A 55,492-nucleotide genomic window follows, 5' to 3' on the forward strand; every position below is an offset into this window, starting at 1 on the left:
CCATGTGCAGCCGCCCGGCGTCCGGCCAGGCGCTCGCCCGGTCCACCAGGTTGACGATCCGGGCGCCGGACAGCACCACCTTGCCGCGCTGCGGCTTGTCGCCGAGGAACCGCAGCTCGGGCGTCTGCACCCGGCGCAGCGACAGCTCCTGGTCGTCGGTGAAGGAGAACCGCGCCCGCTCCAGGTCCACGGCGTCGCCGAACCGCCCGTCGTCCAGGCGTAGTCCGCCCTGGCACTCGAAGCGCTGGACGCGGGTCCCGCGCGCGGGCGTGGTGCCGCTCAGCAGCGGGCTGCCGATGCCCGCCGGGGTCAGGTACAGGGTGCGCTCCACGGTCAGCTGGGGGGCGTTCAGGGCCAGCCGGGAGTAGGGGTTGGCGAGGTGCGCGCCGCGCAGGCTGAGCGAGACGCCGACCTTGGCGCCGCGCAGGCTCAGCTCGCCGTGCGACTCCAGCATCTCCGCCTGGAGGTCCTGGCCCACCGTCATGCCGTCCCCGGCGATCGACCGGCCGCTGCGGTCGCGGTACACCACCGCCTGGTTGAGCAGCAGATCGGTGCCGATGTGGGCGTCGGTCAGCCGGACCCCGTTCTGGAACCGGCACCGCGGCAGATGCAGATCGCCCTCGGTGTGCACCCGGGCCGCCTCCAGTCGTGGCACCGAGCAGTCCACCATGCGGACGGTGGTGAACCGCGCCTCCGGCAGCCGGACCTCCTCGTCGAACCGGCAGCCGCGCAGCTCGACGTACGGCGTGATGTGGCCGCCGGCGAGATCCAGTGTGCCGGTGATCCGCACCCCGCTGAGCTTCAGGGCGGACACCCGGCCGGCGAGCGCCGGCGGGCCGTCCAGCAGCAGCCAGGCGACGACCCGCGCCCGTACGGACCGCTCGGGCCCCCACGGATGCCCGCCGTGCGGATCGTCCACCACGGCGTCCCCGCTGCTCAGGTCGTACAGGCTGCCGTTGCGGAAGGCCTGCCAGAGGCCGGCCTCGGCCGCGGTCAGGTCGTCCGGCAGATCGCCCGGCAGGTTCCCGGTGTGGAAGCCGGTCCCCTCGGTCACCGCTCTCCTCTCGCATGACTCTCGTACCGATGTTCACGCAGTCGGCGCAGCCGGTTGATGCCCGCTGAGTAACGGCCGTTACACAAAAAGTGAAGGGGATCTTCCGGGATCCGGCCAGCGTCTGTACCGCCCCTTGTCCCACGCTCTGTATCAGCCATTGATACGCGCCAACGGGCCGGGACACCGGTCTGAGAGAATTGGGACTGTGATTTCCCGAATCGATCTGCGCGGCGACGCCCTTCCCGAGGGCCCCGCCCTGCGCGACCTGCTGCCCCGAGCCGACTTCGACGTTGCGGCCGCCCTCGAGAAGGTGCGTCCGATCTGCGAGGCCGTGCATCATCGCGGGGACGCGGCGCTGATCGACTTCGCCGAGAAGTTCGACGGAGTACGGCTGGAATCCATCCGTGTCCCGGCCCAGGCGCTCACCGACGCGCTGGCCGCCCTGGACCCGGCCGTGCGCGCCGCGCTGGAGGAGTCCATCCGCCGCGCCCGCCTGGTCCACCGCGCGCAGCGCCGCTCCGCGCACACCACCCAGGTGGTGCCCGGCGGCTCGGTGACGGAGAAGTGGGTGCCGGTCGAGCGCGTCGGTCTGTACGCGCCCGGCGGCCGCTCCGTCTACCCGTCCTCCGTGATCATGAACGCCGTACCGGCCCAGGAGGCCGGGGTCGAGTCCATCGCGCTCGCCTCCCCGCCGCAGGCCGAGTTCGGCGGGCTGCCGCACCCGACGATCCTCGCCGCGTGCGCGCTGCTCGGCGTGGACGAGGTGTACGCGGCCGGCGGCGCCACCGCCGTCGCGATGTTCGCGCACGGCACCGAGTCCTGCGCCCCCGCCGGCATGGTCACCGGCCCCGGCAACATCTGGGTCGCCGCCGCCAAGCGCTACTTCACCGGCAAGATCGGCATCGACACCGAGGCCGGGCCGACGGAGATCGCGATCCTCGCCGACTCCACCGCCGACCCGGTGCACGTGGCCGCCGACCTGATCAGCCAGGCCGAGCACGACCCGCTCGCGGCCGCCGTCCTGGTCACCGACTCCGCCGAGCTGGCGGACGCGGTGGCGAAGGAACTGGAGCCGCAGGTCGCCGCCGCCAAGCACGTCGAGGACCGGATCGCGCCCGCCCTGGCGGGCAAGCAGTCCGCGATCGTGCTGGTCGACGGCATCGAGGAGGGCCTGAAGGTGGTCGACGCGTACGGCGCCGAGCACCTGGAGATCCAGACCGCCGACGCCGCCGCCGTGGCCGACCGGGTGCGCAACGCGGGCGCGATCTTCATCGGCCCCTGGGCCCCCGTCTCGCTCGGCGACTACGCGGCCGGGTCCAACCACGTGCTGCCCACCGGCGGCTGCGCCTGCCACTCCTCGGGCCTGTCCGTGCAGTCGTTCCTGCGCGGCATCCACATCGTCGACTACACGCAGGAAGCGCTGGCCGAGGTCGCGCATCACGTGGTGACGCTGGCGGAGGCGGAGGACCTCCCGGCGCACGGCGCGGCGATCAAGGCGAGGTTCGGCTGGAAGGTACCCGAGAGCAAGTGAGCGACGTAAGGATCGACGATCTGCCCGTACGGGACGAGCTGCGCGGCAAGTCCCCCTACGGAGCGCCCCAGCTGGACGTCCCCGTACGGCTGAACACCAACGAGAACCCCTACCCGCTGCCCGAGCCGCTGGTCGAGCGGATCGCGGAGCGGGTGCGCGAGGCCGCCCGCGACCTCAACCGCTACCCCGACCGGGACGCGGTCGAGCTGCGCACCGAGCTGGCCGGGTACCTGACGCGGACCGGCGGCTACCCGCTCGGCCTGGAGAACGTCTGGGCCGCCAACGGCTCCAACGAGGTCATCCAGCAGCTGTTGCAGACCTTCGGCGGACCGGGCCGTACGGCCATGGGCTTCGAGCCGTCGTACTCGATGCACGCCCTCATCGCGCGCGGCACCGGCACCGGCTGGATCTCCGGCCCGCGCACCGAGGACTTCACCATCGACCTCGCCGCCGCCGAGCGGGCCATCGCCGAGCACCGGCCGGACGTCGTCTTCATCACCACCCCCAACAACCCCACCGGCAACGCGGTCCCGCCCGAGACGGTCATCGCGCTCTACGAGGCGGCGCAGGCGGCCAAGCCGTCGATGGTGGTCGTGGACGAGGCGTACGTCGAGTTCAGCCACGGCGACTCGCTGCTGCCGCTGCTCGCGGGCCGCCCGCACCTGGTCGTCTCCCGGACCATGTCCAAGGCGTTCGGCGCGGCCGGGCTGCGCCTCGGCTATCTCGCCGCGGACCCGGCGGTCGTGGACGCCGTCCAGCTGGTACGGCTGCCGTACCACCTGTCGGCGGTCACCCAGGCGACCGCCCTGGCCGCCCTGGAGCACACCGACACGCTGCTGAGCTACGTCGAGCAGCTGAAGACCGAGCGGGACCGGCTGGTCGCCGAGCTGCGGGCCATCGGCTACGAGGTGACGGAGTCCGACGCCAACTTCGTGCAGTTCGGGCGGTTCGCGGACGCGCACACCGCCTGGCAGAAGATCCTCGACCGGGGCGTCCTGGTCCGGGACAACGGCGTACCGGGATGGCTGCGGGTCACCGCCGGCACCCCACAGGAGAACGACGCGTTCCTCGACGCGGTCCGCGATCTGAAGAAGGAGCTTGAGGCATGAACCGCGTAGGACGCATAGAGCGCACCACCAAGGAGACCTCCGTCCTGGTCGAGATCGATCTGGACGGCACCGGACGGACCGACATCGCCACCGGCGTCGGCTTCTACGACCACATGCTCGACCAGCTCGGCCGGCACGGACTGTTCGACCTCACCGTGAAGACCGACGGCGACCTGCACATCGACTCCCACCACACCATCGAGGACACCGCCCTCGCGCTCGGCGCCGCCTTCAAGCAGGCGCTCGGCGACAAGGTGGGCATCTACCGCTTCGGCAACTGCACGGTCCCGCTGGACGAGTCCCTCGCCCAGGTGACGGTCGACCTCTCCGGCCGCCCCTACCTCGTGCACACCGAGCCCGAGAACATGGCGCCGATGATCGGCGAGTACGACACGACGATGACCCGGCACATCCTGGAGTCCTTCGTCGCCCAGGCACAGATCGCGCTGCACGTGCACGTGCCGTACGGCCGCAACGCGCACCACATCGTGGAGTGCCAGTTCAAGGCGCTGGCCCGGGCGCTGCGCTACGCCTCCGAACGCGACCCCCGCGCGGCCGGCATCCTCCCCTCCACGAAGGGCGCCCTGTGAACAGCCTGTCCACCATCCTGATCGTCGTCGGCCTGTTCCTGGTCGGCGGCATCATCTCCTTCGTCAAGCAGAAGATGCCCACCAGCCTGATCGTGCTGCTCTCCATCGGCGCGGGCATGTGCCTGGTCGCGGGCGTCATGCGGCTGGGGGTGTGGAATTGAGCGCCAAGAACGTCAAAAAGGTCGTCGTCTTCGACTACGGCTTCGGCAACGTCCGCTCCGCGGAGCGCGCCCTCGCGCGCGTGGGTGCCGAGGTCGAGATAACCCGCGACTTCGACAAGGCGATGAACGCCGACGGCCTGCTGGTGCCGGGCGTGGGCGCGTTCGCCGCCTGCATGGAGGGGCTGCGGGCCGCGCGCGGGGACTGGGTCGTGGACCGCCGGCTGTCCGGCGGCCGCCCCGTGATGGGCATCTGCGTCGGCATGCAGATCCTCTTCGCGCGCGGCATCGAGCACGGTGTGGAGGCCGAGGGCCTGGACGAGTGGCCCGGCACGGTCGAGCCGCTCCAGGCCGACGTCGTACCGCACATGGGCTGGAACACCGTCGACGCCCCGGCCGACTCGCGGCTCTTCGCCGGCCTGGACGCCGACGCCCGCTTCTACTTCGTGCACTCCTACGCCGTGCACGACTGGCAGCTGGAGACCCACAACCCGGTCATCGAGGCGCCCAGGGTGACCTGGGCGACGCACGGCAAGCCGTTCGTGGCCGCCGTGGAGAACGGCGCCCTGTGGGCCACCCAGTTCCACCCCGAGAAGTCCGGCGACGCCGGCGCCCAGCTCCTCACCAACTGGATCGGAAGCCTGTAGACCATGGCCAAGCTCGAACTCCTCCCCGCCGTCGACGTCCGCGACGGCCAGGCCGTGCGCCTCGTGCACGGCGAGTCGGGGACCGAGACCTCCTACGGCTCGCCGCTGGAGGCCGCCCTCGCCTGGCAGCGCTCCGGCGCCGAGTGGCTGCACCTGGTCGACCTGGACGCCGCGTTCGGCACCGGCGACAACCGGGAGCTGATCGGCGAGGTCACCAAGGCGATGGACATCAAGGTGGAGCTGTCCGGCGGCATCCGCGACGACGCCTCCCTGGCCGCCGCCCTGGCCACCGGCTGCACGCGCGTGAACCTCGGCACGGCGGCCCTGGAGAGCCCCGAGTGGGTCGCCAAGGTCATCGCCGAGCACGGCGACAAGATCGCCGTCGGCCTCGACGTGCGCGGCACCACCCTGCGCGGCCGTGGCTGGACCCGCGACGGCGGCGACCTCTACGAGACGCTGGACCGCCTCAACCGGGAGGGCTGCGCCCGCTACGTGGTCACCGACATCGCCAAGGACGGCACCCTCCAGGGCCCCAACCTGGAGCTGCTGAAGAACGTGTGCGCCGCGACGGACCGCCCGGTCGTGGCCTCCGGCGGCGTGTCGTCCCTGGACGACCTGCGCGCCATCGCCGAGCTGGTACCCCTCGGTGTCGAGGGCGCCATCGTCGGCAAGGCCCTGTACGCGAAGGCGTTCACCCTGGAAGAAGCACTGGAGGCAGTGTCGTCATGACATCCGAAGCCGTGCGGCGCGTGCAGAGCGGAAGTCCCTGGGAAGAGAGTTTCGGTTGCGCACGGGCCGTCGCGGCGGGGGACCGCGTGCTGGTGGCCGGCACCTCGGCCTTCCGGGGCCGGGTGCTCTACGGCGAGGGCGATCCGTACGAGCAGGCCAAGGTGGCGTTCACCAGCGCGCTGGAGGCGATCGCCGAGTTCGGGCTGGGACCCGGCTCGGTGCTGCGGACCAGGATGTACCTGACCCATGCGCGGGACGTGGACGCCGTCGGCCGCGCGCACAAGGAGCTGTTCGACGGCGTCCGCCCGGCCGCGACCCTGCTGGTCGTGGAGGGCTTCGTCGATCCGCGCATCCTGGTCGAAGTGGAACTAGAGGCATACAGAGGAGCCGTGGATTCATGACCCTGGCGGTCCGAGTCATCCCCTGCCTGGACGTGGACAACGGCCGGGTGGTGAAGGGCGTCAACTTCCAGAACCTGCGCGACGCGGGCGACCCCGTCGAGATGGCCAAGGTGTACGACGCCGAGGGCGCCGACGAGCTGACCTTCCTGGACATCACCGCGTCCTCGGGCAACCGGGAGACGACGTACGACGTGGTGCGCCGCACCGCCGAGCAGGTGTTCATCCCGCTGACGGTCGGCGGCGGCGTCCGCACCGCCGAGGACGTGGACAAGCTGCTGCGGGCCGGCGCCGACAAGGTGGGCGTGAACACCGCCGCGATCGCCCGCCCCGAGCTGATCCGCGAGATCGCCGAGCGGTTCGGCCGCCAGGTGCTGGTCCTCTCGGTCGACGCCCGCCGCACCGGGTCGGGCTCCTTCGAGGTGACCACGCACGGCGGCCGCCGCGGCACCGGCATCGACGCCGTCGAGTGGGCGCACCGGGCGGCCGAGCTGGGCGCCGGCGAGATCCTGCTGAACTCGATGGACGCCGACGGCACCAAGGACGGCTACGACCTGGAGATGATCGCCGCCGTCCGCAAGCACGTCACCGTCCCGGTGATCGCCTCGGGCGGCGCGGGCAGGCTGGCGGACTTCCCGCCGGCCGTGGCGGCGGGCGCGGACGCGGTGCTGGCCGCATCGGTGTTCCACTTCGGCGACCTGCGCATCGGCGAGGTCAAGCAGACCCTCCGGGAGGCCGGACACCCCGTCCGGTAGCGCCCTCCCGGGGGTGCCGCTCAGATGCCCAGCTGCTTGGACTCGTGCAGCTGGGCGATCGCGGCCGCGTCGCCGTCCAGTTCCACCGTGGCCGCGCTCTGCCGGCCGAAGGCGAACATCAGCAGCTCGGCGGGCTCACCCGTGACGGTCACCACCGGTGTGCCCCGGTGCGCGACCGCCGTCTGCCCGTCCGGACGGCGCAGCACCAGGCCGGTCGGCACCCCCCGGCCCATCAGCCGGGCGGTGCGCTCCAGCCGGGACCACAGGGCGTCCTGGAAGACCGGGTCCAGCTCGCGCGGGCTCCAGTCCGGCTGGGCGCGCCGGACGTCCTCGGTGTGGACGTAGAACTCGACGACGTTGGCCGCCTCGTCGAGCTGTTTGAGCGCGAAGGGCGAGAAGCGCGGCGGCCCGGTACGGATCAGCTGGATCAGCTCCTCGTACGGCTTGGCCGTGTACTCGGCCATCACCTTGTCCAGGCGCGACGCGAGCGGCTTGATCACGGTGCCGCCGGCCGCGTCCGGCCGGCGTTCGCGCACCACCACATGCGCGGCCAGGTCCCGGGTGAGCCAGCCCTCGCAGAGGGTGGGCGCCTCGGGACCGACGGTTTCCAAGAGGTCGGCGAGCAGGAGCCGTTCACGCTTGGCGAAGGTCGACATGGTGTCAGCCTACGACCCCCGCCCGGTCCGCGCTGTGGACACTCGCCCGGGGCTGTCGGTCCCGCGCGGCACAATGGCACTCATGACCCGTACGACCGGCACCCCCCGGCCCAGCAGCCTCGATCCGGAGATCGCCGCGCGCCTCAAGCGCAGCGCCGACGGCCTCCTGCCCGCCATCGCCCAGCAGTACGACACCGGTGAGGTGCTCATGCTCGGCTGGATGGACGACGAGGCGCTGCACCGCACCCTGACCACGGGCCGCTGCACCTACTGGTCGCGCAGCCGCCAGGAGTACTGGGTCAAGGGCGACACCTCCGGCCACGTCCAGTGGGTGAAGTCCGTCGCGCTGGACTGCGACGCCGACACCGTGCTGGTCCGGGTCGACCAGGAGGGCGCCGCCTGCCACACCGGCGCGCGCACCTGCTTCGACGCGGACGTGCTCCTGAAGGACGCCGGTTCCGCCGTACCGGCCGTTGATCAGTAAGGTCTGCGGCCATGGACCTAGAGACCTTCCGCAAGCTGGCCGCCGACCGGCGCGTCATCCCGGTCACGCGCAAGCTCCTCGCCGACGGCGACACGCCGGTGGCGCTCTACCGCAAGCTGGCGGCCGAGCGCCCCGGCACCTTCCTGCTGGAATCCGCGGAGAACGGCCGTTCCTGGTCCCGGTACTCCTTCGTGGGCGTCCGCAGCGCGGCCACCCTCACCGCGCGGGACGGCGCGGCCCACTGGATCGGCACCCCGCCCGTGGGCGTCCCGGCCGACGGCGACCCGCTCGCCGTGCTGCGGGCCACCCTCCAGACGCTGCACACCCCGCACCAGGAGGGTCTGCCGCCGTTCACCGGCGGCATGGTCGGCTATCTCGGGTACGACATCGTGCGCCGCCTGGAGAAGATCGGCCCCGGCGAGCGCGACGACCTGCGGCTGCCCGAGCTGACCATGCTCCTGACCAGCGATCTCGCCGTGATGGACCACTGGGAGGGCTCGGTCCTGCTGATCGCCAACGCGATCAACCACAACGACCTCGACACCGGCGTGGACGAGGCCTACGCGGACGCCGTGGCCCGTCTCGACGCGATGGAGGCCGACCTCTCGCGCGCGGTGGCGCAGCCGCCCGCCGTGCTGCCGCCCTCCGAGCTGCCCGAGTACACCGCCCAGTGGGGCGGCCCCGACTTCCAGCGGGCCGTGGAGGACATCAAGGAGCGCATCCGCGCGGGCGAGGCCTTCCAGGTGGTGCCCTCGCAGCGGTTCGAGACGCCGTGCACGGCGAGCGCCCTGGACGTCTACCGGGTGCTGCGGGCCACGAACCCCTCGCCGTACATGTACCTCTTCCGGTTCGACGGCTTCGATGTCGTCGGCTCGTCCCCGGAGGCCCTGGTGAAGGTCGAGGACGGGCGGGCCATGGTCCATCCGATCGCCGGCACCCGGCACCGCGGGGCCACCCCGCAGGAGGACCAGGCGCTGGCCGAGGAGCTGCTCGCCGACCCCAAGGAGCGCGCCGAACACCTGATGCTGGTGGACCTCGGGCGCAACGACCTCGGGCGGGTCTGCGAGCCCGGCTCGGTCGAGGTGGTCGACTTCATGTCCGTCGAGCGCTACTCGCACGTGATGCACATCGTCTCGACCGTCACCGGTCGGGTGGCCGGCGGCCGTACGGCCTTCGACGTGCTCACGGCGTGCTTCCCGGCGGGCACCCTCTCCGGCGCCCCCAAGCCGCGCGCGATGCAGATCATCGACGAGCTGGAGCCGTCCCGGCGCGGGCTGTACGGCGGCTGCGTCGGCTATCTGGACTTCGCCGGCGACTCCGACACGGCCATCGCCATCCGTACCGCCCTGCTGCGGGACGGCACGGCATACGTACAGGCCGGAGCCGGCGTGGTCGCCGACTCCGACCCGGTGGCGGAGGACCAGGAGTGCCGCAACAAGGCGGCGGCGGTCCTCCGCGCGGTGCACACGGCCAACCGGCTTACCTCATAGGAGGGTTCAGCCGGTGAACGCGGCGGTGCCGTTCGGGGTGCCGAGCCCCGTCGGCCCGTCGTACCCGGCGGTGCCGGTGCACAGGTACGAGCCGCCGCAGCTGCCGTTGGAGCCGCTGGTGACGTCGTTCAGCGCCGAGGCGTGGGCGTAGGGGAACGACGCCGGGTAGGAGCCGCCGGACGGGGCGCCGGCCAGCGCGTAGGTCGCCGCGATCAGCGGGGCGGAGGCGCTGGTGCCGCCGAAGACCATCCAGCCGGTGCCCTGGCTGTAGGTGTCGTACACCGCGACACCGGTGTTCGGGTCGGCGACCGCCGAGACGTCCGCGACCGTGCGCTTGGCGCAGCCGCTGTCCTTCTGCCAGCTCGGCTTGGCGTCGTAGGAGGAGCAGCCGGAGCCCGCGCCGCTCCACACCGTGTCGGTCCAGCCACGGGCGTTGGAGGCCGTCTTGAGGGACGTACCGCCCACCGCCGTCACGTACTGCGAGGCGGCCGGGTACTCGGTGCCGTAGCCGTTGTCACCGGAGGAGACGGTGATGGCGACGCCCGGGTGGTTGAAGTACGTGGAGTCGTACGTCGCGTCGCTGGAGGACTCGTTGCCGCCGTAGCTGTTGGAGACGAACTTCGCGCCCAGCTTGACCGCGGTGTTCACGCCGGTGCCCAGGTTGGTCATGCTGGCGGTGCTGGCCTCGACCAGCAGGATCTTGCAGTTCGGGCAGGCCGCGCTGACCATGTCCAGGTCGAGCGATATCTCCTCGGCCCAGCCGGAGTTGCCGCGCGGGTACTTGGTGCCGCCGGTCTGGTCCACCTTCTTGAAGCAGCCGTTGGCCGTGGTGCAGGCCGACAGGCCGTACTGGGCGCGGTAGGTGGCGAGGTCGGCCTCGGCGTTGGGGTCGTCGTAGGCGTCGACGATCGCCACCGTCTGGCCCGTGCCGCCGGTCGCGGAGGGCAGGTTGTACGCCGCCTGGAGCGAGGCGGGGCCGTAGCCGGAGGGGGTGGCGGCCGCGGTCAGGGCGCTCTCGGCGTGCGCCGACAGCGGGGTGCCCGAGGTGACCTGGAGGGCCTTGCAGGCCATCTCGTCCTTCTTCGTCGGCGCGGCGCAGGCGTGCGCCACGGTGACGCCGTGGGACGAGGAGGTGGCGGCCTGGCCGACCGGGGCGGCCAGGGCCAGGGCTGCCGTGGCGAGCGTGGCCACGGCGGTGAGGGATGCGGTTCTGCGCAACGTACGTCCTATCCACGAGGTGGGGTGAACCAGGGAAGGGCTGTGGGGGGTGCGCGGTGCCACCCCGGCGCGTGGTGTCGTGTCGGGGTGGCGCAGAACGTACGGATGTCGGGACCGCGTCAACAAGACGCCTGTTGAAGGCGGAACGTCCCTTTGCCGTTCCTGGGGCATTCATGGGCCGTTCCTGAGCGTGCCATGACAGAAACCTGAGCGGTTCATGGGTTGACGGACCCGGGTGCGGGCTCTTCCGGGGTTCAGGCGATAGTGGAGTACGTGACTGCCGTACCTCACCCCCGTACCGAAGCCGCCGCGCCCGCCCGGTCCGGCCGCCGGAGCCTCGCCCTGGCCCTGCTGTGCGGTGCGCTCGGCGCGGCCGTCGCGCTGCTCGCCACCCGGCAGCGCTGGGCCGAGGGCACCGCGACGGTGGCCGGCGGCGCGTTCCCGCTGACCGCGAAGGGCAGCGATGTCACCGGCGTCCCCGCGGCCCTCGCCATAGTGGGCCTCGCCGCGCTCGTCGCCGTCTTCGCGGTCCGCCGGGCCGGCCGCGTGGTCGTCGCCGCGCTGCTCGCGCTCTCCGGCGCCGGGATCGCCGCCGCCGCCCTCGTCGCCGCCGGCGACGGCTCCGCGCTGGACGAGAAGGCCGCCCAGGCGAGCGGCGACACCACCGCCACCGTCGCCTCGCTCAGCCACACCGGCTGGCCCTACGTCGCGGCCGCCGGCGGCCTGCTGATCCTGCTCGCCGGCCTGCTCGCGCTGCGCTACGGCAGCCTGTGGCCCGCCATGTCCGGCCGCTACGAGCGCGGCACCGGCCGGCCCCGCCGCAACCCCCGCCCGGTGGACCCCGAGCGGCCCGAGGAGATCTGGAAGGCACTGGACCGGGGCGAGGACCCGACCGGCACCTGAACCGGGGTACCCGCAGGGCGTGCGCGAGTGTGGCGAACCAGACGCCACCCCCGCGTCCGGCACGCGTGCGCGTACGGGACAATGGACGCCGACACGTACACAGCAACGAGGAGCAAGTCATGGCGGGTAGCAGCCACGGTCACGGTCACACCCCTGCCGCGTGGACCGGTGTCATCATTTCCTTCATCGGTTTCTGCGTCGCCGGCGCCTTCACGGTGATGGCCCAGCCCGTCGGCTTCTGGGCCGGCATGGCGCTGATCCTGGGTGGCGCGGTGGTCGGCGGCATCATGCGCGCCATGGGCCTCGGCTCGAACCCCAAGCCCCTCGTGGTGGCCGGCGCGCCCGCCGTGAGCCGTGAGCCGGTCGCTGCCGAGAGCTGAGCCGACGGCTTTTCCGCGAGCTTCCCCGAGGGGCGGCCCGGCACCCAGGCGGTGCCCGGCCGCCCCTCGCCGCTTCCCGGGTGCGAGGGGCGGGCGGGGACGGCAGAATGCGGGCGTGACCGCCGACAGCAGCACGGCCCCGCCCCGCCCGCCCGAAGGCCCCGAGGCGCTCCCGCAGGCACCGGCGCCCGACTCCGCGTGGCGCCGGCTCGCCGTGCCGGCCGGCCTGTTCGCCGCGGTCGCCGGAGCCTCCGCGTACGTCGGCGCCGTCGACCCGAACGAGCCCGGCCACTACCCCGTCTGCCCGCTCTACGCGCTCACCGGCCTGTACTGCCCCGGCTGCGGCGGACTGCGCAGCGCGCACGCCGTCGTCCACGGCGACCTGGCCGCCGCACTGCACGACAACGCCTTCGCCGTGGCCGCCTACCCGGCCTTCGCGCTGCTGTGGGCCGTCTGGGTGGTGCGCGCGGTGCGCGGCCGGCCCTTCCGGCCGGGGCTGCGACCGGCGCAGGTGTGGGCGCTCTGCGCGCTGCTGCTGGTCTTCACCGTGGTCCGCAACCTCCCCCTCGGCAGCGGACTGCATCCCTGACCGATGGGGGAACGTCCAGGTAGTGGGACCACCGTCCGCCGGATGCGAGGCCTCGGCGTTCCTCCGGATACCATCGCAGTGACCACGGGTATTCAAAACCTGAAGGAACCACCGTCTGGAAGGGGGCCGCTCGCGTGAGTGTGCTCGACGAGATCATCGACGGAGTCCGTGCCGACCTCGCGGAGCGGCAGGCACGCGTCAGCCTCGACGAGCTCAAGGAGCGTGCGGCCAAGGCCCGGCCCGCCAAGGACGGGGTGGCCGCGCTCAAGGGCGACGGCGTCAAGGTCATCTGCGAGGTCAAGCGGTCCAGTCCCTCCAAGGGCGCGCTGGCCGCGATCGCCGACCCGGCCGGGCTCGCCGCGGACTACGAGGCGGGCGGTGCGGCCGTCATCTCCGTCCTCACCGAACAGCGCCGCTTCGGCGGCTCGCTGGCCGACCTCGAGGCCGTCCGCGCGCGCGTGGACATCCCGGTGCTGCGCAAGGACTTCATCGTCACGTCGTACCAGCTGTGGGAGGCCCGGGCGTACGGCGCCGACCTCGCGCTGCTGATCGTCGCCGCCCTGGAGCAGTCGGCCCTGGAGTCGCTGATCGAGCGGGCCGTCTCCATCGGCCTCACCCCGCTGGTCGAGGTGCACGACGAGGACGAGGTCGAGCGGGCCGTCGCCGCCGGAGCCAAGGTCATCGGTGTCAACGCGCGCAACCTGAAGACGCTGGAGGTCGACCGCGGCACGTTCGAGCGGGTCGCGCCGGAGATCCCGGACGGCATCGTGAAGGTCGCCGAGTCCGGCGTCCGCGGCCCCCACGACCTGATCGCCTACGCCAACGCGGGCGCCGACGCGGTGCTGGTCGGCGAGTCGCTGGTGACCGGCCGCGACCCGAAGGCCGCCGTCGCCGACCTGGTCGCCGCGGGCGAGCACCCCGCACTGCGGCACGGCCGGAGCTGATCTCCCGCTAGGCTGATCCCGATGACTCTCATCATGACGACCGTGGACCGGTACGCCCGCCTGGCGCGCGGCTGCCGCCCGAGGGGCTGCCGCGCCCCGGCGAGGCGTGTCCACGGCCGCCGCGTGCGGTACGTCATCGGCGATGAGCCGGGGCAAGTCAACGGCATGCGATGGCAGCAGCCGACCTGAGGGGCGCGGGGCTCTGTTCGATGTGCGGCCACCGCCGCGCGGGCGCGACCGGCCTCAGCCGGTCCGCAGTCGACTGACCACCCCGTCGCCCCACGGCGAACAGTGTTTTCCCACGCACTCACCGTGAGGTTCGGCATGCCCAACAACTTCTTCTTCCCCGACCCGGAGGGTCAGGTGCCCAGCGCCGAGGGCTACTTCGGCGCGTTCGGCGGCAAGTTCATCCCGGAGGCCCTCGTCGCCGCCGTGGACGAGGTCGCCGTCGAGTACGAGAAGGCCAAGCACGACCCGGAGTTCGCCCGCGAGCTCGACGAACTGCTCGTCCACTACACCGGCCGGCCCAGCGCGCTGACCGAGGTGCCCCGGTTCGCCGAGCACGCCGGCGGTGCCCGGATCTTCCTCAAGCGGGAAGACCTCAACCACACCGGCTCCCACAAGATCAACAACGTTCTCGGCCAGGCTCTGCTGACCAGGCGGATGGGCAAGACCCGGGTCATCGCCGAGACCGGCGCCGGGCAGCACGGCGTCGCCACCGCCACCGCCTGCGCCCTGTTCGGCCTCGACTGCACCATCTACATGGGCGAGATCGACACCCAGCGCCAGGCCCTGAACGTGGCCCGCATGCGCATGCTCGGCGCCGAGGTCGTCGCCGTGAAGTCCGGCAGCCGCACCCTCAAGGACGCCATCAACGAGGCGTTCCGCGACTGGGTCGCCAATGTGGACCACACCCACTACCTGTTCGGGACCGTCGCCGGACCGCACCCCTTCCCGGCGATGGTGCGGGACTTCCACCGGGTCATCGGCGTCGAGGCGCGGCGGCAGCTGCTGGAGCGCGCCGGCCGGCTGCCCGACGCCGCCATCGCCTGCGTCGGCGGCGGCTCCAACGCCATCGGCCTCTTCCACGCCTTCATCCCCGACGAGGGCGTCCGCCTCATCGGCTGCGAGCCCGCGGGGCACGGCATCGAGACCGGCGAGCACGCGGCCACCCTCACCGCCGGCGAGCCCGGCATCCTGCACGGCTCCCGGTCGTACGTGCTCCAGGACGACGAGGGCCAGATCACCGAGCCCTATTCGATCTCGGCGGGCCTGGACTACCCGGGCATCGGGCCCGAGCACTCCTATCTGAAGGACTCCGGCCGCGGCGAGTACCGCGCGGTCACCGACGACGCCGCCATGCAGGCGCTGCGCCTGCTGTCGCGGACCGAGGGCATCATCCCGGCCATCGAGAGCGCCCACGCCCTCGCCGGCGCCCTGGAGGTCGGCCGGGAACTGGGCCCGGACGGCCTGATCGTCGTCAACCTCTCCGGCCGCGGCGACAAGGACATGGACACCGCCGCCCGCTACTTCGGCCTGTACGACACCGACGCCGAGGTGGCCGCCGACGCAGCCGACACCGCCGAGATCGAGGGGGACGCCAAGTGAGCGGGAACATCCAGTTGCTGACCGACACCCTCGCGGGCGCCAAGGCGGAGGGGCGGTCCGCGCTCATCGCCTACCTGCCGGCCGGGTTCCCCACCGTGGACGGCGGCATCGAGGCGATCAAGGCCGTCTTCGACGGCGGCGCCGATGTGGTGGAGGTCGGGCTGCCGCACAGCGACCCCGTCCTCGACGGCCCGGTCATCCAGACCGCCGACGACATCGCCCTGCGCGGCGGCGTCCGCATCGCCGACGTGATGCGCACGGTCCGGGAGGCCCACCGGGCCACCGGGAAGCCGGTGCTCGTCATGACGTACTGGAACCCCATCGACCGCTACGGCGTCGAGCGGTTCACCGCCGAGCTGGCCGAGGCGGGCGGCGCGGGCTGCATCCTGCCCGACCTGCCGGTCCAGGAGTCGGCGCTGTGGCGGGAGCACGCCGCGAAGCACGGCCTCGCGACCGTCTTCGTGGTGGCGCCGAGCAGCAAGGACGAGCGGCTCGCCGAGATCACCGCGGCGGGCAGCGGCTTCGTCTACGCGGCCTCCCTGATGGGTGTCACCGGCACCCGGGAATCCGTCGGGGCCCAGGCCCAGACCCTGGTCGAGCGCACCCGGGCGACCGGCACCGGCCTGCCCGTCTGCGTCGGCCTCGGCGTCTCCACCCCGGCCCAGGCCGCGCAGGTCGCCGGCTTCGCCGACGGAGTGATCGTCGGCTCGGCGTTCGTACAGCGGATGCTGGACGCCCCGGACCAGGCCGCGGGCCTGGAGGCGGTGCGGGAACTGGCCGGCGAGCTGGCGAAGGGCGTGCGCGGACAGGCGTAACCCCTCCCTACCGGGACAACCTGGTCACTCGAACGGGTGGACCTCGGGCCGGGGAGGCGCGCTGCGCCTCCCCGGTTCGTTCTGGGGGTGTGAGCGAGAAGAACCGTGACGGAAAGCGCACCGCCCGGGAGCGGCTGGCGGTCGAGCGTGAGAAGCAGAGGACCGCGGAGAAGCGACGGCGCGCGCTGATCGTGGGCGCGAGCGTCGTCTGCGTCCTCGGCCTCGCGGCGGTGATCGGCGTGATCGCCGCGAACTCCGGCAAGGAGAAGAGCAGCAAGAGCGAGGGACCGGCCGTGGCGCCCTCCGGCGCGCAGGGCAAGGACAGCCTCGCGATCCCGGTCGGCAAGGACAGCGCGAAGTCGACGCTCACCGTCTGGGAGGACTTCCGCTGCCCGGCCTGCCAGGCCTTCGAGACGGTGTACCGGCCGACCCTCCATGAACTCGTCGACGCGGGCAAGCTCAGAATCGAGTACCACCTGGTCCGGCTGATCGACGGCAACCTCGGCGGCACCGGCTCGCTGCGCGCGGCCAACGCCGCCGCCTGCGCCCAGGACGCCGGTAAGTTCCGCGACTACCACGACGTGCTGTACGCGAACCAGCCCAAGGAGACCGACGACGCCTACGGCAGCGACGCCAGGCTGATCGACCTCGCCGGCAAGGTGAAGGGCCTGGACACGCCCGCCTTCCGGACGTGCGTCAAGGACGGCACCCACAACAGCTGGGTGAACAAGTCCCACAAGGCCTTCGCGGCCGGCGGCTTCACCGGCACGCCCACGGTCCTGTTCGGCGGGAAGAACCTCGCCCAGGACCAGACGATGACCCCGGCCAAGCTCAAGCAGATGGTGGAGGCGGCCGACCAGGGGTAGGCGTTTTCCGCCAGCCCGTTATGGACCCGTAGCCGGGCTGCTTGCCGTCCCCACCACCCGGCACGGTAGCGTCGGACCTGCCATGGAACTTGCCTACATTCCCAGCCCGTCGCGCGGGGTGCTGTATCTCGGCCCCATCCCGCTGCGCGGCTACGCCTTCTGCATCATCATCGGCGTCTTCGTCGCCGTCTGGCTCGGCAACAAGCGCTGGGTCGCTCGCGGCGGGCAGGCCGGTACGGTCGCCGACATCGCGGTGTGGGCCGTCCCCTTCGGCCTGGTCGGCGGCCGGCTCTACCACGTGATCACGGACTACGAGCTGTACTTCAGCCCCGGCCGTGACTGGGTGGACGCCTTCAAGGTGTGGCAGGGCGGGCTCGGCATCTGGGGGGCGATCGCGCTCGGCGCGCTCGGCGCCTGGATCGGCGCGCGGCGCCGGGGCGTCCCGCTGCCGGCGTACGCCGACGCCATCGCGCCCGGCATCGCGATCGCGCAGGCCATCGGCCGCTGGGGCAACTGGTTCAACCAGGAGCTGTACGGCCGGGAGACCCATGTTCCCTGGGCCCTGCACATCACCTCCTCCGAGGGCGGCCGGGTGCCGGGCTACTACCACCCGACCTTCCTCTACGAGTCGCTGTGGTGCATCGGTGTCGCCCTCGTCGTGATCTGGGCCGACCGCCGCTTCAAGCTGGGCCACGGCCGGGCCTTCGCCCTGTACGTCGCCCTGTACTGCGTGGGCCGCGCCTGGATCGAGCACATGCGGGTCGACTACGCCCACATCATCCTGGGCGTCCGGCTCAACGACTGGACCGCGTTGATCGCGTTCCTGCTGGCGGTCACCTACATCGTGGTGTCGGCGAAGCTGCGGCCGGGGCGCGAGGCGGTCGTGGAGCCGGCCGCCGCCGGAGCTGCGCCGCACAGCGTCCCGGACGGCTCCGCCGAGAGTGCCTCCGAGGCTCCGGAAGCCGCCGCCGAGGCGGAGCAGGAGGCCGAGCCCGTGGCCGGGGAGACCGAGCCTGCGGCCGAGGCCAAGGAGACGAAGGACGAGGCGGAGTCGGCGGGCAAGAAGAGCTGACCGCTGCCGGTACGACACCGAGGGCGCCCGGAAAGCTCCGGGCGCCCTCGGTGCGTCGGGCGCCAAGGGCGGTCAGAGCCGGTGGGTCAGGGACAGGGTCCGCCGCGCCGTCGCCACCACCGCCGCGTCGATGAAGCGGCCGTCGGGCAGCGCCTGGGCACCCTCCTCCAGGGCGGCTGCCTTGAGGATCGTCTCGGCGTGTTCGAGTTCCGCCGGGGTGGGCAGGTAGGCCCGTTCGATCACCGGCAGCTGGCGCGGATGGATGGCGGCGCGGCCCAGGAAGCCGAGGGCGCGTCCGTGGGCGCAGGACGCGGCGAGGCCGTCCAGGTCCCGGATGTCGGGGTGGACGCACTGCGTGGGCGGGGCGAGGCCCGCCGCGCGGGCGGCGACGATCACCCGGGAGCGCGGCCAGTCCAGGCCCGCGTCGGCCCGTACCCCGAGGTCGGCCCGGAGGTCCGCCTCGCCGAGGGCGATGCCCCGCAGGGCCGGGTGGGCGGTGGCGATGGTGAAGGCGTGCTCGATGCCGAGGGCCGTCTCCAGCAGGGCGTACAGGGGGACGGGGGTGACCGAGGCGGCCCGTCTGATCTCCTGCGCGGTCGTCACCTTGGGCAGCCGCAGCCCGGCCAGCCCGGGCAGGGCGGCCACGGCGGCGAGGTCGGCGGCCGCCCAGGGGGTGTCCAGGGCGTTGACGCGGACGTGCACCGGAACCGGCTGGGGGGTGCGCAAGCGCTCGGCGGTGGCCGCGCGGGCGTACTCCTTGCGGTCGGGGGCGACCGCGTCCTCCAGGTCGATCACCACCACGTCGGCGCCCGCCGCCAGCGCCTTGGCCACCACCTGTGGGCGGTCGCCGGGGGCGTAGAGCCAGGTGAGCGGGAACCGGGTCACAGGGCCCCCTCCGCGCGCAGGGCCGCGATGTCCTCCGGGGCGAGGCCCAGCTCGGTGAGGACGGCGTCCGTGTCGGCGCCGTGCGGCCGGCCGGCCCAGCGGATCGCGCCGGGGGTCGCGGAGAGCCGGAAGAGGAGGTTCTGGAGGCGCAGCGGGCCCAGCTCGGGGTCGTCGACCGTGGTGATCGTGTGCAGGGCCTGGTACTGGGGGTCGGCCAGGATGTCCCGGACGTCCTGGACCGGGGCGGCCGCGGCCTCGGCCTTCTCGAAGGCCGCGAGCACCTCGGCGCGGGAGCGGGCGGCGATCCAGGAGCCGACCGCCTCGTCCAGCACGTCGGCGTGCGCGGCCCGCTCGGCGCCGGTGGCGAACCAGGGTTCGGCGATCAGATCGGGGCGGCCCACCAGGTGCATCACCCGCTCGGCGACCGACTGGGCGGAGGCGGAGACCGCCACCCAGGTGCCGTCGGCGGTGCGGTAGGTGTTGCGGGGGGCGTTGTTGGCGGAGCGGTTCCCGGTGCGTTCCTGGACGTATCCGAGCTGGTCGTACCAGGTGGGGTGCGGGCCGAGGGCGGCGAGGATCGGCTCGATGAGCGCCAGGTCGACCACCTGTCCGGTGCCGCTGCGCTCCCGGGCGGCCAGCGCGGTCAGCACGGCGAAGGCGCAGGTCACGCCCGCGATGGAGTCGGCGAGGCCGAAGGGTGGCAGGGTCGGGGGCGCGTCCGGTTCCCCGGTGAGCGCGGCGAAGCCGCTCACCGCCTCGGCGAGCGTGCCGAAGCCGGGCCGGTGGGCGTACGGGCCGAACTGGCCGAACGCGGTGACCCGGGCGAGCACCAGCCGGGGGTTGGCGGCCGACAGCTCCGGCCAGCCCAGATCCCACTTCTCCAGGGTGCCGGGGCGGAAGTTCTCGACCAGCACATCGGCGTCCGCGGCGAGCCGGAGCAGGGTGGAGCGGCCGCCCGGCGTGGACAGGTCCAGGGTGATGGTCCGCTTGTTGCGGCCGAGCACCTTCCACCACAGGCCGATGCCGTCCTTGGCCGGGCCGTGCCCGCGGCACGGGTCGGGGGTGCGGGGGTGCTCGACCTTGATCACCTCGGCGCCGAAGTCGCCGAGCAGCGTGGCGGCCAGCGGACCGGCGAACAGGGTCGCGAGGTCCAGCACCCGCAGGCCGGCCAGCGGCGGTGTGGGCGTCGTACTCATGCGGTGAACTGCGCGTCGATCTCCGGGCGGTACGGCATCGACACCGACGCGCCCTCCCGCTGCACCGAGATCGCCGCCGCGGCCGCCGCCCAGGACAGCGCCTCGCGTACCGGTTTCTCCTCGGCGAGGGCCACCGCGAGCGCGCCCACGAAGGTGTCGCCCGCGCCGGTGGAGTCGACCGCGCTCACCCGTGGCGCGGGGACCACCAGCGGCTCGGTGCCCCGGGCCAGGTAGAGGCAGCCCGTCGCGCCCAGCGTGACCACGACCTGCGGCACCTGCTCCAGCAGCGCGGCCGCCGCCTCGCGCGGGTCGGTGCGGCCGGTGAGGGTGACCGCCTCGTACTCGTTGGGCACCAACAGGTCGGTCGAGGCGAGGAGTTCGGGCGGCAGCGGCTGGGCCGGGGACGGGGTGAGGACCGTACGGACGCCGTGCCGGTGGGCGGCCTGGGCGCCCGCGACGACCGCCGCCAGGGGGATCTCCAGCTGAAGCAGCAGGGCGTCGGCGGAGGCGATCACGCCCTCGTCGCCGGGGGAGAGGTGGTCGACGGTGCCGTTCGCGCCCGGGATGACGACGATGGAGTTGCCGCCCTCGTCGTCCACCACGATGTGCGCGGTGCCGGAGGCGCCCTCGACGGTGCGCAGGGAGTCGGTGTCCACCCCGGAGTGTTCGAGGGTGTCGCGCAGCCGCACACCGAAGGCGTCGTTGCCGACCGCGCCGATCATCGAGACGGTGGCACCGGCGCGGGCCGCGGCGATCGCCTGGTTGGCGCCCTTGCCGCCGGGGATCGTGCGGAACTCCCGGCCGGTCACGGTCTCCCCGCGCTGCGGGGCCTTCGTGACATAGGTGACGAGGTCCATGTTGGTGCTGCCGAGGACGGCGATGTGGGTCATGGGCGGACCGCCTCCAGGTGGGTGAGGTGGGCGAGGGTGTCGAAACCGGTGCCGTCGAAGTCGGCGACGGTGGTGGCGAGCCGGTTCTTCAGCGGGGCCCGCCAGTGCTCGGGGAGGGCGTCGGGGCGGCCGGCGAGCAGTCCCGCGACGGAACCGGCCGTGGCGCCGGCCGAGTCGGTGTCCCAGCCGCCCGCCACCGCACGGCCGATGGACCCGGTGAAGTCGCCGTCCGCGTGCGCGAGGGCGGCGGCGATCAGGGCGGTGTTGGGGATCGCGTGCACCCAGTGGTGGTCCGGGCCGTACACGGCGTGGAGTTCGTCCACCACGTCGTCGAAGTCGGCGGTGTCCCGGGCGAGTCGGAGGGCGTGGTCGATCGCCCGCGCCAGCCGGGAGCGCGGCGGCACCACCGAGCGGCCGGTGCGCAGACAGGCGTGCACGTCATGGCGGCCGGTGGCGGCGGTGGCGATCACGGCGGCGGTGAACATGGCCGCGTAGACGCCGTTGGCGGTGTGGGACAGGACCGCGTCGCGATAGGCCTGTTCCGCGGCGGCGGCCGGGTCGCCCGGATGGGTCCAGCCGTGCATGTCGGCGCGGATCAGGGCGCCGATCCACTCCCGGAACGGGTTGCGGTGGCGGGCCGTGTGCGGGGGTTCGATGCCGCTGAGGAGGTTGCGGTGGGTGACGCGTTCGGCGGTGAAGGTGCGGCCCGGGGGCAGCTCGTCCAGCCAGAGGCGGGCCACGTCCGTGGTGGTGAAGGCCTTCCCGTGGCGCTGGAGGAGCAGCAGGTTGAGGAGCGGGTAGTCGAGGTCGTCGTCCTCGGGCATGCCGTCGATGTTCTCGGCGAGGCTGGTGGCGGCCGAGCGGCGGTTCCAGGGGTGCCGGCCGAGCAGCTCCGCGGGGACGCCCACCGCGGTGAAGTAGCCGGTCAGGGGCCGGTTTCCGGCTGCCTCGGCGAGGGCGCGGATGGCGTCCAGGGGGAGCTTCTCGACCGGTTTGCCGAGCAGGCAGCCGATGGCCCGGCCCAGCCAGGCGGCTTCCAGGGCGGCGGGGGTGAGGTCCGCGGCGAGCCGTTCGGCGGGCCAGTTGGGGCAGCGGGACCTGATCGCCGTCAGGTCCGTCGGTTCGTCCTCGGCCAGCGTGCCGGGCAGATCGGCGAGTTCGTCCAGCAGGTCCTCGGCCAGCAGCCGCAGATAGCGGGAGGCGCGATGCGCGGAGGCGCCCGCCCGCTCCGGGGCGTCCGTGCCGCCCGCCGCCCGCCAGCGCGCCTCGATCGCCGAGGGCTCCCGCCCGTCCAGCCGGGCCTGGCGGAGTTCATGGCCGAGCAGGTCCTCCGGCTGGACCCAGGTCAGTCGGAGCATCGGTCCCCTCCCAGCGCGCCGAACGCCTCCTCGTGGGCGCGCCGCCGGCGCACGTCCTTGCGGAAGACCTCCCGCGCGACCTCGGCGAGGGTGCGGGCCGGCGCCCACAGGTCCAGCCGGCTGGCCTCCGCCACCGTCTTCGCCCACTCCTCGGGCACGGGCGAGCCGAGCGCGCCCGCGAGGGCACCGGCCATGGTGGCGATCGAGTCGCAGTCACGGCCGTAGTTGACCGAGCCCAGGACCGCGTGCCGGTAGTCGCCGCCGGAGACCAGCAGCATGCCCAGCGCGATGGGCAGTTCCTCGATGGAGTGCAGCCGGGAGGGGCGGCGGGCGGCCAGGGAGGGGGCGCGGTAGTCCGGGCCGACCGTGTCGTACGGCGCGACCGCCGCGCGCAGCGGCCGCAGCGCCGACTCGAAGTCGCTGTGCCGGCAGGCCACTTCGCAGACCTTCTCGATGGCCGTGCGGGTGCCGTCCTTGGCCAGCGAGAGGCAGGCGGCCACCACCGAGTCGGGGCTCGCACCCGGTGCGGTCGCGGCCGCCACCGCCGCCGCGAGGACACCGGCCGCCTCACGGCCGTACGACGACTGGTGCGCACCGGCGATGTCCAGCGCCTCGGCGTAGGCGGTGGCCGGGGCGGCCGCGTTGACCAGTCCGACGGGGGCCATGTACATCGCGGCGCCGCAGTTGACGATGTTGCCGACGCCCGCTTCCCGGGGGTCGGCGTGGCCGTAGGCGATCCTGGTCACCAGCCACTTCTCGGCGAGGAAGAGGCGGTGCAGGGGCAGGGTCTCGGCCTCCAGCTCCGGGATCCAGCGCGGGGTGGTCATCAGGTCCGGGACCAGGTGGTCGGCGACCGCGTAGGCGTCGAGGTGGTCGCGGACGCGGTCGTAGACCCGGATCAGCGCATGGGTCATCAGGGTGTCGTCGGTGACATGGCCGTCGCCCTTGTGGAAGGGGGCGAGGGGGCGGGCGGTGCGCCAGGCGTCGCCGTGCCAGGGGCCGACGATGCCGTGCACGCGGCCGCCGTGGCGTTCGGCGATCTGCTCCGGTGACCAGCCCTCGACCGGGCCGCCCAGGGCGTCGCCCACGGCGGCCCCGACGAGGGCGGCGGTGACGCGCTCCTCCAGGGCGGAGGGCTCGTGGTGTGCGGCCCTTTCACCTCCTGCCGGGTCCTCGCATGCTCCGAGTTCTTCGCACTCTTTGGGCCTCATGCCCCGAATCATCCCCCTGGACGGGCCGGTTGTGCGGCTTCCAGGAGTCCGGCGAGTTCCACCAGGTCGGTGCCGGTGAGGCGGGGCAGGGTGCAGCCCGAGAGGGTGCGGCAGGCGTCGCGCCAGGACTGCGGGACGGCCGCGCCGCCGCCGAGCGCGCCGGTGAGGGCGCCCGCGAGGGCGGGCGCGGAGTCGGCGACCCGGGAGAGACAGGCGGCGGCGGGCACGGCCTCGGCGATCCGGCCGTGCGCCGCGGTGGCCAGCGCGAGCGCCACCGGGACGGTCTCGGCGGCGGCGACGCCGTAGCTGTACACGTGGTCGACGATCTGGTGCTCCAGGAGCGGTACGAGGGCGAAGGCGGACTCCGTGTCCTCGGCGAGGGCGAGCGCGTGGCGGGTGTTGCGGCCGATCTCGGTGTCCGCGGGGAGTTCGGCGAGCGCTCCGGTCACACAGGTGTCCGGTTCCGCGCCGGCGAGGGCGAGGGAGAGCGCCGCGGCCATCGCCCGGGCGCCGTGCACGCCGTCGCCGTCCTGGGTGTAACGGGCGTCGAACTCGGCGAGGGCGGCGGCGCGCCCCGGGTCGCCGGGGTGGGCCACCGCGAGCACACAGGCGCGCACGCAGGCCGCGTCGTCGAAGTAGTGCGGGTTGTCGTGGCCGGTGGCGGGCGGGCGCAGCCCGGCGGCGAGGTTGCCCAGGCCGGCGCGGACGGAGATGCGGGCGCGCAGCGGGAGTACGGCGGACTCGACCTCGGGGGCGCGTTCCGCCGCGGCGGCGACCTCCGCGGCGACGGCGGTCCAGGTGAGGTCGATCGCGGCGCGCATCCGGCGCTCCCGGCCCAGGTCGCCCGGATCACCGAGGCCACCGGGGGCGCCGAAGGCGTCGGCGTCCCCGGCCCGCAGCACCGCTTCCGCGGCGAACACGGCCCATTCGGCGTCGTCGGACGGGCCGAGGCGGAGCGGCTCGGGGGGCTGGTTCAGGGCGATCGGCACGGGCAGGGTGGTCGTCGCGTTCTGCTCGGCGAAGGTGTCCAGTTCGCGGGTGAGCCGACGGGTCCATTCGGGCATCCGGGTGGCGCGGTGCCGGGCCGAGGGCCAGCCGGCGGCATCGCCCGCGGCGAGCCCGAGCAGGAGGCCCTCGATCCTGCGGGGCTTCATGGCTGTGCCTTGCTGTTGGGCTCTGCGGCCTGGCCGAGTCCGGGCTGGGGGCCGGTGTTGCCGGGGTGGGTGGGCCGGCCGGTGGTGTGGCCCGTGCCGAGCCCGGCCAAGGGGCTTTTGATCGTGTGGGGCTTCATGGCCGTCCCTCGCTGTCGTGCTCCCCGGACGGGCCGACCCCGACCAGGGGGTTCGCCCCACCGAGCCCGGTCGGCCGGTGTCCGGTCGTAAGGGGCCCGGGGGGCCGCCGGCGTTCCGGCTCGTCGGGTGGCCGAAGGTGTTCCCGCTCCTCCGGTGGCCGAGGCTCCCGCTCCCCGGGTGGCCGAGGGTGCTCCCGTGCCCCGGGTACCAGCAGTTCGGCGATGTCCAGGATGTGGCGGCCCGCCATGGCGGGCAGGCAGCGGCCGCGGGACGGGCCGATGGGGCGGGCCCAGTCCGGGGGGATGGCCGAGACGCCCTGGGTCGCACCGGACAGGGCGCCCGCCACCGCCGCCGTCGTGTCGGCGTCCCGGCCCATGTTGACGGCCGTGAGCACCGCCTGCCGGAAGTCGCCGTCGGCGGTGGCGTACGCGCCGAAGGCCAGGGCGACCGCCTCCGGGGCCAGGTCCGTCCACGGGTAGCCGCCGATCACGACCGCCGAGCGCACCGCCCGTTCGCCGCGGTGCGCCACGGCCACCGCTCGCCGCAGCGAACGGGCCGTCCAGGAATCCTCGGGGACGACCGCGAGCGCCGCGGCGACCACCACCGGGACCGGCGCCCCCGCCATCGCCGCCGCGACCCCTGCGGCGACCGCCTGGCCGCCGTAGATGCCCTCGCCCTCGTGGCTGACCGAGCCGTCGATCGCCGCGAGCCGGGCGGCCTCGTCGGGGCGTCCCGCGGCGAAGACGCCGAAGGGCGCCGCGCGCATCGCCAGACCGTCGCTCCAGGGGTGGCGGTGCTGGGCGGAGATGGGCGCGGCCAGGCCCCGGCGCAGGTTCTCCAGGGTGCCGCGCTCGCTGAAGCCCGCGCCCCGGAAGGGACCCTCGGCCCGGTCGGCGATCCACTCGTGCCAGGCCGCCTCCACATGGGCCGGGGTGAGCGCCGAGCCGTGCCGGGCCAGCAGCAGGCCGGAGAGGATCGCGTACTCGGTGTCGTCCGTGCCGCAGGGGTCCTCGGTGACATAACCGGTGATGCGGCCCCAGCGGGCGCGGATCTCGGAGGGCCTGAGGTTCTCGGCGGGGGCGCCCATCGCGTCGCCCACGGCCAGCCCCAGCAGGGCGCCACGGGCCCGGGCGCGCAGATCGGTGGCGTCCCCGGGCGCGGGGAGTGGGGGCAAGCAGGCGATCGATGCCATGGACGGCCTCCTTGAGGGCGGCACCGCGCGGACCCCGTGCCGGGGAAACCCTTTGCGGATGTGTCCCCCGGGGGGCCTCGCACCGAGCCGGTCGAGGGGCCGGGTTCACCCGCTCGCGCACCCGGGAAGCAGGGGGCTCCGATGCGCACGCCACGGAGAAAGCGCAGGTTAGCCCAGCCTTTCCTTGCTGGCGGGGGGCACCGGATCGGCGTAGATTTCCTGTAGTCGAAAAGTAGAACTCGTCCAAAGTTAGCTTTGGCTAAGCTATCCCGGGGGGCCCGCATGGCCATCATCGAAACCACCGCCGCGCTGCACGAGGCGCACCGCGACAACCACACCCACCGCGATGTCAACGGTGGCTGGCTGCGGCCCGCCGTCTTCGGTGCGATGGACGGCCTGGTCTCCAACCTCGCGCTGATGACCGGTGTGGCCGGCGGTGCGGTGAGCCATCAGACGATCGTCCTCACCGGGCTCGCCGGCCTCGCCGCCGGCGCCTTCTCCATGGCGGCCGGCGAGTACACCTCGGTCGCCTCGCAGCGCGAACTCGTCGAGGCCGAACTCGACGTCGAGCGGCGTGAGCTGCGCAAGCACCCGCAAGACGAGGAGGACGAGCTGGCCGCCCTCTATGTCTCCCGCGGTGTCGAGCCGCAGCTGGCCCGCGAGGTGGCCCGGCAGCTGTCCAAGGATCCCGAGCAGGCGCTGGAGATCCATGCCCGCGAGGAGCTGGGCATCGACCCCAGCGATCTGCCGTCGCCGCTGGTCGCGGCCGTGTCGTCGTTCGGCTCCTTCGCCCTGGGCGCCCTGCTGCCCGTACTGCCGTTCCTGCTCGGCGCGACCGCCCTGTGGCCCGCCCTGCTGCTCGCCCTCGTGGGGCTGTTCGCCTGCGGTGCCGTCGTGGCCAAGGTGACCGCGCGGACCTGGTGGTACAGCGGTCTGCGGCAGCTCGCGCTGGGCGGTGCCGCGGCCGGTGTGACGTACGCCCTGGGCGGCCTGTTCGGAACGGCCGTAGGATAAGCGTCCGGTACTTATGCGTTGGGCCGCATAAATAGCCGTTACTCGCTGGTTTCGACTGCGTGACCACCGGGCATGAGCCGTAAGCGCTGTGGGCAATGACGCCCGCCGCACCCTCGCGGGGTGAGCCGACGACGCTCCCCCCCGCCCCCTTCCGGGCCGCCGACGGACACCGATCCGACCGATCTCGTCCGCAGCGGTCCCCTCTTGACGTCCGCCGCCACCGCGCGGCACACAGCCGCCCCGTGCGGCGCCCTGCCGCCTCGCGCGGCACCCCCGCCGCCCCGCGCGGCACCGGCCACGGACCCCGTGGTGTCCACATGGTGGAACGGAGTATCCCGCTTCCCGAGAACCGCCCCATCATGTAACCTGCACGAAATTTTGCATCTCACGCAGAGGGCCAACGTCGTCCCTCGGCACCTGCCACATGCCTCATGACGACGACGGGAGAGCCGATGCGTACGCCGCGCCAGCCGTCCCAGCACTCCGCGAATGGCCAGAACTGGTCGTTCATGGATGCTCGCCCTGCTGCGCAGGGTATGTACGACCCCCGCAACGAACGCGACGCCTGTGGCGTCGGTTTCGTCGCCACCCTTACCGGCGAGGCGTCCCACACGCTGGTCGAGCAGGCACTCACCGTGCTGCGCAACCTGGAGCACCGCGGTGCCACCGGCTCCGAGCCCGACTCGGGCGACGGCGCGGGCATCCTCTGTCAGGTGCCGGACGCCTTCTTCCGTGAGGTGGCCGGATTCGACCTTCCCGCCGCCGGCTCCTACGCGGTAGGCATCGCCTTCCTGCCGGAGGACGGCATCGCGGACGCCGTCTCGAAGATCGAGACGATCGCGGCCGAGGAGGGCCTGACGGTCCTCGGCTGGCGCGAGGTCCCGGTCGCCCCGGAGCTGCTCGGCGCCACCGCCCGCTCCACCATGCCGGCCTTCCGGCAGATCTTCGTCACCGACCGCGCCAGCGAGGGCATCGCGCTGGACCGCAAGGCCTTCGTGCTGCGCAAGCGCGCCGAGCGCGAGGCCGGTGTCTACTTCCCGTCGCTCTCCGCGCGCACGATCGTGTACAAGGGCATGCTGACCACCGGCCAGCTGGAGCCCTTCTTCCCCGACCTGTCCGACCGCCGCTTCGGCTCCGCGATCGCGCTCGTCCACTCGCGCTTCTCCACGAACACCTTCCCGTCGTGGCCGCTCGCGCACCCGTACCGCTTCGTCGCCCACAACGGTGAGATCAACACCGTCAAGGGCAACCGCAACTGGATGGTCGCCCGCGAGTCGCAGCTGGCCTCCGACCTGTTCGGCGACGGCGACCTCTCGCGCATCTTCCCGGTCTGCACCCCGGACGCCTCCGACTCCGCCTCCTTCGACGAGGTGCTGGAGCTGCTGCACCTGGGCGGCCGGTCGCTGCCGCACTCCGTGCTGATGATGATCCCGGAGGCGTGGGAGAACCACGACTCCATGGACCCCGCCCGGCGCGCCTTCTACGGCTTCCACTCCACGATGATGGAGCCCTGGGACGGCCCGGCCTGTGTCACCTTCACCGACGGCACCCAGGTCGGCGCCGTGCTCGACCGCAACGGTCTGCGCCCCGGCCGCTACTGGGTCACCGACGACGGCCTCGTCGTGCTCGGCTCCGAGGTCGGCGTCCTCGACATCGACCCGGCCAAGGTCGTCCGCAAGGGCCGCCTCCAGCCCGGCAAGATGTTCCTCGTCGACACCGCCGAGCACCGCATCATCGAGGACGACGAGATCAAGGCGGCCCTCGCCGCCGAGCAGCCGTACGCCGAGTGGCTGGAGACCGGCGAGATCGAGCTGAGCGACCTGCCCGAGCGCGAGCACATCGTGCACACCCACGCCTCGGTCACCCGCCGCCAGCAGACCTTCGGCTACACCGAGGAAGAGCTGCGCGTCATCCTCGCCCCGATGGCCCGCACCGGCGCCGAGCCGATCGGCTCCATGGGCACGGACTCGCCGATCGCGGCCCTGTCCGAGCGCCCGCGCCTGCTCTTCGACTACTTCACCCAGCTGTTCGCGCAGGTCACCAACCCGCCGCTGGACGCGATCCGCGAGGAACTGGTCACCTCGCTGCGCAGCTCGCTGGGCCCGGAGGGCAACCTGCTCGAGCCGACCGCCGCCTCCTGCCGGTCCGTCGTGCTGCCCTTCCCGGTCATCGACAACGACGAGCTGGCCAAGCTCATCCACATCAACGCCGACGGCGACATGCCCGGCTTCAAGGCCGCGACCCTGTCCGGTCTGTACCGGGTGAGCGGCGGCGGCGACTCCCTCGCCGCGCGGATCGAGGAGATCTGCGCCGAGGCCGACGCCGCCATCGAGAACGGCGCCCGGCTGATCGTCCTGTCCGACCGCCACTCCGACGCCGAGCACGCGCCGATCCCGTCGCTGCTGCTCACCGCGGCCGTCCACCACCACCTCATCCGCACCAAGCAGCGCACCCACGTGGGCCTGCTGGTCGAGGCCGGCGACGTCCGCGAGGTCCACCACGTCGCCCTGCTGATCGGCTACGGCGCCGCCGCCGTCAACCCGTACCTGGCCATGGAGTCGGTCGAGGACCTGCTGCGCGCGGGCACCTTCATCGACGGCATCGAGCCGGAGCAGGCCATCAAGAACCTGATCTACGCCCTCGGCAAGGGCGTGCTGAAGGTCATGTCGAAGATGGGCATCTCCACCGTCGCCTCCTACCGCGGCGCCCAGGTCTTCGAGGCCGTCGGCCTGGACGAGGCCTTCGTGGAGAAGTACTTCAACGGCACCGCCACCAAGATCGGCGGCGTCGGCATCGACGTCATCGCCCAGGAGGTCGCCGCCCGGCACGCCAAGGCCTACCCGGCCTCCGGCATCGCCCCGGCGCACCGCGCGCTGGACATCGGCGGCGAGTACCAGTGGCGCCGCGAGGGCGAGCCGCACCTGTTCGACCCGGAGACGGTCTTCCGCCTCCAGCACTCCACGCGCAGCGGCCGCTACGACATCTTCAAGAAGTACACGGAGCGCGTGAACGAGCAGTCCGAGCGGCTCATGACGCTCCGCGGGCTCTTCGGCTTCAAGTCCGACCGCGCGCCGATCCCCGTCGACGAGGTCGAGCCGGTCTCCGAGATCGTCAAGCGCTTCTCCACCGGCGCCATGTCGTACGGCTCCATCTCCAAGGAGGCGCACGAGACCCTCGCCATCGCCATGAACCAGCTGGGCGGCAAGTCCAACACCGGTGAGGGCGGCGAGGACCCGGAGCGCCTGTACGACCCGGCGCGCCGCTCGGCGATCAAGCAGGTCGCCTCCGGCCGCTTCGGCGTCACCTCCGAGTACCTGGTCAACGCGGACGACATCCAGATCAAGATGGCCCAGGGCGCCAAGCCCGGCGAGGGCGGCCAGCTGCCCGGCCACAAGGTCTACCCGTGGGTCGCCAAGACGCGTCACTCGACGCCGGGCGTCGGCCTGATCTCGCCGCCGCCGCACCACGACATCTACTCCATCGAGGACCTGGCCCAGCTGATCCACGACCTGAAGAACGCGAACCCGCAGGCGCGGATTCACGTGAAGCTGGTCTCCGAGGTCGGCGTCGGCACGGTCGCGGCCGGTGTGTCCAAGGCGCACGCGGACGTCGTCCTGATCTCCGGCCACGACGGCGGTACGGGCGCCTCGCCGCTCACCTCGCTGAAGCACGCCGGCGGTCCCTGGGAGCTGGGCCTCGCCGAGACCCAGCAGACCCTGCTGCTCAACGGCCTGCGCGACCGTATCGTCGTGCAGACCGACGGCCAGCTGAAGACCGGCCGTGACGTGGTCATCGCCGCGCTGCTCGGCGCCGAGGAGTTCGGTTTCGCGACCGCTCCGCTCGTCGTCTCCGGCTGCGTGATGATGCGCGTCTGCCACCTGGACACCTGCCCGGTCGGCATCGCCACCCAGAACCCGGTGCTGCGCGACCGCTTCGCCGGCAAGGCCGAGTACGTGGTGAACTTCTTCCAGTTCATCGCGCAGGAGGTCCGCGAGATCCTCGCCGAGCTGGGCTTCCGCTCCATCGAGGAGGCCGTCGGCCACGCCGAGGCGCTCGACGTCGCCCGTGCCGTCGACCACTGGAAGGCGCAGGGCCTGGACCTGGAGCCGCTGTTCCACGTGCCGTCGCTGCCCGAGGGCGCGGTGCGCCACCAGGTGGTCGAGCAGGACCACGGCCTGGAGAAGGCGCTGGACAACGAGCTGATCAAGCTCGCCGCCGACGCCCTCGCCGCCGGCGACGCCACCGAGGCCCAGCCGGTGCGCGCCCAGGTCGCCATCCGCAACATCAACCGCACGGTCGGCACCATGCTCGGCCACGAGGTGACGAAGAAGTTCGGCGGTGCGGGCCTGCCCGACGACACCATCGACATCACCTTCACCGGTTCGGCCGGCCAGTCCTTCGGCGCCTTCCTGCCGCGCGGTGTCACGCTGCGCCTGGAGGGCGACGCCAACGACTACGTCGGCAAGGGCCTCTCGGGCGGCCGTGTCATCGTCCGCCCGGACCGGGCCGCCGACCACCTCGCCGAGTACTCGGTCATCGCGGGCAACACCATCGGCTACGGCGCGACCGGCGGCGAGCTGTTCCTGCGCGGCCGCACCGGTGAGCGCTTCTGCGTCCGCAACTCCGGCGCGCTGGTCGTCTCCGAGGGCGTGGGCGACCACGGCTGCGAGTACATGACCGGTGGCCACGCGGTCGTCCTCGGCCCGACCGGCCGCAACTTCGCGGCGGGCATGTCCGGCGGTATCGCCTACGTCATCGACCTGGACCCGGACAACGTCAACGCCGGCAACGCCGACGCGGTCGAGGCGCTGGACGACACCGACAAGCAGTGGCTGCACGACGTGGTGCGCCGCCACGCCGAGGAGACCGGCTCGACGGTCGCCGAGAAGCTGCTCGCCGACTGGGACACGGCCGTGCAGCGGTTCAGCAAGATCATCCCCAGCACGTACAAGGCAGTGCTCGCCGCCAAGGACGCCGCCGAGCGAGCCGGTCTGTCGGAGACCGAGATCACCGAGAAGATGATGGAGGCGGCGATCAATGGCTGACCCGAAGGGCTTCCTGAACCACGGCCGTGAGGTCGCCAAGACCCGTCCCGTCGCCGAGCGCGTCAAGGACTGGAACGAGGTCTACGTCCCCGGCTCGCTGCTGCCGATCATCAGCAAGCAGGCCAGCCGGTGCATGGACTGCGGCATCCCGTTCTGCCACAACGGCTGTCCGCTGGGGAACCTGATCCCCGAGTGGAACGACTACGCCTACCGCGAGGACTGGGCGGCCGCCCAGGAGCGGCTGCACGCGACCAACAACTTCCCGGAGTTCACCGGTCGCCTCTGCCCGGCCCCTTGTGAGTCGGCGTGTGTGCTCGGCATCAACCAGCCGCCGGTCACCATCAAGAACGTCGAGGTCTCGATCATCGACAAGGCGTGGGAGACCGGGGACGTCGCCCCGCAGATCCCCGAGCGCCTGTCCGGCAAGACGGTCGCGGTCATCGGCTCGGGCCCGGCGGGTCTCGCCGCCGCCCAGCAGCTGACCCGGGCCGGCCACACGGTCGCCGTCTACGAGCGCGCGGACCGCATCGGAGGCCTCCTCCGCTACGGCATCCCCGAGTTCAAGATGGAGAAGCGGCACATCAACCGCCGTATCGAGCAGATGCGCGCGGAGGGCACCCGCTTCCGGACCGGGGTGGAGATCGGCCGCGACATCAACGCGCGCGACCTGAAGAAGCGGTACGACGCGATCGTCATCGCCGCCGGCGCCACGACCGCCCGTGACCTGCCGGTGCCGGGCCGCGAGCTCAAGGGCATCTACCAGGCGATGGAGTACCTGCCCCTGGCGAACAAGGTGCAGGAGGGCGACTACGTCACCGCGCCCATCTCCGCCGAGGGCAAGCACGTCGTCGTGATCGGCGGCGGTGACACCGGCGCGGACTGCGTGGGCACCGCCCACCGGCAGGGCGCGGCCTCCGTCACCCAGCTGGAGATCATGCCCCGCCCGAACGAGGAGCGGAACCCGGCCAGCCAGCCGTGGCCGACCTTCCCGATGCTCTACAAGGTGACCAGCGCCCACGAGGAGGGCGGCGAGCGCGTCTACTCGGTCTCCACCACCCACTTCGAGGGCGACGAGGACGGCAACGTCCAGTGGCTGCACCTCACCGAGGTGGAGTTCGTCGACGGCAAGCTGACCCCGAAGCCGGGCACCGAGCGCAAGATCCCCGCCCAGCTGGTCACCCTCGCCATGGGCTTCACCGGCACCGACCGGGAGAACGGCCTGGTGGACCAGTTTGGTCTAGACCTCGACGAACGCGGTAACATCGCCCGCGACGCCGACTTCCAGACCAACGTGCCGGGTGTGTTCGTCGCCGGTGACGCCGGCCGCGGCCAGTCCCTGATCGTGTGGGCGATCGCGGAAGGCCGCTCGGCCGCCCGCGGGGTCGACCGCTACCTGACCGGTGCCAGCGACCTGCCGGCCCCGATCCGCCCGACGGACCGCGCCCTGGCGGTCTGACGGCACCCCTGAGACGTCCCGCACAACGGCGTGCGGAACACCGAACGGCGCCTGCCCAACTGTCCCCGACCGGACGCCCGGGCAGGCGTCGTCGCATGTCCGCACCCCTCGCTCACCCGCCCGCCGTTCTGCCGAGCGCGTCGTCGAGGAACACCGCCCGGCACTCCTCGGGGGTGCCCCACGCCGAGCGCAGGGCGCGGGCCCGGGTCAGCCACAGCGACAGGTCGTACTCCGCCGTGTAGCCGATCGCGCCATGCAGATGCAGCGCCGTACGGGCCGTGGTGTACGCCGCCTCGCAGGCCGCCAGCTTGGCCGCGGCCACGTCCGCCGGGCGCAGCGACACCGCCGCGCCGAAGACCAGGGGGCGGGCGAACTCCAGGGCGGTCCTGGCGTCCGCCAACCGGTGCTTGACCGCCTGGAAGGAGCCCACGGGCACGCCGAACTGGGTGCGCCGGCGCACATGGGCGACGGTCCGGTCCAGCAGTGCCAGTCCGGTGCCGAGGGCCTGGGCGGCGGTGGCCAGCCGGGTCCAGACCAGGGCGTCCGGAGGGGGCGGCCCGGCGGTGAGCAGCTCGCCGTCCGGGGCCAGCGGGGTGTGCCGGCGGGCCGGGTCGAGGCTGCGGCGGACCGGCCCTGCGGCGGTGGACAGCCGCAGCCCCTCGGGGGTGGGCAGCAGCCGGAGCGTGGCCGCGTCGCCGTCCAGCGCGTATCCGCCGGTCGCCGCCACCGTCGCCATCTCCGTCCCTGCCGCGAGCCCGGGCAGGAACCGCCCGGCCGTGCCGGGACCGGTGAGGAGCACGGCCGCCGCGACCGTCTCCGCCAGCGGGCCCGGGACCGCGTGGCGCCCCAGCTCCGTGAAGGCGACCGCCAGGTCCACCGGGCGCCGGCCCAGACCGCCGTACTCCTGTGGCACCGCGAGAGCGAACACCCCCGCCTCGGCGAGCCGCGCCCACAGCGCACGCCCGCGTGCCTGGTCGCCGCGGCTCCAGTCGCGGATCACCGCCGGGGTGTCCGCGGCCGTCAGCATCCGGTCCAGGGTGGCCGCGAAGGCGCGCTGCTCGGTGTCGAGGAGGAAGCGCATCAGCGGCGTCCCTTCGGCAGGCCGAGCAGCCGCTCGGCGATGATGTCGCGCTGGATCTCGTTCGTGCCCGCGTAGATGGGCCCGGCGAGCGCGAAGACATAGCCCTCCGCCCAGGCCGTGTCCGCGAACTCGCCCTCCCCGTCCAGCAGATCGAGCGCCGTCTCGTGCAGCGCGAGGTCCAGCTCGGACCAGAACACCTTGTTCATGCTGGACTCCGGGCCGAGCCGGGCGCCGTCCAGGAAGCGGCAGGCGGCCGCGTAGGTGAACAGCTGGTAGGCGCGGGCGCCGACCAGGGCGTCGGCCACCCGCTGCCGCAGGTGCTCCGGGCGGCCGCGCGCCCGCCAGAGGCCGAGCAGCCGGTCCGCCGCCGCCAGATAGCGGCCCGGGGAGCGCAGGGTGAGGCCGCGTTCGTTGCCCGCCGTGGACATCGCTATCCGCCAGCCCTCGCCGGGCTCGCCGATCACGTCCTCGTCCGGCACGAACACCTCGTCCAGGAACAGCTCGGCGAAGGCCGGCTTCCCGTCGAGACGGGCGACCGGGCGGACGGTGACACCGGGGGAGCGCAGGTCGAACATCAGATAGGTCAGCCCCTGGTGCGGCTTGCCGGCCCGCGGCTCGCTGCGGAACAGCCCGAAGGCCCGGTCGGCGAAGGCCGCCCGCGACGACCAGGTCTTCTGCCCGCTGAGCAGCCAGCCGCCCGCCGTCCGTACGGCCCTTGAGCGAAGCGCGGCCAGATCCGAGCCGGCCCCGGGCTCCGACCAGGCCTGGGCCCAGACGACCTCGCCGGTGGCCATCGGCGGCAGCACCCGCGCGCGCTGCTCCTGGGTGCCGTGGTCGAAGAGGGTCGGCGCGAGCAGGCTGACGCCGTTCTGGCCGACCCGGCCCGGCGCGCCCGCCGACCAGTACTCCTCCTCGAAGACCAGCCAGCGCAGCAGCCCGGCGTCCCGCCCGCCGTACCGCTCCGGCCACGACACCACCGACCAGCGGTCCGCGGCCAGTTCGGCCTCCCAGGCGCGATGGGCGGCGAAACCCTCCGCCGTCTCCAGGGACGGCAGCGGGGTGCGCGGCACATGGGCGGCCAGCCAGGCCCGCGCCTCGGCACGGAACTCCTCGTCGGCCTTCGAGTGGGTCAGGTCCACGGTCCCCGTCACCGTCCTTCCCTAACAAGTGTTTGGTAGGTTAGCGTGGCCCTATGACAGGCGTCGAGAGCCCGGCCTATGTGCCCGGGCACGGACTGCTGAAGGACCGCACCGCCGTCATCACCGCCGCCGCCGGCACCGGCATCGGCGGGGCGACCGCGCGCCGCTTCCTGGAGGAGGGCGCGCGGGTGCTGATCAGCGACGCCCATGCGCGCCGGCTGAAGGAACAGGAGGCGGAACTGGGCCGCCGCTTCCCCGGCGCGGTCACCGCCGTGCCCTGCGACGTCACCGACGAGGCCCAGGTGCACACGCTCTTCGACACGGCCGTCGCCCGGCACGGTCGGCTGGACATCGTCGTCAACAACGCCGGACTCGGCGGCACTTCGCCCCTCGCCGACATGACCGACGAGCAGTGGAACCGGGTCCTGGACGTGACCCTGGGCGGCACCTTCCGCTGCACCCGCGCGGCCCTGCGCGCCATGCGCGAGACCGGCGGCGGGGTCATCGTCAACAACGCCTCCGTCGTCGGCTGGCGCGCCCAGGCCGGGCAGGCCCACTACGCCGCCGCCAAGGCCGGGGTGATGGCCCTGACCCGGTGCGCGGCCGTCGAGGCCGCCGCCTACGGAGTGCGGGTCAACGCGGTCGCCCCCAGCCTCGCCCTGCACCCGCACCTGGTGAAGGTCACCACCGCCGAACTCCTCGAGGAACTGACCGAGCGTGAGGCCTTCGGCCGGTACGCCGAGCCCTGGGAAGTGGCCAACGTGATCGTCTTCCTCGCCTCCGGCTACTCCTCGTACATGACCGGCGAGGTCGTCGCCGTCAGCAGCCAGCACCCCTAGGACCACAATGGGTGCGTGTCGACCAAGAAGAAGCCCCAGGTGACCGCGGCCGCGGCCCGGCGCGGCGAACTCCTCAGCACCGCCGCCGAGGTCTTCGCCGAGCATGGCTACAACGCCACCACCGTCCGCAAGATCGCCGACCATGCCGGGATGCTCGCGGGCAGCCTCTACTACCACTTCGACTCCAAGGAGTCGATGCTCGAGGAGATCCTCCGGACCTTCCTGGACGAGCTGTGGGACGGCTACGACACCGTCCTCGCCTCCGGCCTCGGGCCCCGGCAGACGCTGGAGGCGCTGGTCACCGAGTCCTTCCGGGAGATCGACCGGCACCGCGCCGCCGTCGCGATCTACCAGAAGGAGAGCCGACAGCTCGTCGCCCAGGACCGGTTCGCCTTCCTCGCCGAGTCCCAGCGCCGGTTCGAGAAGGCCTGGCTGTCCACGCTCGAACGCGGGGTCGCCGAACGGGTCTTCCGCGCCGACCTGGACGTCCGGCTCACCTACCGGTTCGTGCGCGACACCGTCTGGGTCGCCGCCTCCTGGTACCGGCCCGGCGGACAGCACAGCCCCGAGGAGATCGCCCGCCAGTATCTGTCGATGGTGCTGGACGGGATCGCCGTACGCGAATGACACGGGTGGCAACACCCCTTCCTGCTGCGGGAGTCAGCATGGCCGAGGCCTATATCGTCGAAGCGGTCCGCACACCGGTCGGGCGGCGCGGGGGAGGGCTCAGCGAGGCCCACCCGGCCGACCTGGGCGCGCATGTCCTCACGGCGCTGATGGAGCGGACCGGGATCGACCCGGCCGCCGTCGAGGACGTCGTCTTCGGCTGCCTGGACGCGGTGGGCCCGCAGGCCGGGGACATCGCCCGCACCTGCTGGCTGGCCGCGGGGCTGCCCGAGGAGGTGCCGGGCGTCACCGTCGACCGGCAGTGCGGATCCTCCCAGCAGGCCGTGCACTTCGCCGCGCAGGCCGTGCTCTCCGGCACCCAGGACCTGGTGGTCGCCGGCGGCGTGCAGAACATGTCCCGGATACCCATCGGCTTCGCCTCCCGCCAGGCCGCCGTCCCGCTCGGCCTGACCGACGGCCCCTTCCTCGGCAGCACCGGCTGGCGTGCCCGGTACGGCGACCAGCCCGTCAACCAGTTCGCCGGCGCCGAGATGATCGCCGCGCAGTGGGGCATCAGCCGCGCGGACCAGGAGGAGTTCGCCCTGCGCTCGCACCGGCGGGCGCTGCGGGCCCTCGACACCGGCCGCTTCGACCGCGAGAGCGTCCCCTACGGCAGGGCCGCGGTGGACGAGGGCCCGCGCCGGGACACCTCCCTGGAGAAGATGGCCGCGCTGAAGCCCGTACTCGACGGCGGCACCATCACCGCCGCCTGCTCCTCCCAGGTCTCCGACGGCGCGGCCGCCCTGCTGCTCGCCTCGGAGCGGGCCGTCCGCGAACACGGCCTGCGCCCCCGTGCCCGCATCCACCACCTCTCCGTCCGCGGCGAGGACCCTGTCCGGATGCTGTCCGCACCCATCCCGGCCACCGCGCACGCCCTGCGGAAGACCGGCCTGACCATCGACGCGATCGACCTGGTCGAGATCAACGAGGCCTTCGCGCCGGTCGTCCTGGCCTGGCTGAAGGAGACCGGCGCCGACCCCGACCGGGTCAACGTCAACGGCGGCGCGATCGCCCTCGGCCACCCCCTCGGCGCGACCGGCGTCCGCCTGATGACCACCCTCCTGCACGAACTGGAACGCACCGGCGGCCGCTACGGCCTCCAGACGATGTGCGAGGGCGGCGGCCAGGCGAACGTGACGATCATCGAGCGTCTGTGAGAGGGACGGCGGTCACTGAACCTCTCCGAGCCCGCCCACATGCTTCAGTACCTCCTCCGCTTCCGTCATGATCCGTTCCAGCAGTTCCGCACACGACGGCAGGTCGTCGATCACTCCGGCGACCTGCCCGGCCGCCATCACCCCGAGGTCCGTACGGCCGTCCACCATGGCCGACTTCAGCAGCATCGGGGTGTTCGCGGCGAGCAGCAGCTGGCTCCAGGACAGCTCCTTGCCGTGCCGGTGGGCGAGGCCGTCGCGGACCAGTTGCCGCCAGGTCAGCCCCGACAGCCGCCGGAAGCTAGCCGCCCGCCGCACCGCGTGCGCGAAGGTCCGTATCCGGCCCGACCGCTCCAGCGCGTCCACCAGCTCCGAGCGCAGCATCCGGTGCGGCAGGCCGTCCACCGCCCGGGTGACCGTGACGTCCCGGACCGTCGCCGCCAGATACCGGGCCCGCACCGGCTCCGGCACCGTCGAGTCGGAGGTGAGCAGGAACCGGGTGCCCATCGCCACCCCGGCCGCCCCGTACGCCAGCGCCGCGACCAGGCCCCGCCCGTCGAAGAAGCCGCCCGCCGCCACCACCGGTATCCGCACCGCGTCCACCACCTGCGGCAACAGCACGCTCGTCGCCACCTCGCCGGTATGCCCGCCGCCCTCGCCGCCCTGCACGATCACCGCGTCCGCACCCCACGCGGCCACCTTCTCCGCGTGCCGTCGCGCCCCGACGGACGGGATGACCACGACCCCGGCCTCCTTCAGCGCGGTGATCAGCTCGCGCGAGGGCGCGAGCGCGAAGGAGGCCACCCGGACGCCCTCCGCCAGCATGATCTCCACGCGGTCCGCCGCGTCGCCCGCGTCGGCGCGCAGGTTCACCCCGAACGGCGCGTCGGTACGGGACCGCACCTCCCGGATCGCCTCGCGCAACCGGCCCGGTGTCATCGTCGCGGACGCCAGGATGCCGAGCGCGCCCGCGTTCGCCGCCGCCGAGACCAGCCGTGGGCCGGCCACCCAGCCCATCCCGGTCTGCACCACCGGATGCCGGACCCCGACCAGCCGGGTCAGTGCCGTGTCCATCAGGCCGGAACCTCCCTGGCCCGGGTGTTCCCGGGATCGATCACCTCACGGATCAGGCGCAGTTCGGCGGCGGTCGGCTCACGGGTCTGCGGCACCCCGTCCGGGATCACCAGCTCGAACCCGGTCGCCTCCCGGACCTGGTCCACCGTCACGCCCGGATGCACCGAGACCAGCCGCATGGTGCGCTCCGGCGTGGCGAAGTCGAAGACGCCGAGGTCGGAGACGACCCGTGGGATGCGGTGGTACGGCGCACCGGCCGCCCGGTCGTACCCCACCCCGCACACCATGTCGACCTTCTCGACGAAGACCCGCCGGGAATGCTTCGGGATCCAGTAACTGGTCGGGTTGTTGAGCGTGTTGACGGGCGCCCCGCGCACCCCGAGCAGCTGCCGGGCCGGCCTCGCCCAGTCGCCGATGCAGGAGATGTTCTGGTTGCCGTACCGGTCGATCTGGCTCGCGCCCATCATCACGTGCCGCCGGCCCCCGGTGACCAGTTCCAGATGCCTGCGGTACGGCAGCCAGCCCTCGACGGTGCCGTCCGGGCCCACGAGCTGCGCCTCCCCGTCGGTCAGCAGCAGATCCGGCGCGAAGGTCCGCCGGGCGAGCCGGGCGGCGACGGACGGGACCAGGCCCATCGGGCTCGCCAGGATCTCGCCCGCGCCCCGCCAGGCCTCGGCGCAGGCGATGACGCAGTACTCGGCACGGGAGACGAGCCCGCGTCCGGCGGCTGCGGCCTCGCTCATGACCCCTCCTCGACGGCCGCCCGGTAGGCGCGCTCGTCCCCGCCCAGATAACGCGCCGCGAACCGGGGCCAGTCGGTCGTCGCGTACCGCTTCTGGAACGCCTCGTCCCGGCCGTAGTCGGGGGCGCAGGAGGTGAAGTGGGCGCCGCCCGGTGCCTCCACCACCCCGGTCACCACATGCCGCCCTACCAGCAGGGTCTGCGGGGCTGCCGCCTTCGTCAGCTCGGCCGTGTCGACGATCCGCTCGCAGGACACATAGGCGCTGTCCGCCGCGGCGCAGAACAGGTCGTCGAAGTAGGGGTCCGGGCCCAGATACTGGCCGTTGCCCTGCCGGTCGGCGCGGTTGACGTGCACCAGAGCGGCGTCCAGGCGCAGGGCGGGCATGGCGACGAACGTCTCCCCGTCCTCGTACGGCGACGTGACCGTCCTCAGGCCCGGGTTGACCCGCATCACGTCCGAGCCGAGACCCGCCCGGACCGGCAGGAACGGCAGCCGGTTCGCGGCGGCGCGCAGCCCCCACAGGAACATCGCCTCGTCGATCTCCGTCAGTTCGAAGGCACCCCGCTCACGGGCCGCCCGGTAGTGCGGCTCCAGCGGGATCGAGTCGAGGGTGACGAAGGCGGTGACCAGCCTGCGGATCCGGCCGGCGGCGGCCAGCATCCCGACGTCCGGACCGCCGTACGACACGACCGTGAGGTCGCTGATCCCCGTCCGCAGCAGCGCCCTGACCAGGGCCATCGGCTTGCGCCGGGAGCCCCAGCCGCCGATGCCGAGCGTCATGCCGCTCGCCAGCCGGCCGGCCACCTCCTCGGCGGTCATCGTCTTGTCGGCCATCTACGCACCCTCCTTCCCGAACGTGTCGCGGACCCGGTCGGCCAGGCCGCTGAGGTTGGCCTCGAAGGTGAAGCCCTGCTCGAAGCGGTAGCTGCGGCGCACATCGACCGGATCGATGCCGTTGATCGCGGCCTTGGCCATCCGCAGCAGCCGCCCGTCCTTGGCGGCGATCTCCCGGGCCAGCTCCAGGGCCGCCGCCCGCAGCCCCGCACGCGGCACCACCCGCCACACCGAGCCGTGCCGGTGCAGCTCGGCGGCGCTCGCCATGCGCCCGGTGTAGTACAGGGCGCGCATCAGGTGCTGCGGGACCAGCCGGGCGAGATGGGTGGCGGCGCCCAGCGCGCCCCGGTCCAGCTCGGGCAGCCCGAAGACGGCGTCCTCGCTGGCCACGATCGCGTCCGCGTTGCCCACCAGCCCTATCCCGCCGCCCAGGCAGAAGCCGTGCACCGCCGCCACGACGGGGGTCTCGCACTCGTACACCGCCGCGAAGGCGTCCGCGCAGCCGTGGTTGGCGCCGATCAGCGCCCGCTGCCCGGCCGCCTGTATCTCCTTGATGTCCACGCCCGCGTTGAACCCGCGGCCTTCCGCGGCCAGGACCACGCACCGGACCCCCGGATCGCGGGCCGCCGTGCGCACGGCCGCGGCCAGCGCGGACCAGCCGGCCACCGGCAGTGCGTTCACCGGCGGGAAGTCGACCGTGACGAGCGAAATCCCCTTTTCCGGGGACGAGAGGGAGACACCCATGGACGCATCAGCTACCTTCGCACTCAACGCCTTTCCACCAAACATTTGTTAGGTGTGCGGCTTCGAAGCTAGCAGTCGGCGCGGACCAGCGGGAGGGCCTGTGGAAAACCCGGCGGCGCACCCTGTGGACAACTCGCTGCACGGCAGAACCGTCGTGGTCACCGGCGGCACCCGGGGGGTCGGCGCCGGGATCGCCCGGGCCTGCGCCGCAGCCGGTGCCCAGGTCCTCGCCTGCGCCCGCAGACCGCCCGAACACCCCCTGGACGGAGTCGAGTTCGCCCCGCTCGACCTGCGCGACCCGCCCGCCGTCCGGGCCTTCTTCGGCGCGCTGCCCCGCCTCGACGTCCTCGTCAACAACGCGGGCGGCACGCCGTACCGGCGGCTCGTCGACGCCGATGCCGAACGGCACGCGAAGGTCATCGAGCTGAACCTCGTCACCCCGCTGACCGCGTCCCTCGCCGCCTACGAGCACCTGCGGCGCAGCCGGGGCTCGGTGGTGATGGTCGGCAGCGTCAGCGGCACGCGTCCCTCGCCCGGGTCGGCCGCCTACGGCGCGGCCAAGGCGGGCCTGGCCGGTCTCGCCGCCTCCATGGCGGTGGAGTGGGCACCGGAGGTCCGGGTCAACACGCTCGTGGTCGGCATGGTCCGCACCGAGCTGTCCCCGCTGCACTACGGCGGCTCCGACGGCATCGCCGCCGTCTCCCGCACCGTCCCGCTGGGCCGCCTGGCCACCCCCGCCGACGTCGGCGCCGCCGCCGTCTTCCTCGCCTCCGATGCGGCCGCCTACATCAGCGGGGCGAGCCTGGAGGTGCACGGAGGCGGGGAACGGCCCGCCTTCCTGGCCGCCGCGACCGTCAACCGCCCACCAGGAGAACCGAGATGAACGGAATCTGCGCCGGCCGGGTCGTCGTCGTCACCGGTGCCGGACGCGGGCTCGGCCGGGCCCACGCCCTCGCCTTCGCGGCCGAGGGCGCCCGCGTCGTCGTCAACGACCTGGGCGTCGCACTCGACGGCGCACCGGACGGCGCGCCCGGCGCGGCGAACCCCGCCGAGGGCGTCGCCGCGGAGATCCGGGCCGCGGGCGGCGAGGCGGTCGTGCACGCCGGCGACATCGCCACCACCGAGGGCGCCGCCTCCCTGGTCCGGACCGCCCTGGAGCGCTACGGCCGGCTCGACACACTCGTCAACAACGCCGGCTTCCTGCGCGACCGCATGCTGGTCAACCTGGACGAGGACGACTGGGACGCGGTGATCCGCGTCCACCTCAAGGGCCACTTCCTGCCGCTGCGGCACGCCGCCGCCCACTGGCGGGCCGAGGCCAGGGCCGGGCGGAGGGCACAGGCCCGGATCGTCAACACCAGCAGCGGGGCGGGCCTGCTGGGCTCGGTCGGACAGGGCAACTACAGCGCCGCCAAGGCCGGGATCATCGGCCTGACCCTGGTCGCCGCGGCCGAACTGGCCCGCTACGGCGTCCAGGTCAACGCCGTCGCCCCCGCCGCCCGCACCCGGATGACGGAACGTGCCTTCGCCGAGGCCATGGCGGCCCCGGCGGCCGGGTTCGACGCCATGGCGCCCGAGAACGTCTCCCCGCTCGTCGTCTGGCTCGGCTCCGCCGCCAGCGACGGCGTGACCGGCCGGGTCTTCGAGGCGGAGGGCGGCCGCATCACCGTCATGGAGGGCTGGCGCCCCGGCCCGACCGCCGAGAAGGCGGCCCGCTGGACACCGGCCGAGGCCGGGCAGGAAGCACGCCGGCTGCTGGCCGCGGCCCACCCTCCAACGCCCGCCTACGGAGCGCACCCCTAGGTGTCGCACTCCAGCACCGTCCGGCACAACCCGCACCGCGCGCGGACCCGCCCCCGCACCGGCACCCTGATCCGCTGGTGACAGGTCGGACAGGGGAAGGAGACGCGCAGCTCACCGGAGGGGCCGGGGGCGAAGGCGTACGAGGTCCCGGACGCGTCCGGCGCCATCGGCACCGCATGCCGCCGGTCATGGGCGTACCGGCGCCGCCCCGCCCAGCCGGCGCCGGTCAGCGGCGGCTGCTGCCCGTCCCGGCGGGCCAGGGCCAGCCCCTTGGTGTAGGCGGTGTAGGCCTGCGGGCTGGTGAACCACACGGACGGGTCCTCGCCGAAGAGCAGCGCCCGCTTGGCCAGCACGTAGCCGAACTCCTCGGGGGTGAGATAGCCGAGCTTCTGGGAGGTGACGGCGTCCTCCCGGTAGGCGTCCAGGAGCAGCCAGCCCGCCCCCAGGTAGGCCGTCACCGTGTCGGTGAGGATCTCGTTCTCGGCCGTGGTCGGGAAGGCGAGGTCCAGCCGGTGCAGATAGACGTGCGCCACCTCGTGGGCGAGCGCGGCGCCGATGTCCCGGCGGTGCGTGCGGAACCGGTCGTTGAGTTCCACGAAGTACTCGGGCCCCGCCGCCAGTTCCACGTGCGCCGCGTGGGTCATCTCCCGGAAGCCGACGACCAGCCGCGCGTCCGGCAGCCGGAAGTGCCGCACGATCTCGTGGGCCACCCGCTGCGCACCCAGATGCAGGTCGTCGGTGTCGCAGAAGGCCACATCGGCGGGGACCACGCTGGCCGAGAAGGTCTGCACGGCGGTGGGGGACAGGCGCCGGTACAGCGCGGTGATCGCGGCCCGTACCGTCTCCAGATGCGGGTAGCCGTGCTCGACCGGTCCGCCGTTCGCCACCTGCGCACCCCCAAAGACGCCGGAGCCCTCCTCCACTGTAGGCGCCGCGGACCGCCGGTCACACGGGCAGCAGCCGGGGAGCCGGCCGGTCCGGGGCCGCGTCCTGGAGCTCCAGCAGCCACACGTCGTTCGCGCCCTCCCGGAGCACCGGCCCGGGCACGTACAGGGTCCGCTGCGGACCCACCGACCAGTAGCGGCCCAGCCCGAACCCGTTGACCCACGCGAAGCCACGCGTCATGCCGGGCAGCTCCAGCCGCGCGTCCCCGGCCCCGCGGACCACGGCCGTCCCGCGGTACAGCCCCGGTCCGCCCCGCCCGGGCGGCGCACCGAACGGCACCGCGTCCACACCGCCGCGGAAGGCGTCCAGATCGAGGCCACGCGCGCGTACCCCGTGCAGATACTGCCGCTCGTGCAGGATGCCGCCGGTGACGCCCTTCGCCTCGCCGAACCGCGGCCCGTAGTTCACCCGGCCCAGGGACTCCACCCACAGCTCCACGCGCGCGGGACCCGCCACGGGCTCCGGCAGCCGCGGCTCCTCCTCGGTGAGCACCCCGGCCCGCTCGCCGTCGACGTACACCACCGCCAGGTCCCGCAGCCCGCGCACGGTCAGCGGGTACGGCCGGCGCGGTCCGGGCACGTCCACCGTGTAGTGCACGAGCCCCCGGGTGACCCGCAGTTCCTCGAAGGAGGGCGGCAGCGCGGCGGTCACCTCCTCGCCGCCCAGCGCGTCCAGGACGTCGCCGAGGGCCGCCCAGGAGACCACCGCCACCTCGGCCGGAGAACCCAGCACCGGCGGCCGCGGCGGCAGTGCGGGCAGCGGCCCGGGCGCGTACTCGGCCAGCACCTCGCGCAGCCGCCAGAACTTCTCCGTCGGGCGGCCGTACTCGTCGACGGGGGCGTCGTAGTCGTACGACGTCACATCCGGCCGCAGCGGGCCCTCGTGCAGCGGGCCGCCCCGGTTGGCGCCCGCCCAGCCGCCGAAGCTGGTCCCGCCGTGCGCCATGTACAGGTTCACCGACGCCCCGCACTCCAGGATCTCCCGCAGCGTCGCGGCGGCCTCCCCCGGGTCGCGTACGACCGGCTCCCCGGCCCAGTGGCAGAACCAGCCGCACCAGAACTCCATGCACATCAGCGGGCCCTGCGGGCGGTGGCGGCGCAGCGTCTCGAAGGCCACGCGCGCGTGGGAGCCGAAGTTCACCGTCGCGAGCACCCCGGGCAGCGAGCCGCCGGTCAGCATGTGGTCCTCGGGACCGTCCGAGGTGCACAGCGGAACCGTCACCCCCTCGGCCCGCAGCAGCGCGGCCAGCTCCCGAAGATGGCCGGTGTCGCTGCCGTAGCTGCCGTACTCGTTCTCCACCTGGACCAGCAGCACCGGGCCGCCGCGGTCGGTCTGCCGGGACACGATGTCCGGCAGCAGACGGCGGAACCAGTCGCGCACCGGCGCCATATAGCGCTCGTCACGCGTACGCGCGCGCGTGCCCGGCTCGCCCGTCACCCACACCGGCACCCCGCCGTTCTCCCACTCCGCGCAGATGTACGGCCCCGGCCGCACCACCGCCCACAGGCCCGCCTCCGCGACCGCGTCCAGAAAGCGGCCGACCGCCGCCACGTCCCGGTACTCGCCCGGGGCCGGTGCGTGCAGGTTCCAGGGGACGTACGTCTCCACGCAGTTCAGGCCCATGGCGCGCAGCATCGCCAGTCGGTGCCGCCACAGCCGCTCGTGCACCCGGAAGTAGTGCAGCGCCCCGGACAGCAGCCGCACCGGCCGCCCGTCCAGCAGGAACTCCGATTCCCCGACCGTGAACTCGCCCATGCCTCCCAGCCTCACCCCTTCCGGTGATCGCCGCCATGGACGAAGATCGGCGCTGCTTGGACAGAAGTCCGCTGCCGCCGAGGCCGCGAGGAGCGCCGATGTACCAGACCTGGATGCGGTTCTTCAGCCCCGGCCCCGCCCACCACCGCCTCGGCCTGGTCTGCCTCGGCGTGGGCCTCCAGCACGGCGCGCTGCCCACCGTCGGCCCGCGCACCCTCGACCACCACGTGGCCGTGGTGATCAGCGCGGGCGGCGGCTGGTACCGGGCCGCGGACGGCCGCCGTACGACCGTCACGGCGCCCGCGCTGCTCTGGCTCACCCCCGGCGTGCCGCACCACTACGCGCCCGACGCGGACACCGGCTGGGACGAGGGCTTCGTCGACTTCGCCGGCCCCGCCACACCCTCGTACACCGAACTCGGCTACATCGAACCCGACCGGCCCGTCGTCCCCCTCTCCGACGCCGCCGCGCCCCGCGCGGTCATCGCCCGCATCGCCCGCGCCGCCCGCCGCGGCAACCCCCTGCTGGAGGTGGAGACCGGCGCCGCCGTGCACGAGCTGCTGGTGGCCCTGCGCCGCGCCCGCGCCGATCTCGCCCCGGACGGCGACCAGGTGCTCCAGGCGCTGGCCCGGGACGCCTGCACGACGATGAGCGTCGCCGACCACGCGGCCCGGCACGGGATGACCGCCGCCGAGCTGCGCAGCGCCGTCCGCCGGGCCGCCGGATGCACCCCCAAGGACTATCTCCTCGGCATCCGCCTGGGCCGCGCCAAGGAACTCCTGGCCGCCACCGAGCTGTCCGTCGCCGCCGTGGCCCGCCGGGTCGGTTACGACGACCCCGCCTACTTCTCGCGGCTCTTCACCCGCCGCGTCGGCCTCGCCCCGGTCCGCTTCCGGGACCAGCAGGGCCGTGCCGTCCCGGGCGGCTGGAGCGACCGGGTCCCCGAGCCCGGCCACCCCCCGATGATCCAGTCCCCGGACACCCCGTAGGCCGACCGCCGCCGAGCACATAGGGTTGACACCCATGACCACCAGCAACACCGGCACCGGTGCCGTGGATCCCGAGGTCCGCCAGGAACTGGAGCGGCTGCGCGACAGCATCGACAACATCGACGCGGCCGTCGTCCATATGCTCGCCGAGCGCTTCAAGTGCACCCAGCAGGTCGGCCGGCTCAAGGCCGTGCACCAGCTGCCGCCCGCCGACCCGGCCCGCGAGGCCCGCCAGATCGAGCGGCTGCGCCGCCTCGCCGAGAGCGCCAAGCTCGATCCGGCGTTCGCCGAGAAGTTCCTGAACTTCATCATCGCCGAGGTGATCCGGCACCACGAGAGCATCGCCGAGGACACCGTCAACGGACAGTCCGCACAGCACTGACACCGAAAGGCGGGGCGTCAAGGGGGCGGCGGGCGCACGCGCCGGGCGCCCCGGTGCACCGGACATAAGCCGTGTACCGACCCGCCCCTGTGCGGTGTCGGCCCCATCGGGCAGCATGGCGTGCATGTCCGTACTCACGCGCGACGAAGCGCAAGCCCGAGCACAGCTCCTCGACGTCCACCGGTACACGGTCGCACTGGACCTCACCACCGGGGACGAGACCTTCCTCTCCCGCACAGTGATCCGGTTCACCGCGCTGGCCGAGGGAGACACGTTCGTCGAGCTGAAGCCCGCGGAACTGCGCGCCGTCACGCTCGACGGGCAGCCCCTCGACCCGGAGTCGCTGCACGCGAACCGGCTGCCCCTGAAGAACCTCACCGCCGGCGAGCACGAGCTGCATGTCGATGCGGTCATGCGCTACTCCCGCACCGGCGAGGGCATGCACCGCTTCACCGACCCCAGCGACGGCGAGACCTACGTCTACTCGCAGCTGTTCATGGACGACGTCCAGCGCGTCTTCGCGGCCTTCGACCAGCCCGACCTGAAGGCCGTCTTCGAGGTGTCCGTCACGGCGCCCGAGGGCTGGACCGTCCTCGCCAACAGCGTCACCGAGCACCAGGGCGACGGCCGCTGGCAGGCCGCACCCACCCCGCCGGTCTCCACCTACCTGGTCGCCGTCGCCGCCGGCCCCTGGCACTCGGTGCGCACCGAACACCGCGGGCTGCCCTTCGGCCTGCACTGCCGCCGCTCCCTCGCCCCCTACCTGGACGCCGACGCCGAGGAGATCCTCGACATCACGCGCGCGTGCTTCGACCGCTACCACGAGAAGTTCGAGGAGCCCTACCCCTTCGACTCCTACGACCAGGCGTTCGTCCCCGAGTTCAACGCGGGCGCCATGGAGAACCCGGGCCTGGTCACCTTCCGCGACGAGTTCGTCTACCGCTCCGCCGTCACCGAGACCGAGCGGCAGATCCGCGCCATGGTCGTCGCGCACGAGATGGCCCACATGTGGTTCGGCGACCTCGTCACCCTGCGGTGGTGGGACGACGTCTGGCTGAACGAGTCCTTCGCCGAGTACATGGGCTACCAGACCACCGCCGAGGCCACCCGCTTCACCGGCCCCTGGACCGAGTTCGCCGTCACCCGCAAGTCCTGGGGCTACGACGCCGACCAGCGGCCCACCACCCACCCGGTCGCCCCCGAGAACGTCGAGGACACGGCCTCGGCGCTGCTCAACTTCGACGGCATCTCCTACGCCAAGGGCGCCTCCGCGCTGCGCCAGCTGGCCGCCTGGCTCGGCGAGAAGGACTTCCTCGCCGGCATCAACACCCACTTCGCCCGGCACAAGTTCGCCAACGCCAGCCTCGCCGACTTCATCGACTCCCTCGCCTCGGCCACCGACCGCGACGTGCACGCCTGGGCCGACAGCTGGCTGCGCACCACCGGCGTCGACACGCTCACCCCGGTGATCGCCTCCGCCGAGGGCAGCTGCACGCTGACCGTCGACCGCGCGGGCAGCCGCCCGCACCGCATCACCGCCGGCCTGTACGACCACGACCTCGCCGACGAGGGCCGGCTGGTGCTGCGCGAGCGCCTCGACCTGGACGTGCCGTCGGCCGACCCGCACCCCATCGGCAAGCGCCCCGCCCTGCTCCTGCTCAACGACGGCGACCTCACCTACGCCAAGATCCGCTTCGACGCCGGCTCCTTCGAGACCGTCCGCACCGCCCTGTCCGCCCTGCCCGACCCGCTCAGCCGCGCGCTGGTCTGGAACGCCCTGCGGGACGCCGTCCGCGACGGTGAACTCCCGCCCGCCGTCTACCTGGAGACGGCCCGCGCCCACCTTCCGCGCGAGACCGACCTGGCCGTCGTCGAGGGCGCCCTGGCCTTCGCCTCGGGCCAGATCGCCGACCAGTACCTGCGTCCCGAGGACCGCCCGGCCGCCCTCGCCACCCTCACCTCCCTCGCCCGCGACCTGCTGCGCCGCACCGAGGACGGCGACCACCCCGGCCTGCGCCTGCTCGCCGTGCGGCAGCTCGTCGACGCGGCCGCGCACCCCGACACCATCGCCGCCTGGCTCGCCGACGGCACGGTGCCCGGCGGACCGGAACTCGATCCCGAGCTGCGCTGGCGCATCCTCGGCCGGCTCGCCGTGCTCGGCGCCACCGACGAGGCCGCCATCGCCGCCGAGCTGGAGCGCGACCCGAGCGCCACCGGCCAGGAGGGTGCCGCCCGCTGCCGGGCCGCCCTGCCCGATCCGGACGCCAAGCGCGCGGCCTGGGACGCCATGTTCACCCGCGACGACCTGTCCAACTACCTGTTCACCGCCACCGCCCGCGGCTTCTGGCAGCCCGAACAGGCCGATCTGGTACGGGAGTACGTGCCGCGCTTCTACGAGGACGCGGTCGGCCTCGCCGCCCGCCGCGGTCCCGCCATCGCCGTCGCCGCCGGCCGCTGGTGCTTCCCGGCGCACGCCGTCGACGCCGAGAACCTCCACCTCGGCGAGGCCTGCCTGCGCGACGCGGACCCCGTCCCGTCCCTCCGCCGCACCCTCGCCGACCGCCTGGACGACCTGTCCCGCGCGCTGCGGGTACGCGACGAGCGAACGAAGGCATAGCGGCACCGCACCGACAGAGTCTGCCGCAGTGGGGCGGGGGTGAGCCACCGGGCACGAGCGCCCCGCACGGCCCCCACCCGCGCGCCGGGGCGCGCCTCCGGCGCCCCGGCCGCCCCGCTCCGGTGGCCTCGGCCTCGCTTCGGCGCGGCGCGCGGCCCGGCCGAGGCCGCGGTGGTGCAGCGGCAGGGCTCCGTCGTCGCGAGCCGTGAGGCAGCGCAGCAGTAAGCGGCCGTACCCCTGGAAGACCACGCCTGCGCGCCCCTCTCCCGGGGTGCCGCCCCGCTGGGGTGCCGCCCTGCACGGCCTCTCCCGGCGGCGCCGCCCGCCCCGCTAGAGCGCCCGCCCCGCTAGAGCGCCCGCCCCGCTAGGGTGCCGCCCGGCGCAGTACCGCCCGGCGTACGCGCCCCTCGCGCGGGCCCGGGCGTCGGTTGCCCGGCTCCTCCTGGGGTGGCGAGCCGGCGTCCAGGCTGAAGCCCAGCCGCTCCAGGAAGCGTTCGCCGGAAGGCCAACCGGGGGGCACCGTCGCCGTCACCGTAGCGGTGTCCCCGGCACGGGCCAGCAGCGACGCGGCGAGCAGCCGGCCGAGCCCCCGGCCCCGCGCCCAGGGCGCCAGCAGGAACAGCCCCACCGCCACCGCGCCCGGCTCCGGATGGTTCCGTACGGCGTCCACCACACCCGCCACGACCCCGTCCCGCTCCAGCACCAGCAGCACCTTGTCGTCGGGGCTCGCACCCTCCGGCAGCGCGTAGTACAGGCCCTGCACATCGCCCGGCCCGGACGGCAGTCCCGTCGCCGCCAGGAACCAGTCCTCGCACTCCTCGAACAGCCTCAGCAGCGGCCCCTCGTCCGCCGGGCCCAGCTCCCGCACCAGCACCCGCTCACCGGGCACGTCGATCGTCCACACGCACACCACCGCCCCAACGCGTTTTCCCCGTACGGGAATACCCACTTTCGGGTTCTGTTCGCCGGACTTTCGGGACGTGCGCTCCACTACCGGTACAAGCTGGAACTCCGGCCGTACGCCCAGTGCCCCGCACCCCGCCCGAGGAGGGTCCATGAGCGCAGGAGAGCCGTTGGTCGTCCCGCCCCTCGCCGCAGGCCCCGGCGGCCCCGACGCACTGCGGCCGCTGCTCGGCACCGTGCTGGACGCGCTCGCCGCCGGCGGCCGGGCGCGCGGCGGGCCGCTGCCCGCGGGCGGACCGCGGGCCGTCGCCGCACGCGTCGCCGACGCCCTCGGGGACGTCCTGCCGGACGACGGCGACCCCGACGCCCTGCGCACCCTGGTACACGCCCTCGCCGAGGGCGCCGCCGACCCCGCCGACCCGCTGTGCGCGGCCCATCTGCACTGCCCGCCGCTCGCCGTGGCCACCGCCGCCGACCTCGCCGTCAGCGCCCTCAACCCCTCGCTGGACTCCTGGGACCAGGCCCCGGCCGCCTCCGCCCTGGAGGCCGAGGTCACCCGGGCCCTGGCGCGACAGGCCGGGCTGGCCGACGCGGTGGTCACCACCGGCGGCACCGAGGCCAACCAGCTCGCCCTGCTGCTCGCCCGCGAGGCGCACGGCGGCAGCGTCCGGCTGGTCTGCGGGGCCGGCGCCCACCACTCGCTGCCGCGCGCCGCCTGGCTGCTCGGCCTGCCCGACCCGGTCGTCCTCCCGGCCCCCGGCGGCACCCTGGACCCCGCCACCCTCGACGCCGCCCTCACCGTCCTCTCCGGCCCGCTGCTGGTCGCGGCGACCGCCGGCACCACCGACGCCGGCCTCATCGACCCGCTGCCCGAGATCGCCGGGCTGTGCACCGCGCACGGCGCCCGGCTGCACATCGACGCCGCCTACGGCGGAGGCCTCCTCTTCAGCGACCGGCACCGGGAGAAGCTCGCCGGGCTGGAGGCCGCCCACACCGTCACCCTCGATCTGCACAAGCTCGGCTGGCAGCCGGTCGCCGCCGGGCTCCTCGCCGTCGCCCGCCCCCGTGAACTCGCCGCCCTGCACCAGCGCGCCGACTATCTGAACGCGGACGACGACACCGAGGCCGGCCTCCCCGACCTGCTGGCCCGCTCCCCGCGCACCACCCGGCGCCCCGACATCCTCAAGATCGCCGTCACCCTGAGAACCCTCGGCCGCCGCGGACTCGGCGCCCTGGTCGACCAGGTCTGCGCCCGCGCCCGGGAGTTCGCCGCCCTGGTCCAGGACGACCCGGGCTTCGAGCTGTACGACCGGCCGGTGATCAGCACGGTCCTGTTCCGGCCGTACGCGGCCGCCGACGCCGACGTGGCCGCCGTACGCCGCACGCTGCTGCACGAGGGCCGGGCCGTCCTCGGCCGCGCCCGCCTCGACGGCCGGCTCTGGCTCAAGGCCACCTTCCTCAACCCCCACACCCGCCCGGCCGACCTCGCCCACCTCCTCGAACTCGTCGGGAAACACGCCGCAGAAGCCGCCGCAGAGCCCGCCGAAGACCTTGTGGAACCACCCGTCGAAGGAAGCCCCCTCAGATGACCCACCCCCCACGGCACGAGCCCGAGTCCCCCCGTGACCTGGTCGGCATCGGCATCGGGCCGTGCAACCTCTCCCTCGCCGCCCTCGCCCACCCGCTCGCCGAACTCGACGCCGTCTTCTACGAGCAGCGCCCCGGCTTCGACTGGCACCCCGGCCTGCTCATCGAGGGCGCCACCATCCAGGTGCCGTTCCTCGCCGACCTGGTGACCCTCGCCGACCCCACCAGCCCCTGGAGCTTCCTGAACTACCTGCGCGGCCGCGACCGGCTGTTCCCCTTCTACTTCGCCGAGCGCTTCCACATCCACCGTGCCGAGTACGACGGCTACTGCCGCTGGGTCGCGCAGCAGCTGCCCGGACTCCACTTCCGCCACCAGGTCGACGCCATCCGCTGGAACCCCGAACGGGACGTCTTCGAGGTCGACTTCACCCAGCTCGACAGCGAGGGCGAGGCCGAGGCCCTGGGCCGTACCTACACCCGCAACATCGTCCTGGGCGTGGGCACCGCACCCCATGTGCCCGACCCGCTCCAGCCCCTCGTGGACGCCCCCGGCGTGCCGGTGATCCACGCCGCCGACTATCTCGGCCACCGCGCCGCCCTGCTCGCCGCCGGGCATGTCACCGTCGTCGGCTCCGGCCAGTCCGGCGCCGAGATCTTCCTCGACCTGCTGCGCCACCGCCCGCCCGGCCGGGAGCAGCTGCACTGGATCGGCCGCAGCGAGGCCTTCGCACCGATGGAGTACTCCAAGCTCGGCCTGGAGCACTTCACCCCGGACTACACCCGCTACTTCCACGCCCTCAGCGAGCCCGTCCGGGACCGGCTGGTCGCCGCCCAGTGGCAGCTGCACAAGGGCATCGACGCCGGCACCCTCGCCGCCATCCACGACGAGCTGTACCGGCGCACCCTGGACGGCGGCTGGCCCGACGCCGTGCTCACCCCCGGGGTCCGGGTCCGTACGGCCGGCCGGATCGCCGCCACCCGGATCGAGCTGCACCTGGAACACCTCCAGCAGAGCAGCCGCTCCCGGCTGACCACCGACGCCGTCGTCCTCGCCACCGGCTACCGCGAGCGCCCCCTCGGCCGCATCCTCGCCGGACTCGACCCCTACATGCGCCGGGACAGCAGCGAACGCCCGCGCATCGACGAGGAGTTCCGGCTGGTCCTCGACCCCTCCGTGACCGGCGCGGTCTACGTCCAGAACGCCGAGCTGCACACCCACGGCATCGGCGCGCCCGACCTCGGCCTCGCCGCCTGGCGCAGCGCGAGCATCCTCAACTCGCTCACCGGCAAGGAGCCGTACCCGCTGCCGGTCCGAACCGCCTTCACCACCTTCGGACTTCACCAGGAACCCAGGGTTCCGCAGGCCCGGCAGGCGAAGCGGCTGACCCCGCTGACCGACGGGAGGTGAGAAGGCCGGTCACACCGGAAGAACGAGCGGCCCGGCGGTGTTGGGGGCTGCCATGAACACGACTTGGATCGCCGCCCGCCGTGCCGCCGTCGTCAGCCCGTACGAGAGTTCCGCCCTGGCCCCGAGCCGGGGCCTCGCCGGACAGACCCTTCGTCAGTATCTGCGGCTCGCCGGGGGAGGGGAGGCGGTGCGGATCACGCTCAGCAACCGCTACGGCAAGGAGCCCCTGGAGATCGGCGCCGCCCGCCTCGCCACCCGCACCGCCGGCCACGGCATCGACCCGGCGACCGACACCCCGCTCACCTTCGCCGGGTCCGCCACCGTCACGATCCCGGCGGGCGAGGAGACCGTCAGCGACCCGGTCGAGCGTGCCGTCACTGCCGGCCAGGAACTCGCCGTCAGCCTCTATCTGCCCGGTGACACCGGCCTGACCACCTTCTCGATGGTGCCCTACGACACCGGCCACGCGGCCCCCGGCGACCAGGCGTCCGCCGCGCGGCTGCGCGACGCCGAGGAGGTGCCGACCGGCCACTTCGGCATCGGCGCCGATGTACGGGCGCCCGAGGGCACCCGGATCGCGGTGGCCTTCGGCGACTCCTGGATCGAGGGCACAGGCACCACTCCCGGCCGGGACGGCAGCTTCCCCGCGCAGCTCGGCCGCCGGCTCGGCCGCGGCTGGATCGTCAACCAGGGCATCGCCGGCAACCGCCTGCTCACCGACGAGATCGGCGAGCGCCTGCTCAGCCGCGTCGACCGCGATGTCCTCGCGGTGCCCGGGGTGAGCCATGTCCTGATCCACATCGGCCTCAACGACCTGGGCATGCCCGGCTTCCGTGCCTTCCCCGCACCCGCCGAGGGCGCCGGCGCGGCCGACCTCATCACCGGGCTCACCGCTCTCGCCGAGCGCCTGCGGGCCGCCGGGCTCACCGTGATCGGCTCCACCATCGGCCCGTACCGGGGCACGGTCTACGAGGGGTACGACACCGAAGCCGGCCAGGCCGCCCGGCGCGAGGTCAACGCCTGGCTGCTCAGCGAGCGGAACCCGTTCGACGCGGTGGTGGACCTCGCCGCCGCCGTCGCCGACCCGGACCGGCCCGACCGGATCCGCCCGGAATTCGACAGCGGCGACGGTCTGCACGTCAATGACGCCGGCGCGGAAGCGATCGCCGACGCCGTGGACGTCCGTCTGTTCGACCTGTAGAACGAGAAACCGGGAAATCGCTCAAAGGAGCGGGCCGTCGCCCAATTCAACACTTGTCAATAAGCCTTTACCCAGAGTCTGTTGAGTGGACATA

General features: G+C 73.3%; 53 protein-coding genes (1 of these 53 cut by a window edge). 33 read left to right on the forward strand and 20 right to left on the reverse strand.

Features of this window, described 5'->3' with window-relative positions:
* A protein-coding gene (locus ACWCV9_RS11245; RefSeq protein WP_450785665.1) for an oxidoreductase crosses the window boundary here: on the reverse strand, positions 1–1,054 show its 5' portion. Its footprint begins 536 nt before the window's first position; 1,054 of the gene's 1,590 nt are visible here — the first part of the coding sequence; its start codon is at positions 1,052–1,054; its stop codon lies off the left edge, out of view.
* Positions 1,055–1,259: 205 nt separating this feature from the next.
* On the opposite strand from ACWCV9_RS11245, the gene hisD reads away from it, so the two are divergent.
* Genes hisD through hisF form a run of 8 tightly spaced genes read left to right on the forward strand, consistent with a single transcriptional unit; the run spans position 1,260 to position 6,971 of the window.
* Positions 1,260–2,585, forward strand: a complete 1,326-nt coding sequence (hisD, locus tag ACWCV9_RS11250; RefSeq protein WP_450785667.1) for a histidinol dehydrogenase — start codon at positions 1,260–1,262, stop codon at positions 2,583–2,585.
* Positions 2,582–3,694, forward strand: coding sequence for a histidinol-phosphate transaminase (locus tag ACWCV9_RS11255; RefSeq protein ID WP_450785668.1), 1,113 nt, complete (start codon positions 2,582–2,584; stop codon positions 3,692–3,694). Before hisD ends, ACWCV9_RS11255 begins: the two co-directional genes overlap by 4 nt.
* Positions 3,691–4,284 carry an imidazoleglycerol-phosphate dehydratase HisB gene (hisB, locus tag ACWCV9_RS11260; protein WP_247470096.1) on the forward strand — a complete coding sequence of 198 codons (594 nt, stop codon included), beginning with the start codon at positions 3,691–3,693 and terminating at the stop codon, positions 4,282–4,284. The genes ACWCV9_RS11255 and hisB overlap by 4 nt, the downstream gene beginning before the upstream one ends.
* Positions 4,281–4,445 carry a hypothetical protein gene (locus tag ACWCV9_RS11265; RefSeq protein WP_385843911.1) on the forward strand — a complete coding sequence of 55 codons (165 nt, stop codon included), beginning with the start codon at positions 4,281–4,283 and terminating at the stop codon, positions 4,443–4,445. The genes hisB and ACWCV9_RS11265 overlap by 4 nt, the downstream gene beginning before the upstream one ends.
* Complete coding sequence (gene hisH / locus ACWCV9_RS11270; RefSeq protein ID WP_450785670.1) at positions 4,442–5,089, forward strand: imidazole glycerol phosphate synthase subunit HisH; 648 nt, start codon at positions 4,442–4,444, stop codon at positions 5,087–5,089. The genes ACWCV9_RS11265 and hisH overlap by 4 nt, the downstream gene beginning before the upstream one ends.
* 3 nt (positions 5,090–5,092) lie before the next feature.
* Positions 5,093–5,818 (forward strand): bifunctional 1-(5-phosphoribosyl)-5-((5-phosphoribosylamino)methylideneamino)imidazole-4-carboxamide isomerase/phosphoribosylanthranilate isomerase PriA, encoded by a 726-nt coding sequence (gene priA / locus ACWCV9_RS11275; protein ID WP_450785672.1) that lies wholly within the window; start codon positions 5,093–5,095, stop codon positions 5,816–5,818.
* Positions 5,815–6,219 (forward strand): RidA family protein, encoded by a 405-nt coding sequence (locus tag ACWCV9_RS11280; RefSeq protein ID WP_385843908.1) that lies wholly within the window; start codon positions 5,815–5,817, stop codon positions 6,217–6,219. The genes priA and ACWCV9_RS11280 overlap by 4 nt, the downstream gene beginning before the upstream one ends.
* Positions 6,216–6,971 carry an imidazole glycerol phosphate synthase subunit HisF gene (gene hisF, locus ACWCV9_RS11285; protein ID WP_385843907.1) on the forward strand — a complete coding sequence of 252 codons (756 nt, stop codon included), beginning with the start codon at positions 6,216–6,218 and terminating at the stop codon, positions 6,969–6,971. Before ACWCV9_RS11280 ends, hisF begins: the two co-directional genes overlap by 4 nt.
* 20 nt (positions 6,972–6,991) lie before the next feature.
* Here hisF and ACWCV9_RS11290 read toward each other — a convergent pair whose 3' ends face one another.
* A complete protein-coding gene (locus ACWCV9_RS11290) occupies positions 6,992–7,627 on the reverse strand; it encodes a TIGR03085 family metal-binding protein (protein WP_450785674.1) in 636 nt (211 codons plus the stop codon).
* 82 nt (positions 7,628–7,709) lie between these two features.
* Here ACWCV9_RS11290 and hisI point away from each other — a divergent pair, with 82 nt between their 5' ends.
* Both hisI and ACWCV9_RS11300 read left to right on the forward strand, forming a co-directional pair.
* The gene (gene hisI, locus ACWCV9_RS11295) at positions 7,710–8,111 is read left to right on the forward strand and encodes a phosphoribosyl-AMP cyclohydrolase (protein WP_450785676.1); all 402 of its coding nucleotides are present in this window, start codon (positions 7,710–7,712) and stop codon (positions 8,109–8,111) included.
* Between the two features lie 11 nt (positions 8,112–8,122).
* On the forward strand, positions 8,123–9,601 hold the full coding sequence (locus ACWCV9_RS11300; RefSeq protein WP_450785677.1) for an anthranilate synthase component I: 1,479 nt from the start codon (positions 8,123–8,125) through the stop codon (positions 9,599–9,601).
* Between the two features lie 6 nt (positions 9,602–9,607).
* Here the strand turns inward: ACWCV9_RS11300 and ACWCV9_RS11305 are convergent, their stop codons facing one another.
* Positions 9,608–10,819, reverse strand: a complete 1,212-nt coding sequence (locus ACWCV9_RS11305) for a S53 family peptidase (RefSeq protein ID WP_450785679.1) — start codon at positions 10,817–10,819, stop codon at positions 9,608–9,610.
* 264 nt (positions 10,820–11,083) lie between these two features.
* Here ACWCV9_RS11305 and ACWCV9_RS11310 point away from each other — a divergent pair, with 264 nt between their 5' ends.
* The 9 genes from ACWCV9_RS11310 to lgt all read left to right on the forward strand — a co-directional run bounded on the left by ACWCV9_RS11310 (position 11,084) and on the right by lgt (position 17,996).
* On the forward strand, positions 11,084–11,722 hold the full coding sequence (locus ACWCV9_RS11310; protein WP_450785680.1) for a TIGR02234 family membrane protein: 639 nt from the start codon (positions 11,084–11,086) through the stop codon (positions 11,720–11,722).
* 119 nt (positions 11,723–11,841) lie between these two features.
* The gene (locus ACWCV9_RS11315) at positions 11,842–12,102 is read left to right on the forward strand and encodes an HGxxPAAW family protein (RefSeq protein WP_450785681.1); all 261 of its coding nucleotides are present in this window, start codon (positions 11,842–11,844) and stop codon (positions 12,100–12,102) included.
* 214 nt (positions 12,103–12,316) lie between these two features.
* Positions 12,317–12,691 carry a DUF2752 domain-containing protein gene (locus ACWCV9_RS11320; protein ID WP_450785791.1) on the forward strand — a complete coding sequence of 125 codons (375 nt, stop codon included), beginning with the start codon at positions 12,317–12,319 and terminating at the stop codon, positions 12,689–12,691.
* Between the two features lie 134 nt (positions 12,692–12,825).
* Positions 12,826–13,635: an indole-3-glycerol phosphate synthase TrpC gene (trpC, locus tag ACWCV9_RS11325; protein WP_385843899.1), complete on the forward strand. Its 810-nt coding sequence runs from the start codon at positions 12,826–12,828 to the stop codon at positions 13,633–13,635.
* A gap of 21 nt (positions 13,636–13,656) precedes the next feature.
* The gene (gene trpM / locus ACWCV9_RS11330) at positions 13,657–13,824 is read left to right on the forward strand and encodes a tryptophan biosynthesis modulator TrpM (RefSeq protein ID WP_385843897.1); all 168 of its coding nucleotides are present in this window, start codon (positions 13,657–13,659) and stop codon (positions 13,822–13,824) included.
* Between the two features lie 135 nt (positions 13,825–13,959).
* Positions 13,960–15,243: a tryptophan synthase subunit beta gene (gene trpB / locus ACWCV9_RS11335; protein WP_450785683.1), complete on the forward strand. Its 1,284-nt coding sequence runs from the start codon at positions 13,960–13,962 to the stop codon at positions 15,241–15,243.
* On the forward strand, positions 15,240–16,058 hold the full coding sequence (gene trpA / locus ACWCV9_RS11340) for a tryptophan synthase subunit alpha (RefSeq protein ID WP_450785685.1): 819 nt from the start codon (positions 15,240–15,242) through the stop codon (positions 16,056–16,058). Before trpB ends, trpA begins: the two co-directional genes overlap by 4 nt.
* Before the next feature lie 89 nt (positions 16,059–16,147).
* Positions 16,148–16,924: a DsbA family protein gene (locus tag ACWCV9_RS11345; protein WP_450785687.1), complete on the forward strand. Its 777-nt coding sequence runs from the start codon at positions 16,148–16,150 to the stop codon at positions 16,922–16,924.
* A gap of 82 nt (positions 16,925–17,006) precedes the next feature.
* Positions 17,007–17,996 carry a prolipoprotein diacylglyceryl transferase gene (gene lgt / locus ACWCV9_RS11350; protein ID WP_450785688.1) on the forward strand — a complete coding sequence of 330 codons (990 nt, stop codon included), beginning with the start codon at positions 17,007–17,009 and terminating at the stop codon, positions 17,994–17,996.
* A gap of 72 nt (positions 17,997–18,068) precedes the next feature.
* Here lgt and ACWCV9_RS11355 read toward each other — a convergent pair whose 3' ends face one another.
* Genes ACWCV9_RS11355 through ACWCV9_RS11390 form a run of 8 tightly spaced genes read right to left on the reverse strand, consistent with a single transcriptional unit; the run spans position 18,069 to position 26,020 of the window.
* A complete protein-coding gene (locus ACWCV9_RS11355; RefSeq protein WP_450785690.1) occupies positions 18,069–18,881 on the reverse strand; it encodes an HpcH/HpaI aldolase/citrate lyase family protein in 813 nt (270 codons plus the stop codon).
* Complete coding sequence (locus ACWCV9_RS11360; protein ID WP_450785692.1) at positions 18,878–20,077, reverse strand: CaiB/BaiF CoA transferase family protein; 1,200 nt, start codon at positions 20,075–20,077, stop codon at positions 18,878–18,880. Before ACWCV9_RS11360 ends, ACWCV9_RS11355 begins: the two co-directional genes overlap by 4 nt.
* On the reverse strand, positions 20,074–20,967 hold the full coding sequence (gene rbsK, locus ACWCV9_RS11365) for a ribokinase (RefSeq protein WP_450785694.1): 894 nt from the start codon (positions 20,965–20,967) through the stop codon (positions 20,074–20,076). Before rbsK ends, ACWCV9_RS11360 begins: the two co-directional genes overlap by 4 nt.
* Positions 20,964–22,325, reverse strand: coding sequence for an ADP-ribosylglycohydrolase family protein (locus ACWCV9_RS11370; protein ID WP_450785696.1), 1,362 nt, complete (start codon positions 22,323–22,325; stop codon positions 20,964–20,966). Before ACWCV9_RS11370 ends, rbsK begins: the two co-directional genes overlap by 4 nt.
* Complete coding sequence (locus tag ACWCV9_RS11375) at positions 22,313–23,536, reverse strand: ADP-ribosylglycohydrolase family protein (RefSeq protein WP_450785697.1); 1,224 nt, start codon at positions 23,534–23,536, stop codon at positions 22,313–22,315. The genes ACWCV9_RS11370 and ACWCV9_RS11375 overlap by 13 nt, the downstream gene beginning before the upstream one ends.
* A gap of 8 nt (positions 23,537–23,544) precedes the next feature.
* Positions 23,545–24,690 (reverse strand): ADP-ribosylglycohydrolase family protein, encoded by a 1,146-nt coding sequence (locus tag ACWCV9_RS11380; RefSeq protein ID WP_450785698.1) that lies wholly within the window; start codon positions 24,688–24,690, stop codon positions 23,545–23,547.
* A complete protein-coding gene (locus tag ACWCV9_RS11385) occupies positions 24,687–24,827 on the reverse strand; it encodes a hypothetical protein (protein WP_450785699.1) in 141 nt (46 codons plus the stop codon). Before ACWCV9_RS11385 ends, ACWCV9_RS11380 begins: the two co-directional genes overlap by 4 nt.
* Positions 24,824–26,020 (reverse strand): ADP-ribosylglycohydrolase family protein, encoded by a 1,197-nt coding sequence (locus tag ACWCV9_RS11390; protein WP_450785700.1) that lies wholly within the window; start codon positions 26,018–26,020, stop codon positions 24,824–24,826. The genes ACWCV9_RS11385 and ACWCV9_RS11390 overlap by 4 nt, the downstream gene beginning before the upstream one ends.
* 282 nt (positions 26,021–26,302) lie before the next feature.
* Here ACWCV9_RS11390 and ACWCV9_RS11395 point away from each other — a divergent pair, with 282 nt between their 5' ends.
* The 3 genes from ACWCV9_RS11395 (at position 26,303) to ACWCV9_RS11405 (ending at position 33,535) form a co-directional block, all read left to right on the forward strand.
* Positions 26,303–27,034: a VIT1/CCC1 transporter family protein gene (locus tag ACWCV9_RS11395; protein WP_450785701.1), complete on the forward strand. Its 732-nt coding sequence runs from the start codon at positions 26,303–26,305 to the stop codon at positions 27,032–27,034.
* Between the two features lie 452 nt (positions 27,035–27,486).
* A complete protein-coding gene (gltB, locus tag ACWCV9_RS11400; protein WP_450785703.1) occupies positions 27,487–32,079 on the forward strand; it encodes a glutamate synthase large subunit in 4,593 nt (1,530 codons plus the stop codon).
* Positions 32,072–33,535, forward strand: a complete 1,464-nt coding sequence (locus ACWCV9_RS11405; RefSeq protein WP_450785704.1) for a glutamate synthase subunit beta — start codon at positions 32,072–32,074, stop codon at positions 33,533–33,535. The genes gltB and ACWCV9_RS11405 overlap by 8 nt, the downstream gene beginning before the upstream one ends.
* 112 nt (positions 33,536–33,647) lie before the next feature.
* Here the strand turns inward: ACWCV9_RS11405 and ACWCV9_RS11410 are convergent, their stop codons facing one another.
* Both ACWCV9_RS11410 and ACWCV9_RS11415 read right to left on the reverse strand, forming a co-directional pair.
* Positions 33,648–34,616 carry an acyl-CoA dehydrogenase family protein gene (locus ACWCV9_RS11410; protein ID WP_450785706.1) on the reverse strand — a complete coding sequence of 323 codons (969 nt, stop codon included), beginning with the start codon at positions 34,614–34,616 and terminating at the stop codon, positions 33,648–33,650.
* On the reverse strand, positions 34,616–35,755 hold the full coding sequence (locus ACWCV9_RS11415; protein WP_450785793.1) for an acyl-CoA dehydrogenase family protein: 1,140 nt from the start codon (positions 35,753–35,755) through the stop codon (positions 34,616–34,618). Before ACWCV9_RS11415 ends, ACWCV9_RS11410 begins: the two co-directional genes overlap by 1 nt.
* Positions 35,756–35,808: 53 nt before the next feature.
* On the opposite strand from ACWCV9_RS11415, the gene ACWCV9_RS11420 reads away from it, so the two are divergent.
* From ACWCV9_RS11420 to ACWCV9_RS11430, 3 genes are read left to right on the forward strand one after another with little or no spacing between them, the layout of a single operon-like run.
* Positions 35,809–36,594, forward strand: coding sequence for an SDR family oxidoreductase (locus tag ACWCV9_RS11420; protein WP_450785708.1), 786 nt, complete (start codon positions 35,809–35,811; stop codon positions 36,592–36,594).
* A gap of 15 nt (positions 36,595–36,609) precedes the next feature.
* A complete protein-coding gene (locus tag ACWCV9_RS11425; protein ID WP_385843875.1) occupies positions 36,610–37,221 on the forward strand; it encodes a TetR/AcrR family transcriptional regulator in 612 nt (203 codons plus the stop codon).
* A 38-nt stretch (positions 37,222–37,259) separates the two neighbouring features.
* Complete coding sequence (locus ACWCV9_RS11430) at positions 37,260–38,417, forward strand: acetyl-CoA C-acetyltransferase (protein ID WP_450785710.1); 1,158 nt, start codon at positions 37,260–37,262, stop codon at positions 38,415–38,417.
* Between the two features lie 12 nt (positions 38,418–38,429).
* Here ACWCV9_RS11430 and ACWCV9_RS11435 read toward each other — a convergent pair whose 3' ends face one another.
* From ACWCV9_RS11435 to ACWCV9_RS11450, 4 genes are read right to left on the reverse strand one after another with little or no spacing between them, the layout of a single operon-like run.
* Complete coding sequence (locus ACWCV9_RS11435) at positions 38,430–39,488, reverse strand: NAD(P)H-dependent flavin oxidoreductase (protein ID WP_450785712.1); 1,059 nt, start codon at positions 39,486–39,488, stop codon at positions 38,430–38,432.
* Complete coding sequence (locus ACWCV9_RS11440) at positions 39,488–40,231, reverse strand: CoA-transferase subunit beta (RefSeq protein WP_450785713.1); 744 nt, start codon at positions 40,229–40,231, stop codon at positions 39,488–39,490. The genes ACWCV9_RS11435 and ACWCV9_RS11440 overlap by 1 nt, the downstream gene beginning before the upstream one ends.
* The gene (locus tag ACWCV9_RS11445) at positions 40,228–41,064 is read right to left on the reverse strand and encodes a CoA transferase subunit A (RefSeq protein WP_450785715.1); all 837 of its coding nucleotides are present in this window, start codon (positions 41,062–41,064) and stop codon (positions 40,228–40,230) included. The genes ACWCV9_RS11440 and ACWCV9_RS11445 overlap by 4 nt, the downstream gene beginning before the upstream one ends.
* Positions 41,065–41,808 carry an enoyl-CoA hydratase family protein gene (locus ACWCV9_RS11450; RefSeq protein ID WP_450785716.1) on the reverse strand — a complete coding sequence of 248 codons (744 nt, stop codon included), beginning with the start codon at positions 41,806–41,808 and terminating at the stop codon, positions 41,065–41,067.
* 100 nt (positions 41,809–41,908) lie between these two features.
* Here ACWCV9_RS11450 and ACWCV9_RS11455 point away from each other — a divergent pair, with 100 nt between their 5' ends.
* On the forward strand, positions 41,909–42,691 hold the full coding sequence (locus ACWCV9_RS11455) for an SDR family oxidoreductase (protein WP_450785718.1): 783 nt from the start codon (positions 41,909–41,911) through the stop codon (positions 42,689–42,691).
* The gene (locus ACWCV9_RS11460) at positions 42,688–43,611 is read left to right on the forward strand and encodes an SDR family oxidoreductase (RefSeq protein ID WP_450785719.1); all 924 of its coding nucleotides are present in this window, start codon (positions 42,688–42,690) and stop codon (positions 43,609–43,611) included. The genes ACWCV9_RS11455 and ACWCV9_RS11460 overlap by 4 nt, the downstream gene beginning before the upstream one ends.
* Here the strand turns inward: ACWCV9_RS11460 and ACWCV9_RS11465 are convergent.
* Entirely contained in the window at positions 43,608–44,498 is an 891-nt protein-coding gene (locus ACWCV9_RS11465) for a hypothetical protein (protein WP_450785721.1), read from the reverse strand. The genes ACWCV9_RS11460 and ACWCV9_RS11465 overlap by 4 nt on opposite strands.
* A gap of 58 nt (positions 44,499–44,556) precedes the next feature.
* Positions 44,557–46,311, reverse strand: coding sequence for a glycoside hydrolase family 35 protein (locus ACWCV9_RS11470; protein ID WP_450785722.1), 1,755 nt, complete (start codon positions 46,309–46,311; stop codon positions 44,557–44,559).
* Positions 46,312–46,409: 98 nt separating this feature from the next.
* Here ACWCV9_RS11470 and ACWCV9_RS11475 point away from each other — a divergent pair, with 98 nt between their 5' ends.
* The 3 genes from ACWCV9_RS11475 (at position 46,410) to pepN (ending at position 50,299) form a co-directional block, all read left to right on the forward strand.
* Positions 46,410–47,300, forward strand: coding sequence for a helix-turn-helix domain-containing protein (locus tag ACWCV9_RS11475; RefSeq protein ID WP_450785723.1), 891 nt, complete (start codon positions 46,410–46,412; stop codon positions 47,298–47,300).
* A gap of 34 nt (positions 47,301–47,334) precedes the next feature.
* Positions 47,335–47,682, forward strand: a complete 348-nt coding sequence (locus ACWCV9_RS11480; RefSeq protein ID WP_450785725.1) for a chorismate mutase — start codon at positions 47,335–47,337, stop codon at positions 47,680–47,682.
* A 124-nt stretch (positions 47,683–47,806) separates the two neighbouring features.
* Positions 47,807–50,299, forward strand: a complete 2,493-nt coding sequence (gene pepN / locus ACWCV9_RS11485; RefSeq protein ID WP_450785727.1) for an aminopeptidase N — start codon at positions 47,807–47,809, stop codon at positions 50,297–50,299.
* Between the two features lie 364 nt (positions 50,300–50,663).
* Here pepN and ACWCV9_RS11490 read toward each other — a convergent pair whose 3' ends face one another.
* Entirely contained in the window at positions 50,664–51,203 is a 540-nt protein-coding gene (locus ACWCV9_RS11490) for a GNAT family N-acetyltransferase (protein WP_450785729.1), read from the reverse strand.
* 151 nt (positions 51,204–51,354) lie between these two features.
* On the opposite strand from ACWCV9_RS11490, the gene ACWCV9_RS11495 reads away from it, so the two are divergent.
* Genes ACWCV9_RS11495 through ACWCV9_RS11505 form a run of 3 tightly spaced genes read left to right on the forward strand, consistent with a single transcriptional unit; the run spans position 51,355 to position 55,398 of the window.
* Positions 51,355–52,791 carry a pyridoxal phosphate-dependent decarboxylase family protein gene (locus ACWCV9_RS11495; RefSeq protein WP_450785730.1) on the forward strand — a complete coding sequence of 479 codons (1,437 nt, stop codon included), beginning with the start codon at positions 51,355–51,357 and terminating at the stop codon, positions 52,789–52,791.
* Positions 52,788–54,197: a lysine N(6)-hydroxylase/L-ornithine N(5)-oxygenase family protein gene (locus ACWCV9_RS11500; protein WP_450785732.1), complete on the forward strand. Its 1,410-nt coding sequence runs from the start codon at positions 52,788–52,790 to the stop codon at positions 54,195–54,197. Before ACWCV9_RS11495 ends, ACWCV9_RS11500 begins: the two co-directional genes overlap by 4 nt.
* A 52-nt stretch (positions 54,198–54,249) precedes the next feature.
* On the forward strand, positions 54,250–55,398 hold the full coding sequence (locus ACWCV9_RS11505; protein WP_450785733.1) for a GDSL-type esterase/lipase family protein: 1,149 nt from the start codon (positions 54,250–54,252) through the stop codon (positions 55,396–55,398).
* Positions 55,399–55,492: the final 94 nt, after the last annotated feature.

It is taken from the genome of Streptomyces sp. NPDC001606, assembly GCF_053596835.1.

What these genes read in the sequence shown, in the direction of transcription:
- ACWCV9_RS11505 (WP_450785733.1), top strand. Translation starts at nt 54,250, where the DNA reads ATGAACACGACTTGGATCGCCGCCCGCCGTGCCGCCGTCGTCAGCCCG.
- ACWCV9_RS11440 (WP_450785713.1), bottom strand. Translation starts at nt 40,231, where the DNA reads ATGAGCGAGGCCGCAGCCGCCGGACGCGGGCTCGTCTCCCGTGCCGAG.
- ACWCV9_RS11280 (WP_385843908.1), top strand. Translation starts at nt 5,815, where the DNA reads ATGACATCCGAAGCCGTGCGGCGCGTGCAGAGCGGAAGTCCCTGGGAA.
- rbsK (WP_450785694.1), bottom strand. Translation starts at nt 20,967, where the DNA reads ATGACCCACATCGCCGTCCTCGGCAGCACCAACATGGACCTCGTCACC.
- pepN (WP_450785727.1), top strand. Translation starts at nt 47,807, where the DNA reads ATGTCCGTACTCACGCGCGACGAAGCGCAAGCCCGAGCACAGCTCCTC.
- ACWCV9_RS11500 (WP_450785732.1), top strand. Translation starts at nt 52,788, where the DNA reads ATGACCCACCCCCCACGGCACGAGCCCGAGTCCCCCCGTGACCTGGTC.
- ACWCV9_RS11390 (WP_450785700.1), bottom strand. Translation starts at nt 26,020, where the DNA reads ATGGCATCGATCGCCTGCTTGCCCCCACTCCCCGCGCCCGGGGACGCC.
- ACWCV9_RS11385 (WP_450785699.1), bottom strand. Translation starts at nt 24,827, where the DNA reads ATGAAGCCCCACACGATCAAAAGCCCCTTGGCCGGGCTCGGCACGGGC.
- priA (WP_450785672.1), top strand. Translation starts at nt 5,093, where the DNA reads ATGGCCAAGCTCGAACTCCTCCCCGCCGTCGACGTCCGCGACGGCCAG.
- ACWCV9_RS11290 (WP_450785674.1), bottom strand. Translation starts at nt 7,627, where the DNA reads ATGTCGACCTTCGCCAAGCGTGAACGGCTCCTGCTCGCCGACCTCTTG.
- ACWCV9_RS11470 (WP_450785722.1), bottom strand. Translation starts at nt 46,311, where the DNA reads ATGGGCGAGTTCACGGTCGGGGAATCGGAGTTCCTGCTGGACGGGCGG.
- ACWCV9_RS11405 (WP_450785704.1), top strand. Translation starts at nt 32,072, where the DNA reads ATGGCTGACCCGAAGGGCTTCCTGAACCACGGCCGTGAGGTCGCCAAG.
- ACWCV9_RS11395 (WP_450785701.1), top strand. Translation starts at nt 26,303, where the DNA reads ATGGCCATCATCGAAACCACCGCCGCGCTGCACGAGGCGCACCGCGAC.
- ACWCV9_RS11420 (WP_450785708.1), top strand. Translation starts at nt 35,809, where the DNA reads ATGACAGGCGTCGAGAGCCCGGCCTATGTGCCCGGGCACGGACTGCTG.
- ACWCV9_RS11495 (WP_450785730.1), top strand. Translation starts at nt 51,355, where the DNA reads ATGAGCGCAGGAGAGCCGTTGGTCGTCCCGCCCCTCGCCGCAGGCCCC.
- ACWCV9_RS11410 (WP_450785706.1), bottom strand. Translation starts at nt 34,616, where the DNA reads ATGCGCTTCCTCCTCGACACCGAGCAGCGCGCCTTCGCGGCCACCCTG.
- ACWCV9_RS11375 (WP_450785697.1), bottom strand. Translation starts at nt 23,536, where the DNA reads ATGAGGCCCAAAGAGTGCGAAGAACTCGGAGCATGCGAGGACCCGGCA.
- lgt (WP_450785688.1), top strand. Translation starts at nt 17,007, where the DNA reads ATGGAACTTGCCTACATTCCCAGCCCGTCGCGCGGGGTGCTGTATCTC.
- ACWCV9_RS11475 (WP_450785723.1), top strand. Translation starts at nt 46,410, where the DNA reads ATGTACCAGACCTGGATGCGGTTCTTCAGCCCCGGCCCCGCCCACCAC.
- ACWCV9_RS11445 (WP_450785715.1), bottom strand. Translation starts at nt 41,064, where the DNA reads ATGGCCGACAAGACGATGACCGCCGAGGAGGTGGCCGGCCGGCTGGCG.
- ACWCV9_RS11370 (WP_450785696.1), bottom strand. Translation starts at nt 22,325, where the DNA reads ATGCTCCGACTGACCTGGGTCCAGCCGGAGGACCTGCTCGGCCATGAA.
- ACWCV9_RS11435 (WP_450785712.1), bottom strand. Translation starts at nt 39,488, where the DNA reads ATGGACACGGCACTGACCCGGCTGGTCGGGGTCCGGCATCCGGTGGTG.
- hisI (WP_450785676.1), top strand. Translation starts at nt 7,710, where the DNA reads ATGACCCGTACGACCGGCACCCCCCGGCCCAGCAGCCTCGATCCGGAG.
- ACWCV9_RS11360 (WP_450785692.1), bottom strand. Translation starts at nt 20,077, where the DNA reads ATGAGTACGACGCCCACACCGCCGCTGGCCGGCCTGCGGGTGCTGGAC.
- hisB (WP_247470096.1), top strand. Translation starts at nt 3,691, where the DNA reads ATGAACCGCGTAGGACGCATAGAGCGCACCACCAAGGAGACCTCCGTC.
- trpB (WP_450785683.1), top strand. Translation starts at nt 13,960, where the DNA reads ATGCCCAACAACTTCTTCTTCCCCGACCCGGAGGGTCAGGTGCCCAGC.
- gltB (WP_450785703.1), top strand. Translation starts at nt 27,487, where the DNA reads ATGCGTACGCCGCGCCAGCCGTCCCAGCACTCCGCGAATGGCCAGAAC.
- trpM (WP_385843897.1), top strand. Translation starts at nt 13,657, where the DNA reads ATGACTCTCATCATGACGACCGTGGACCGGTACGCCCGCCTGGCGCGC.
- ACWCV9_RS11480 (WP_450785725.1), top strand. Translation starts at nt 47,335, where the DNA reads ATGACCACCAGCAACACCGGCACCGGTGCCGTGGATCCCGAGGTCCGC.
- ACWCV9_RS11460 (WP_450785719.1), top strand. Translation starts at nt 42,688, where the DNA reads ATGAACGGAATCTGCGCCGGCCGGGTCGTCGTCGTCACCGGTGCCGGA.
- ACWCV9_RS11300 (WP_450785677.1), top strand. Translation starts at nt 8,123, where the DNA reads ATGGACCTAGAGACCTTCCGCAAGCTGGCCGCCGACCGGCGCGTCATC.
- ACWCV9_RS11430 (WP_450785710.1), top strand. Translation starts at nt 37,260, where the DNA reads ATGGCCGAGGCCTATATCGTCGAAGCGGTCCGCACACCGGTCGGGCGG.
- ACWCV9_RS11315 (WP_450785681.1), top strand. Translation starts at nt 11,842, where the DNA reads ATGGCGGGTAGCAGCCACGGTCACGGTCACACCCCTGCCGCGTGGACC.
- ACWCV9_RS11450 (WP_450785716.1), bottom strand. Translation starts at nt 41,808, where the DNA reads ATGGGTGTCTCCCTCTCGTCCCCGGAAAAGGGGATTTCGCTCGTCACG.
- hisF (WP_385843907.1), top strand. Translation starts at nt 6,216, where the DNA reads ATGACCCTGGCGGTCCGAGTCATCCCCTGCCTGGACGTGGACAACGGC.
- ACWCV9_RS11380 (WP_450785698.1), bottom strand. Translation starts at nt 24,690, where the DNA reads ATGAAGCCCCGCAGGATCGAGGGCCTCCTGCTCGGGCTCGCCGCGGGC.